The 57671-nt window shown below is 67.5% G+C and carries 45 protein-coding genes (1 of these 45 running past the window's edge); 26 read left to right on the forward strand and 19 right to left on the reverse strand.

Annotation, left to right across the window (positions count from 1 at the left end):
* Positions 1–322 precede the first annotated feature (322 nt).
* Complete coding sequence (locus tag DMH03_RS30655; protein ID WP_125795498.1) at positions 323–691, forward strand: VOC family protein; 369 nt, start codon at positions 323–325, stop codon at positions 689–691.
* A gap of 71 nt (positions 692–762) precedes the next feature.
* On the opposite strand, the gene abc-f is transcribed toward DMH03_RS30655, so the two are convergent.
* Positions 763–2382 carry a ribosomal protection-like ABC-F family protein gene (gene abc-f, locus DMH03_RS30660; RefSeq protein ID WP_125795499.1) on the reverse strand — a complete coding sequence of 540 codons (1620 nt, stop codon included), beginning with the start codon at positions 2380–2382 and terminating at the stop codon, positions 763–765.
* A 391-nt stretch (positions 2383–2773) separates the two neighbouring features.
* On the opposite strand from abc-f, the gene DMH03_RS30665 reads away from it, so the two are divergent.
* Complete coding sequence (locus tag DMH03_RS30665) at positions 2774–4090, forward strand: hypothetical protein (RefSeq protein WP_233611727.1); 1317 nt, start codon at positions 2774–2776, stop codon at positions 4088–4090.
* 63 nt (positions 4091–4153) lie between these two features.
* Here the strand turns inward: DMH03_RS30665 and DMH03_RS30670 are convergent, their stop codons facing one another.
* Genes DMH03_RS30670 through DMH03_RS30685 form a run of 4 tightly spaced genes read right to left on the reverse strand, consistent with a single transcriptional unit; the run spans position 4154 to position 8708 of the window.
* Positions 4154–5563 (reverse strand): GH1 family beta-glucosidase, encoded by a 1410-nt coding sequence (locus tag DMH03_RS30670; protein WP_370310979.1) that lies wholly within the window; start codon positions 5561–5563, stop codon positions 4154–4156.
* Positions 5560–6417 (reverse strand): carbohydrate ABC transporter permease, encoded by an 858-nt coding sequence (locus tag DMH03_RS30675; RefSeq protein WP_125782756.1) that lies wholly within the window; start codon positions 6415–6417, stop codon positions 5560–5562. The genes DMH03_RS30670 and DMH03_RS30675 overlap by 4 nt, the downstream gene beginning before the upstream one ends.
* Positions 6414–7403 carry a carbohydrate ABC transporter permease gene (locus DMH03_RS30680; RefSeq protein ID WP_125795500.1) on the reverse strand — a complete coding sequence of 330 codons (990 nt, stop codon included), beginning with the start codon at positions 7401–7403 and terminating at the stop codon, positions 6414–6416. The genes DMH03_RS30675 and DMH03_RS30680 overlap by 4 nt, the downstream gene beginning before the upstream one ends.
* Positions 7404–7406: 3 nt before the next feature.
* Positions 7407–8708 carry an ABC transporter substrate-binding protein gene (locus DMH03_RS30685; RefSeq protein WP_125795501.1) on the reverse strand — a complete coding sequence of 434 codons (1302 nt, stop codon included), beginning with the start codon at positions 8706–8708 and terminating at the stop codon, positions 7407–7409.
* Positions 8709–8907: 199 nt separating this feature from the next.
* On the opposite strand from DMH03_RS30685, the gene DMH03_RS30690 reads away from it, so the two are divergent.
* Positions 8908–9954: a LacI family DNA-binding transcriptional regulator gene (locus DMH03_RS30690; RefSeq protein WP_199746746.1), complete on the forward strand. Its 1047-nt coding sequence runs from the start codon at positions 8908–8910 to the stop codon at positions 9952–9954.
* Between the two features lie 7 nt (positions 9955–9961).
* Here the strand turns inward: DMH03_RS30690 and DMH03_RS30695 are convergent, their stop codons facing one another.
* On the reverse strand, positions 9962–13054 hold the full coding sequence (locus DMH03_RS30695) for a family 43 glycosylhydrolase (protein WP_125795502.1): 3093 nt from the start codon (positions 13052–13054) through the stop codon (positions 9962–9964).
* A gap of 393 nt (positions 13055–13447) precedes the next feature.
* Here DMH03_RS30695 and DMH03_RS30700 point away from each other — a divergent pair, with 393 nt between their 5' ends.
* The 14 genes from DMH03_RS30700 (at position 13448) to DMH03_RS30765 (ending at position 34801) form a co-directional block, all read left to right on the forward strand.
* Positions 13448–14488: a LacI family DNA-binding transcriptional regulator gene (locus DMH03_RS30700; protein ID WP_125795503.1), complete on the forward strand. Its 1041-nt coding sequence runs from the start codon at positions 13448–13450 to the stop codon at positions 14486–14488.
* Positions 14489–14567: 79 nt separating this feature from the next.
* A complete protein-coding gene (locus DMH03_RS30705) occupies positions 14568–15533 on the forward strand; it encodes an ABC transporter substrate-binding protein (RefSeq protein WP_199749089.1) in 966 nt (321 codons plus the stop codon).
* 53 nt (positions 15534–15586) lie between these two features.
* Entirely contained in the window at positions 15587–17089 is a 1503-nt protein-coding gene (locus DMH03_RS30710; RefSeq protein ID WP_199749115.1) for a sugar ABC transporter ATP-binding protein, read from the forward strand.
* Entirely contained in the window at positions 17086–18123 is a 1038-nt protein-coding gene (locus DMH03_RS30715; protein ID WP_125795505.1) for an ABC transporter permease, read from the forward strand. The genes DMH03_RS30710 and DMH03_RS30715 overlap by 4 nt, the downstream gene beginning before the upstream one ends.
* Positions 18120–19103 carry a galactofuranose ABC transporter, permease protein YjfF gene (gene yjfF / locus DMH03_RS30720; protein ID WP_125795506.1) on the forward strand — a complete coding sequence of 328 codons (984 nt, stop codon included), beginning with the start codon at positions 18120–18122 and terminating at the stop codon, positions 19101–19103. The genes DMH03_RS30715 and yjfF overlap by 4 nt, the downstream gene beginning before the upstream one ends.
* A 99-nt stretch (positions 19104–19202) precedes the next feature.
* A complete protein-coding gene (gene araB / locus DMH03_RS30725; RefSeq protein WP_125795507.1) occupies positions 19203–20876 on the forward strand; it encodes a ribulokinase in 1674 nt (557 codons plus the stop codon).
* Positions 20873–21559 (forward strand): L-ribulose-5-phosphate 4-epimerase, encoded by a 687-nt coding sequence (locus DMH03_RS30730; RefSeq protein WP_125782774.1) that lies wholly within the window; start codon positions 20873–20875, stop codon positions 21557–21559. Before araB ends, DMH03_RS30730 begins: the two co-directional genes overlap by 4 nt.
* Complete coding sequence (araA, locus tag DMH03_RS30735; RefSeq protein ID WP_125795508.1) at positions 21556–23061, forward strand: L-arabinose isomerase; 1506 nt, start codon at positions 21556–21558, stop codon at positions 23059–23061. Before DMH03_RS30730 ends, araA begins: the two co-directional genes overlap by 4 nt.
* Positions 23062–23087: 26 nt before the next feature.
* The gene (gene chvE, locus DMH03_RS30740; RefSeq protein WP_125795509.1) at positions 23088–24215 is read left to right on the forward strand and encodes a multiple monosaccharide ABC transporter substrate-binding protein; all 1128 of its coding nucleotides are present in this window, start codon (positions 23088–23090) and stop codon (positions 24213–24215) included.
* Between the two features lie 4 nt (positions 24216–24219).
* A complete protein-coding gene (gene mmsA, locus DMH03_RS30745; protein WP_199749090.1) occupies positions 24220–25743 on the forward strand; it encodes a multiple monosaccharide ABC transporter ATP-binding protein in 1524 nt (507 codons plus the stop codon).
* Between the two features lie 3 nt (positions 25744–25746).
* The gene (mmsB, locus tag DMH03_RS30750; protein ID WP_199749091.1) at positions 25747–26994 is read left to right on the forward strand and encodes a multiple monosaccharide ABC transporter permease; all 1248 of its coding nucleotides are present in this window, start codon (positions 25747–25749) and stop codon (positions 26992–26994) included.
* 40 nt (positions 26995–27034) lie between these two features.
* On the forward strand, positions 27035–29569 hold the full coding sequence (locus tag DMH03_RS30755; RefSeq protein ID WP_125795510.1) for an alpha-L-arabinofuranosidase C-terminal domain-containing protein: 2535 nt from the start codon (positions 27035–27037) through the stop codon (positions 29567–29569).
* Positions 29570–29571: 2 nt separating this feature from the next.
* Entirely contained in the window at positions 29572–31029 is a 1458-nt protein-coding gene (locus DMH03_RS30760; protein ID WP_233611729.1) for a family 43 glycosylhydrolase, read from the forward strand.
* Positions 31030–31051: 22 nt separating this feature from the next.
* Complete coding sequence (locus DMH03_RS30765; protein ID WP_125795512.1) at positions 31052–34801, forward strand: glycoside hydrolase family 2 TIM barrel-domain containing protein; 3750 nt, start codon at positions 31052–31054, stop codon at positions 34799–34801.
* Between the two features lie 80 nt (positions 34802–34881).
* Here the strand turns inward: DMH03_RS30765 and DMH03_RS30770 are convergent, their stop codons facing one another.
* A complete protein-coding gene (locus DMH03_RS30770) occupies positions 34882–35508 on the reverse strand; it encodes a hypothetical protein (protein WP_233611730.1) in 627 nt (208 codons plus the stop codon).
* Positions 35509–36079: 571 nt separating this feature from the next.
* On the opposite strand from DMH03_RS30770, the gene DMH03_RS30775 reads away from it, so the two are divergent.
* Positions 36080–36484, forward strand: a complete 405-nt coding sequence (locus DMH03_RS30775) for a hypothetical protein (RefSeq protein WP_125795513.1) — start codon at positions 36080–36082, stop codon at positions 36482–36484.
* Here DMH03_RS30775 and DMH03_RS30780 read toward each other — a convergent pair.
* Positions 36462–37016 (reverse strand): hypothetical protein, encoded by a 555-nt coding sequence (locus DMH03_RS30780; RefSeq protein ID WP_125795514.1) that lies wholly within the window; start codon positions 37014–37016, stop codon positions 36462–36464. The two genes, DMH03_RS30775 and DMH03_RS30780, sit on opposite strands and share 23 nt — an antisense overlap.
* 54 nt (positions 37017–37070) lie before the next feature.
* On the opposite strand from DMH03_RS30780, the gene DMH03_RS30785 reads away from it, so the two are divergent.
* A complete protein-coding gene (locus DMH03_RS30785) occupies positions 37071–38414 on the forward strand; it encodes an MFS transporter (RefSeq protein ID WP_125795515.1) in 1344 nt (447 codons plus the stop codon).
* Positions 38415–38628: 214 nt separating this feature from the next.
* Positions 38629–39882, forward strand: a complete 1254-nt coding sequence (locus DMH03_RS30790; RefSeq protein WP_125795516.1) for an HNH endonuclease signature motif containing protein — start codon at positions 38629–38631, stop codon at positions 39880–39882.
* Between the two features lie 301 nt (positions 39883–40183).
* Here DMH03_RS30790 and DMH03_RS30795 read toward each other — a convergent pair whose 3' ends face one another.
* The 6 genes from DMH03_RS30795 to DMH03_RS30820 are packed head-to-tail and all read right to left on the reverse strand — an operon-like array spanning position 40184 to position 46510.
* On the reverse strand, positions 40184–40951 hold the full coding sequence (locus tag DMH03_RS30795; protein WP_125795517.1) for an HpcH/HpaI aldolase/citrate lyase family protein: 768 nt from the start codon (positions 40949–40951) through the stop codon (positions 40184–40186).
* A complete protein-coding gene (gene hpaH / locus DMH03_RS30800; RefSeq protein WP_125695198.1) occupies positions 40936–41721 on the reverse strand; it encodes a 2-oxo-hept-4-ene-1,7-dioate hydratase in 786 nt (261 codons plus the stop codon). Before hpaH ends, DMH03_RS30795 begins: the two co-directional genes overlap by 16 nt.
* A gap of 9 nt (positions 41722–41730) precedes the next feature.
* Positions 41731–42825, reverse strand: a complete 1095-nt coding sequence (gene hpaD, locus DMH03_RS30805) for a 3,4-dihydroxyphenylacetate 2,3-dioxygenase (protein WP_125795518.1) — start codon at positions 42823–42825, stop codon at positions 41731–41733.
* A gap of 30 nt (positions 42826–42855) precedes the next feature.
* Positions 42856–44358: a 5-carboxymethyl-2-hydroxymuconate semialdehyde dehydrogenase gene (hpaE, locus tag DMH03_RS30810; RefSeq protein WP_125795519.1), complete on the reverse strand. Its 1503-nt coding sequence runs from the start codon at positions 44356–44358 to the stop codon at positions 42856–42858.
* 14 nt (positions 44359–44372) lie between these two features.
* Positions 44373–45044, reverse strand: coding sequence for a GntR family transcriptional regulator (locus DMH03_RS30815; protein ID WP_125795520.1), 672 nt, complete (start codon positions 45042–45044; stop codon positions 44373–44375).
* Positions 45026–46510: a fumarylacetoacetate hydrolase family protein gene (locus DMH03_RS30820; protein WP_125795521.1), complete on the reverse strand. Its 1485-nt coding sequence runs from the start codon at positions 46508–46510 to the stop codon at positions 45026–45028. The genes DMH03_RS30815 and DMH03_RS30820 overlap by 19 nt, the downstream gene beginning before the upstream one ends.
* 92 nt (positions 46511–46602) lie before the next feature.
* On the opposite strand from DMH03_RS30820, the gene DMH03_RS30825 reads away from it, so the two are divergent.
* Positions 46603–47976, forward strand: coding sequence for an MFS transporter (locus DMH03_RS30825; protein WP_125795522.1), 1374 nt, complete (start codon positions 46603–46605; stop codon positions 47974–47976).
* 307 nt (positions 47977–48283) lie between these two features.
* On the opposite strand, the gene DMH03_RS30830 is transcribed toward DMH03_RS30825, so the two are convergent.
* Entirely contained in the window at positions 48284–48973 is a 690-nt protein-coding gene (locus DMH03_RS30830; protein WP_125795523.1) for an IclR family transcriptional regulator, read from the reverse strand.
* Between the two features lie 59 nt (positions 48974–49032).
* Here DMH03_RS30830 and DMH03_RS30835 point away from each other — a divergent pair, with 59 nt between their 5' ends.
* From DMH03_RS30835 to katG, 4 genes are all read left to right on the forward strand, one after another.
* Positions 49033–49566, forward strand: coding sequence for a flavin reductase family protein (locus DMH03_RS30835; RefSeq protein ID WP_125795524.1), 534 nt, complete (start codon positions 49033–49035; stop codon positions 49564–49566).
* 31 nt (positions 49567–49597) lie between these two features.
* A complete protein-coding gene (hpaB, locus tag DMH03_RS30840; RefSeq protein ID WP_125795525.1) occupies positions 49598–51055 on the forward strand; it encodes a 4-hydroxyphenylacetate 3-monooxygenase, oxygenase component in 1458 nt (485 codons plus the stop codon).
* A 327-nt stretch (positions 51056–51382) separates the two neighbouring features.
* Positions 51383–51814: a Fur family transcriptional regulator gene (locus DMH03_RS30845; RefSeq protein WP_199746796.1), complete on the forward strand. Its 432-nt coding sequence runs from the start codon at positions 51383–51385 to the stop codon at positions 51812–51814.
* 33 nt (positions 51815–51847) lie between these two features.
* The gene (katG, locus tag DMH03_RS30850; protein ID WP_125795527.1) at positions 51848–54082 is read left to right on the forward strand and encodes a catalase/peroxidase HPI; all 2235 of its coding nucleotides are present in this window, start codon (positions 51848–51850) and stop codon (positions 54080–54082) included.
* Between the two features lie 51 nt (positions 54083–54133).
* Here katG and DMH03_RS30855 read toward each other — a convergent pair whose 3' ends face one another.
* Positions 54134–54613 carry a DUF4383 domain-containing protein gene (locus DMH03_RS30855; RefSeq protein ID WP_125795528.1) on the reverse strand — a complete coding sequence of 160 codons (480 nt, stop codon included), beginning with the start codon at positions 54611–54613 and terminating at the stop codon, positions 54134–54136.
* A 104-nt stretch (positions 54614–54717) separates the two neighbouring features.
* On the opposite strand from DMH03_RS30855, the gene DMH03_RS30860 reads away from it, so the two are divergent.
* On the forward strand, positions 54718–55473 hold the full coding sequence (locus DMH03_RS30860) for a ZIP family metal transporter (protein WP_125795529.1): 756 nt from the start codon (positions 54718–54720) through the stop codon (positions 55471–55473).
* Between the two features lie 28 nt (positions 55474–55501).
* Here DMH03_RS30860 and DMH03_RS30865 read toward each other — a convergent pair whose 3' ends face one another.
* From DMH03_RS30865 to DMH03_RS30875, 3 genes are all read right to left on the reverse strand, one after another.
* On the reverse strand, positions 55502–55957 hold the full coding sequence (locus DMH03_RS30865) for an ester cyclase (RefSeq protein ID WP_125795530.1): 456 nt from the start codon (positions 55955–55957) through the stop codon (positions 55502–55504).
* A complete protein-coding gene (locus DMH03_RS30870) occupies positions 55954–56850 on the reverse strand; it encodes a hypothetical protein (RefSeq protein ID WP_125795531.1) in 897 nt (298 codons plus the stop codon). The genes DMH03_RS30865 and DMH03_RS30870 overlap by 4 nt, the downstream gene beginning before the upstream one ends.
* 92 nt (positions 56851–56942) lie before the next feature.
* Positions 56943–57671, reverse strand: partial view of a hypothetical protein gene (locus DMH03_RS30875; protein ID WP_125795532.1) — the 3' portion only. 282 nt of this gene lie beyond the right edge of the window; 729 of the gene's 1011 nt are visible here — the last part of the coding sequence; its start codon lies beyond the right edge, outside the window; its stop codon occupies positions 56943–56945.

Raw genomic sequence — 57671 nt, forward strand, 5'->3', positions numbered from 1 at the left:
GGTCCCTCGATGCCACCAAACCCGGTGACACCACCCCCCGGATCATGGGTTCGACTGGGGGACTAAGTCATGCCGGGCCTGGCGACCGCAGCTCCTCGATCAAGAGCCACGAAGAAGGTAACGGGGGGATTGTGCGTCGCAGAATCCGGAATGCGTCCGACAGCTGGGTCGGTCAGCATTCCGACGTCGACGGAACGAATCGCTACGGTCCGAGTGGTCGCTGCGGCGTTCAGGCCGACCCCGGCCCCGCCTTGACTCATGTCAGCACCCTGACATACAGTTGCCTATGTCAAAAAGCTGACATGAACAGAAGGAGCACGCCTTGCCCGTCACCGGCCCGGACTTCATCTCCCTGCAAGCGCGTGACCTCGCCGCTTCGCAGGCGTTCTACGAGCAGTACCTCGGTCTCGTCCGCTCGCCGGCCGGACCTCCGCACGCCGTCGTGTTCGAGACGAAGCCGATCGCGTTCGCGCTTCGCGAAATCGTTCCCGGCACGGACCTCGCATCGGTCGCGCAGCCCGGAATCGGTGCCGCGATCTGGCTCCACGCCACCGACGTCCAGGCCATTCACGACGCGCTCGTCGCCGACGGGCACACCATCGTTTCCGCGCCGATCGACGGTCCCTTCGGCCGGACGTTCACCTTCGCCGACCCTGACGGCTACCAGATCACCCTCCACGACCGTGGCTGAGGCGAGCACACTTTGGCCGTCACTGGTCGCTAGGGGACTCGGTCCCGCGACGATCCGACCGAACTGAAGCCTCAAGAGTCCACAAGCGTCCCGTCGGTCAACCGCACCCGCCGGTCCACCTTGATCTCGGTCAGGAACCGCTCATCGTGGCTCACGACCACGAAAGCCCCCTGATACGCACCCAGCGCGCTCTCCAACTGCCCGACGCTGACCAGGTCGAGATTGTTCGTCGGCTCGTCCAGCAGGAGCAGTTGAGGCGCGGGTTCGGCGAACAGGACGCAGGCCAGGGTGGCTCGCAGGCGTTCGCCTCCGGAGAGCACGCCGACGGGGAGCCGGGTTCGCGCGCCTCGGAACAGGAAGCGGGCGAGCAAGGTCATCCGTTGCGACTCGGGGAGGCCGGGGGCGAACGTCGCGAAGTTCTCGGCGATGGTCCGGTCGAGGTCCAGAAGGTCCAGCCGCTGGGAGAGATACGCGATCCGGCCCTCGGCTCGTTTCACCACGCCGCCGTCGGGTGAAAGGTCTCCGTTGAGCACACGCAGGAGCGTCGACTTGCCGGTTCCGTTCCCGCCGGTCAGCGCGATCCGTTCGGGGCCGCGGATCGTCAGGTCGACTCCGTCGCCCGCGAAGACGTTCCGGTCGCCGTAGCGGACCTGGATGCGCTCGCCGTGGAACATCGTGCGGCCGGCGGGGACGTTGGTGCCCGGCAGGATGAGCGCGATCTTCTGGTCGTCGCGCAGGGAGCGTTCGGCCTCGTCGAGGCGGTTCTTCGCGTCGTTGACCCGGGCGGCGTGCGTTTCGTTCGCCTTTCCGGCGGATTCCTGGGCGTTGCGTTTCATGGTGCCGGCGAAGATCTTCGGCAGCCCCGCGCTGCCGAGGTTGCGTGCCGCGTTGCCCGCGCGGCGCGCGGCGCGTTCGCGGGCCTGCTGCATCTCCCGTTTCTCGCGTTTGACCTCTTGTTCGGCACTGCGGACGTTGCGTTCGGCGACCTCCTGCTCGGCCTTGACCGCCGCTTCGTACTGGGTGAAATTCCCGCCGTGGTAACGGAGATCGCCGCGGTCGAGTTCGGCGATGCGGTCCATCCGGTCGAGCAGTTCCCGGTCGTGGCTCACCAGCAGCAGGCAACCGGACCAGTCTTCGAGCACCCCGTAGAGCTTGCGTCGGGCGTCGAGGTCGAGGTTGTTGGTCGGTTCGTCCAGCAGCAGGATGTCGGGCCGTTTCAGCAGCTGGGCGGCCAGGCCGAGGGAGATGACCTGCCCGCCGCTCAACGTGCGCAGGCTCCGGTCCAGCGCGAGGCCGTCGAGGCCGAGCCGGTCGAGTTGGGCGCGGGTGCGTTCTTCGATGTCCCAGTCGTTCCCGATGGTGGTGAAGTGCTCTTCGCTCGCGTCGCCGGACTCGATGGCGCTCAGGGCCGCGAGTTGCGGTGCGATCCCGAGTACCTCGGCCACGTTCAGGTCGGCGGTGAGCGGCAGCGACTGCGGCAGATAACCGACGACCCCCTGCGTGGAGACAGTCCCGGAGACCGGCCGCAGCTCGCCGGCGATCAGCTTGAGGAGCGTGCTCTTGCCCGCCCCGTTGGGCGCGACGAGCCCGGTGCGGCCACCGGGAACGCTGAACGACAGGTCGTCGAAGACCGGCGTGTCATCCGGCCAGGCGAAGGAGAGAGCGGACACGACGACGAAGGCGTCTGACATGGAAATGACCTCGTGGAAGACAGCGGGCGCCTCGAAGCAGCACCGCGTGGACATGGCGTGAGGGGACGACGAATCGGCCACGTCGGCGTCAGCGCCGGTGGCCTGGCAACTCCGGCTCACCCGGAGATGTCGTCTACACCTGCCACGTCTCTCTCCATGCTCGTTGATCAGGGCCGCGCCTACGATAACAAGACATGCCGGAGTATGGCCACCGCAATCCCTCGGCGCGGCGTCGGCGAGCGGCGAATTCCGATGCTCATTCGTTTATTCGCCACGATTCCCGGTGATCGGTAATCGTGTGGCCGGAATCATATTCATTGAGTGGTGAAGGCAGGGACTTCTAATGTTCTCGATGGCCATCACCCGATTCCTTGACCCGAGAGGTTTTTCGATGATGTCGAATGGCAGAACCCGAAGACGAATCGCGACCACGGTAACCGCACTGGGGGCGCTCGCCCTGGTCGCTCCACCGGCGCACGCCGCCGAAACCGCAGTTCCCTGCGACTCCGCCGCGTTGGTCCAGGCCATCGCCGATGCCAACGCCACCTCTGAGCCGGACACGCTGTCCCTGGCGGCGAAGTGCGTCTACACGCTCACGTCGGCCGCCGATGCCACCTGGAAAGCCGGGCTTCCCTCCATCCGGGGAAAGCTCACCGTGAACGGTAATCACGCCACCATCGAACGTGCCAAAGACGCACCCCGATTCCGGATCATCTTCAATTGGGGCGATCTGACCCTCAACGAAGTCACAATCGCGGGTGGTCAGGCTCCGGACGGTGTCGGTGCCAGTTCCCCTGGCGTCGGGAATCCGGGCGAGTCCGGCGGCGGTATCAAGAACTGGGGTCCGCTGACCATCACCGACAGCGTCATCAGCGGCAACTCCGCCGGCTCGGGTGCTCCCGGTGCCGCCGCCACCGCCACCACCAGTGCCGGTAGCGGCGGCTACGGAGGTTCCGGCGGTGGGATCTCTTCCTACGGTTCCCCGCAGGTGACGTTGACCATCACCCGTACCTCGATCACCGGCAACGCCTCCGGTTCCGGTGGCCAGGGTGGAAACGGTGTGGCCGCCAAGCCGGGTGGCCAAGGCGGTCCGGCCGGCTTCGGCGCCGGTGTCGACGCGCTCAGCGGCACCGTCCTGCGGCTCACCGACAGCGTCGTCACCGGCAACGGTGCCGGGAGCGGCGGCAAGGGCGGTTCGGGAGGCGCGGAGGGCGGTGGAGCCGGACACGGCGGCAGTGGCGGCACGGCCGGCGGCGTGATGATGTCGACCAGCGGAGGTGTGCTGCTGAATCCGGTCATCACCCGCACCACCATCACCGGCAACCAGGCGGGACGCGGCGGCGATGCCGGCGTCGCGGGGCCGGGCGGGTATTCCGGGATCTCCGGTTACGGAGGTCGAGGCGGCGGAGTCGTCGTGTTCGACGACAGTCTCACGCTCGACGCGGCGACGGTCAGCGACAACGCCGCGGGTGAGCCCGGGACCGGTTCTTACCCTTCTCCGGCTTCCGGGGGCGGCATCCACACGATCAACGCACACGTCGCACTCGTGAACGGGGCCGTGTTGAGCGGTAACCGGCCCGACAACTGCACCTACACCGCGGACGTACCTGGTTGCGTGAACGGGTTCCGGGCCGTCGGGGCCACGGGTCAGGACTGGCGGACCGCCGCGGAACGCGCCGTGGTCTCGGCCGCGCGCTCCCGCGCGTAACCGTCAGGAAAGGGTCGTTCAGGACGAAAAACGTCCTGAACGACCCTTTCCTGACACTCGCCCTCAGCTCAGCCCGTTGAGGCCGATCGCCCGCGCGTACCAGAGCGCGCTTCGCTTCGGCGTCCGTCGCTGCGTCGTGTAGTCGACGTGTACTAGGCCGAAGCGCTTGGCGTACCCCTCGGCCCATTCGAAGTTGTCGAGCAGCGACCAGTAGAAGTACCCACGCAGGTCGACGCCTGCTTCGATCGCCTCGTGCGCGGCACGCAGATGCGAGTCGAGGAAGGCGATCCGGTCGGTGTCCGCGATGTCGCCGCCGATCAGGGCGTCCGGATAGGAGGCGCCGTTTTCGGTGATGTACAACGGGATCGGCCGATACTCGCGATGGACCTGAAGCAGGCATTCGGTCAGCCGCGAAGGCTGGACCTCCCAGCCGGAGTCGGTGCGCGGCGCCGTCTCGTCGGGGACGAAATGGACGTCGGGGGCGCCGAGCCAGCCGGTGTCCGCCGGTTCGCTGCCGGGCCTGGGCGTTCCCGCCACCTGGTAGCCGCGGTAGTAGTTGATGCCCAGCCAATCGATCGGGGCGGCGATGGTCGCGAGATCGCCGTCCCGCAAGAGCTCCTCGATGCCGAGCGGTGCCAGGTCGGTCAGCAGATCCGCCGGGTACGAGCCGCGAAGCACCGGGTCCAGGAACAGCCGGTTTTGCAGGCCGTCGATCCGGCGTGCGGCTTCGACGTCCACAGTGGACGAAGGATCGACGGCCGACACCGGGTACAGGTTCAGCGTGATCCCCGACGACGCCGCCGGGGCATGCCGCCGCAGGACGTCCATCGCGAGCCCGTGCCCGAGCAGCAGATGGTGCGTGGCGGCGACGGCGGCGCGGGGTTCCTGCCTGCCTGGAGCGTGGATCCCGCGCGCGTAACCCAGCATCGCGGCACACCACGGCTCGTTGAGGGTGGACCAGTGCGCCACTCGGTCGCCCAAGCGCGCTACGACCGTTTCGGCGTACTCGGCGAACCGGAAGGCGGTCTCGCGTGAGGCCCAGCCCCCTTCCTCCTCCAGAGCCTGGGGGAGATCCCAGTGATACAGCGTCGCCCAGGGCTCGATCCCGGCTTCGAGTAGCTTGTCGATGAGCCGGTCGTAGAACCCGAGACCGCGGAGGTTCGGTGTCCCGCCGTCGGGCCGGATCCGCGGCCACGACAGGGAGAACCGGTAGGCGCCGAGCCCGAGCCGTCGCATCAGGTCGACGTCTTCGGCGTAGCGGTGGTAGTGATCGGCGCCCGGTTCGCCGGTGTCGCCGCCGACGACGGCGCCGGGGCGGCGGGCGAAGACGTCCCAGATCGAGTCGGTCCGGCCGTCGGCGGCCGTGGCCCCTTCGACCTGGTAGGCCGCGGTGGCGGCGCCCCACACGAATCCGGGCGGGAACAGCAGTGCGGTCTTCGCCCGGACACTGTCGGGATGTGCGGACATGGTCACCCTTTCACGGCACCTTGCATGATCCCGGCCACGATCTGGCGGCCGAGGAGGAGGAAGACGATGAGGATCGGGATGGTGGCCAGGGTGGTCCCGGCCAGCACCAGCGAGTAGTCGACGTAGTAGCCGCTCTGCAGCTTCTCCAGCGCCAGCTGGACGGTGGGGTTTCCGGCGTCCAGCACGACGAGCGGCCAGAGGAAGTCGTTCCACGAGGTCATGAACGTGAACATCGCCAGGATCGCCGCCGCCGGGCGGACCGCGGGCAGGCAGACGTTCCAGAAGATCCGGATCATGCTGCACCCGTCGACCCGCGCCGCTTCGATCAGTTCGTACGGCACGGCGTCCACTGTGTACTGACGCATCCAGAAGACACCGAACGCGGTCACCAGGTTGGGCACGATCACCGCTTGCAGCCCACCCGCCCAGCCGAACTCCGACATCGCCATGAACAGCGGGATGATGCCGAGCTGGGTCGGCACGGCGAGCGTGATGACGATGAACACGAACAGCCCGTTCCGGCCGCGGAACCGCAGTTTGGCGAAGGCGAACCCGGCCAGCGCCGAGAACAGCACCGTGGTGAGGGTGACCGTGCCGGACACGATCAGGCTGTTCGCGAGCGCCTTCCAGAACGGCACCGTGTCGAACACCCTGGCCGCGTTGGCGAAGAAGTTCCCGCCGGGCAGGAAGGGCGGCACCCGCTCGGTGAGCATCCCGCTGTCCCGGCTCGCCACCAGGAACGACCAGTAGAACGGGAAGAGCGAGCCCAGCACGAAGATCGCGAGCACGACGTAGGTCGCCCGGCGGGGTTTGCCGAGCGCCGAGACACTCCGCTTGAGTCCGCTGTGGATGGTGGTCACTTCTTCTTCACCGCCGGGTTCCTGGCGAGCCTGCCGGTGAGGAAGAAGTTCACCAGCGCGATCAGCACGATGATCACGAACAGCACCCACGCGATCGCCGAGGCATAGCCGAGTTCGTAGTTCTCGAAGGCCGTTTGGTACAGGTACAGCGTCACGGTCTGGAACTGGTTGGACGAGCCGCCGTTGTTCGATCCCGGCATGGCGTCGAACAGTTTGGGCTCGGTGAAGATCTGGAGTCCGCCGATCGTCGAGGTGATGGTGACGAAGATCAGCGTCGGCTTCAGCAGGGGCAGCGTGATGCTGAAGAACCGGCGTGCGGCTCCCGCGCCGTCGATGAGGGCGGCCTCGTGCAGTTCCTTCGGGATGGCCTGCATCGCCGCCAGCACGATCAGCGCGTTGTACCCGGTCCAGCGCCAGTTCACCATGATCGCGATCGCGACATGGCTGCTGAACCGGCCTGCCTGCCAGTCGACCGGGTCCAGTCCGATGGTCTGCAACAGGCCGTTGACCAGCCCGTACTTCGGCCCGAACAGGTTCGCGAAGATGATCCCGAGCGCGACCAGGCTGGCGGCGTACGGGAGCAGGACGCCGACGCGCCAGCCGGTCGCCCCGCGGAGCCTGGCGCTCAGCAGCGCCGCCAGGAGCACCGCGATGATCAGCTGCGGAACGCTGGAGAGCAGGAAGATGCTGACGGTGTTCTCGAGCGCGTTCCAGAACTGCGTGTCGGCGAACAGCTCCTTGAAGTTGTCCAGCCCGATGAAAACGGGATTGTCGTCGCCCGCCTCCCAGCTGAACAGCGACACGTACGCCGTGTAGAGCAGCGGGAACAGCCCGACGATCCCGAACACGATGAAGAACGGGGCGATGTAGAGGTACGGCGAGACCTTGACGTCCCAGCGGCTCAGCCGGTGGCGAAGGGTGGGCCGGGGTGACGTGCGCACCCCGGCCTTCCTCCCCTCCGGCGCGATCTTGTCGACGACGGTCATCGGTCAGCGCGTGATCTTCTTCGCGGCGTCGAGCAGTTGCGTCCAGCCTTCGTCCGCGGACTTGCCCTGTTCGACGGCCTGCAGCGCGGGGCTCGACGCGTTCTCCTGGATCTGGCCGTCACCGGGGCCCTTGTACTGCGGCTTGGCGACCTTCTTGGCCTGCTCGGCGAACAGCTGGCCGATCTTGGCGCCACCGAAGTAGGCGTCGGTCTCGTTCAGCAGCGCCGGGTCCTCCAGCGCCTTGACCTGGCTGGGGAAGGTGCCCTTCGCCTGGAACGCCTTGATCTGCTGCTCGGGCGCGGTCAGCCAGGCGGCGAGTTCGGCCGCCTCCTTCGGGTGCTTCGACTGCGTGGGCACGGTCAGATACGAACCGCCCCAGTTCCCGCCGCCGCCGGGGAAGGCCGCGGTGACCGCCCACTTGCCGGCGTTCTCCGGGCCGGAGTGCTCCTCGATCACACCGAGCATCCACGCGGGGCACACCTTCGTGGCGAAGGCGCCCTGTTTGAACCCGGAGTTCCACTCGTTGCTGAACGCGGTCAGCTTGGCCGACTGTCCTTTCGCGACAGCGCCGGTCACCTTGGTCCAGGCGTCCTTGATGCCCTGGTTGGCTTCCACCGCGAGCTTGTCGTCGTTGCCGATGTAGCCGCTGGGGAGCTGGTTGACCATGGCGTTGAAGTTCTGCGCGGCCGAGTCGAACCACGCCTTCCCGCCTGCCTTCGCGACGTACTGGTCGCCCGCGGCGAAGTAGCTGTCCCAGGTGGCGAACAGGGGTTTGACCGCTTCGGGATCGGACGGCAGGCCCGCCGCCTCGAGCATGTCCTTGCGGTAGCACATCGCCAGCGGGCCGATGTCCGTGCCGTAGCCGATGACCTTGCCGTCCTTGGTCTTCGCCGCGTCGTACTTCCAGCCGAGCCAGCGGTCGGGGGAGGCCTCCGCCGGGCCGATCTTGGGCAGGTCGTTGAACTTCGAGCCCTTGTCGAGGACGTTCGACAGATGCCCTTCCTCGACGGCGGTGACGTCGGCGAGGCCGGAACCCGCCGCCAGTTTCGTGATCAGGTCCTGGTGGTACGGCCCGCCCTGGCCGGTCTTGCGGTGGGTGATCTTGATGTTCGGGTGCAGTCGTTCGTACTCGGGAATGAGCGCCTCGTAGCCGAACTCGGTGAACGTCGCCAGCGACAGCTCGACCTTCGCGTTCGGGTCCGACGCCGCGGGCGCCGCGCCGTCGTCACCGCCGCACGCCGCCAGTCCGAACGTCGTCATGGTGATACCCAGTGTCAGCACCAGGCCGTTCCGGATCCTTCTCACGTGTCATACCCCTTGCCGGTGGGAGGGAACGCCGTCGCGTCATGACCAGAAAATGGGAGCGCTCCCAGGATGCGCAGAGTCTGTCGCCAAGGTATGGCCGTGTCAAGGGCTTGTAATGAGAGTGTTTCCATCAGGGGAGCGCTCTCAGTGCGGATGGCCGCCGGACACTAAGCTGTGGGTGTCCGGATGGAGTTGAAGGGTGAAGGTGACGCGGGTGGGGCCTCGACCAGGGGAAGACGGCAGGCCGACGCTGGAAGACGTCGCCGCGTCCGCCGGGGTCAGCCGGTCGACGGCGTCCCGGGCGCTGAACGACGACGGCTACGTCAGCGCGCGCTCCCGCGAGCGGGTGCAGGCCGCGGCCCGCGAACTCGGCTACTCCCCGAACCAGGCGGCCAGATCCCTGGTGACCAGGAGGACCGGCGCGGTCGCGGTCGTGCTGTCGGAGCCGGAGGCGCGGCTGCTCGACGACCCGTACCGCACCGCGGTCATGCGCGCGGGCTACCGCGAACTCGCCGACATCGGCTGCCAGATGGTCTTGATCTTCAGTGACACCCGCGAGGACCTCGACCGCACGGTCCGGTTCCTCGACGGCGGGCACGTCGACGGCGTGCTGGTGTTCGCACCGCACCGCACCGACCCGTTGCCCAAGGCGTTGCGGCAGTTGAGGATCCCGGTGGTGTACGGCGGGCAGGCGGCCGGGCTCAAACGCGGTGTCCACGTCGTCGACTTCGACAACGAGGGCGGCGCGAAGCTGGCTGTCGCGCATCTGGTCGAGGCCGGCCACCGCCGGATCGCCACGATCGCCGGTCCGCAGGACCAGAGCGCGGCGATCGACCGGCTCTCCGGCTGGCGCAAGACCCTGCTCGACGCCGGGCTCGACCCGGGGGACCTGGTCGAGGAGGGCGACTTCACCCTCACCGGTGGCGCGAAGGCGATGTCGAACCTGCTCGCGCGGCGCCCCGACCTCGACGCCGTCTTCGTGGCCAGCGACATGATGGCCCTCGGCGCGCTCCGCACCCTGCATTCCGCCGGACGGCGGATCCCCTCCGACGTCGCCGTCGTCAGCTTCGACGACAACGCGACCTTGGCGCCGGAGATGGACCCGCCGCTGACCTCGGTGCATCAGGACCCGCGCGAGCAGGTCCACGCGATGGTCGAGACCCTGCTGGCGCTGATGGACGACCGCGAGCTCAAGCCCCGGCAGCGGATACTGCCGGTGTCGCTCACTCGTCGCGCTTCGAGCTGAGCCCGCGTCATACCGGGGCGATGCCTTCGAGCGTCGGCACGACCGGGGCGATCCTGCCGTCGCGGGTGAAGGTCAGCTTGTCGATGGTGGTTTCCCGATGCGTGCCGTCCCCGCCGGGGATGGCGAAGCGGTGATAGGCGATGTACCACTCGTCCTTGCCCGGCACCCGCACCATCGACGAGTGCCCGGTGCCCTTGATGCCCAGCTTCGTGTCCTTGGCGAGGATCAGCCCGCGGTCGGTGAACGGGCCGGTGGGGGTGCTCGCGGTGGCGTAGGCGACGCGGTAGTCCTCGCTGCGGGTGTCGTCGATCGACCAGCTCAGGTAGTACGTGCCGTTGCGCTCCACCATGAAGAGCCCCTCGCGGAAACCGCCGAGCCCCGTGATCCGCTGGATCGCGGCGGGGTCGAAGGACACCATGTCGTCGTTCAAGGGCACGACATACGCTTCCCCGTTGCCCCAGTAGAGATACGGCTTCCCCGAGCGATCGATGAAGACGGCCGGGTCGATCGCCTGGCCGCCGCCGGGGTTCTTCGCGATCAGAGGCTTGCCGGAGTCGATGAAAGGACCGGTCGGTGAGTCACCGACCGCGACACCGATCTTGGCTTCGGCGCAGAAGTAGAAGTAGTACTTGCCGTTCCGTTCGGCCATCGTGGGCGCCCACGCGTTCTTGTCCGCCCAGCTCACCCCGGGACCGAGGTCGAGCGCGACGCCGTGGTCCGTCCAGTCGACGAGGTTCTTCGAAGACCATGTCGAGAAGGTCGTGCCGCCCCAGCCGGGGAAGCCGTCAGTGGTCGGATACAAGTAGTACGTGTCACCGATCGCGATGATGTTCGGGTCCGCGTTCAGCCCGGGCAATACCGGCGTCCGGAGCTCGCGGGCTTCGACCGTCCAGACCCGGACCTGTCCGCGCGGTGCGACGACGGTGTACTTCTTGGGGCGGCGAAGGTCGACCGGACGCCCGTCGCCGGGTTTGAGAGTCGCGCCTGGGGCGAGGCCGAACTTCGGATTGAGGGCACGCAGGTCGGTGCCGGGACGGACCGGGAGCACGACCGTGCCCGCGCCCGCATCGATGACGGCCGGCACCTTGAGGGCATCGAGGGTGACCGAGCGGATCAGCGTGCTGTTCGACGGCAGCCCGGCGACCTCGGCGCCGGAGAGCGCGCGGTTGTAGAGCCGGACGTCCTTCATCTTGCCCTTGAACGTCTTGTCGGCCGAGTAGACCGACCGGCCGAGGTAATTGGCCGCGGTGACCCCGCCGCCGAGGTCGGCCGGTCTGATGGTGACCTTGTCGTCGCGTGCCACCTCGGCCCCGTCCAGGTACAGAACGGCACTACCGCCGCCGACGGTGAGCGTGACGTTCTTCCACACCCCGCGGGGGAGACCACCGGCCGAGGCGGCTCCCTGTTCGGTGGTCCAGTCGCCGGTCGCGATCGCGCCCCGGAATCCGCCCGCCTCGGTCCCGCCGGTACCGAAGAGGTAGCCGTCTCCGGCGCCCGAGGGCCCGGTATTGCCGAAACCGTAGAGGAAATACGGCGTCTGCTGGCCGGGGTCGACGAGGACGTCGGCGGACACGGTGGCCGCGGGCGCGCCGTTCAGCAGGTTGTTCGGCAGCTGCACGTGACCGTTGGTCCCGCCGAACTCCAGCGCTCCGCCCGCCCACTTCACGTCACCGGCCAGCGCGCCGTCGTAGCCGTGGCCGGAGCGGTCGGCGGCGGTCGAGCCGGTCTTGCCGTCGAGGGGCCAGTGCGCCACCAGGCCGTTCTTGTCCGCTTTGGCGGGCGCGGGCGCTGCGGTCAGCCGGTCGAGTTCGGCTTGGGTGACCGGCAGGACGGTGCCGTGCCTGGGTGACGCGGGCAGCATCGCCCCTGGCGACATGGTCCACTTCCCGGACGCGAGATCGGTCGTCTCGAACGGGACGTAGCCGCGGCCGCCGTACTCGTCGATGAACAGGTACCATTTGTTCTCCGTGTTGGACTTGAACCCGGTCGGGCCCTCGCCGCGGGACAACCCAGGATCGCCCTTGCCGATGCACTCGGCGACGAAATCGTAGGACGGATCGAGCAGATCGGCCGACTTCTCCGCGGTGATGTACTTGCTGCACGGCGACGACGAGGTGGGATCGCGTTCGTCCTTGGTGAACCGGTAGTAGGTCCCCTTGTCCTGGATGACCGTCGAGTCGATCACGGAGTAACCCGGGTCGATCCACACCTTCGGCTTGCTGAAGCTGACGAAGTCGCGTGTCGTGGCGTAGAGCATCCGGTTGTAGCTGGTGCCGGTGTGCGACGGATCGTTCTCGGCGTACAGCTTCGAAGCCCAGTAGACGACGTAGGTTCCGCGCTTGGCATCCCAGAACGCTTCGGGCGCCCAGGTGTTGCCCGCGGTCGGCGGCGACACCTCGACACTGCGCTGCCGGGACCAGGTGACCAGATCGGTGGACTCCCAGACCATGATCGAGCGGCTGCCCGTACGCTGCGCGGCGTCCCAGCCCCGGCCGTTGTGGATCTTGAGGTCGGTCGCGAGCAGATAGAACTTGTCGCCGTCGGGGGAGCGGAGGATGAACGGATCGCGGACGCCGAGTTCGCCGAGGCTGGATCGGAGCGCCGGCCTGCCGTTGTTGAGTTCGGTCCAGTTCAGCGGATCGTTGCCCTTGCTGGCCGCGGTGTAGATCTGTTCGCCGTCCGGGGTGCCTTCGCCGGTGAAATAGAAGAAGCTGTAGCCGGCGAGGGCTTGCTGCGCCGGTTTCGGGGGAACCGTGGCGGTGAACCGCCGGGTCGCCGTGTCACGTCCGCTCGTGACGGCCGCCGTGAGCGTGACCCTTTTCGTGGGTTGCCCGTCGGGTGGGCGAGTGACCTCTCCGGTCGGGGTGACGACGGCGGGATCCGAGGACTGCCAACGGATCGTGGTGCCGCCGGGCCCGGTGTCCGGAAGGGTGAGGTTCCCCCGGACGTCGTCGAGACCGGGGACGGACAGGGTGTTCGCCGTGTCGCGTGCTCCGTTTGGGACCACTGTGGACGCTGCGGCGGGCACGGTGGCTGTTGCCGTGAGCAGTGCGAGGGAAGTGAGGAGGACGCCGATTCGGCGTGGACGCAAGGGGATCATCGTTGAGTGCTCCCTTGACGGGGAATGTTAACGTTAACATTGTTTTGTGCACGCTGACCGTAGAACGACGGGCTCCGCGCGGTCAAGGGAGCGGATGGAGGCGAGCGGGGAGGATTTGGGACGTTGAACGTCCCAAATCCTCCCCTCTTGACCAACCTGAGCTGAGCAGGTTGGCGACGATGTAGGAATTGGGACACTGAATGTCCCAATTCCCACTCGTCAGCTTCGTGACTCCAACCGCGGTCGACCACCTCGCACGACACCTGACTTCGGGGCTGGCGACCAGGCGCCCGTGACCCGACTGTGACTCGGCGAGACCTTGACCGGGTTCGTGTTATCGCTAACACTTGCGGCACTCGTCACCCGGCGAGGAGCGGCGACAGGAGACAGGCGATGGCACGCGAAAGCAGCGAGGGCGGCAACGCGGCCGTTTCCTCCGTGGGCAAGCAGGCCAGCCTCACCGATGTCGCCGCGCTCGCGGGTGTTTCGCATATGACGGTCTCGCGGGTCATCAACGGCACCGGTCCGGTGCGCGCCGAGACGCGCGTCCGGGTCAACGCCGCCATCGAGCAACTGGACTATCGGCCGAACTCGGTCGCCCGAGCGCTGGTCACCGGCCGGTCGGGCACGCTCGGCGTGGTCGCGTTGGAGGCCAACCTCTACGGCCCGGCCAGCACGCTGAGCGGGATCGAGCACGCTGCTCGCGAGGCGGGTTACGCGACGACCATAACCAGCATCAGCCGTCCCGGCCGGTCGTCCATCACCGATGCGGTGGAGCGGCTGCGGCGCCAGGCCGTCGAAGGCATCGTGGTGATCGCCCCGCATGTCACCGCCGGGCGCGCGCTGGAGGCCGCGCCCAGTGATGTCCCGCTCGTCGCGGTCGGTGGCGGGAAGGAAGCGCCGGTGCCGGTGATCTCGGTGGACCAGTACGACGGCGCCCGCCGGGCGACCGAGCATCTGCTGGGTCTCGGGCACGAGACGGTCTGGCACGTGGCTGGGCCCGAAGACTGGCTGGAGGCGCTCGACCGTGAGCGCGGCTGGCGGGAAACCCTGCAGCGGCACGGCGCGCGGATCCCGCCGGTGGTGCGGGGTGACTGGAGCGCGCGGTCCGGGTATGCGGCGGGGCGGTCCCTCGTCGGCGAAAAGGGACTGAACGCGGTTTTCGTGGCCAACGACCAGATGGCCCTCGGCTTTCTTCGCGCCTGCACCGAGGCCGGCGTGAACGTGCCGGGGGAGATGCGCATCGTCGGTTTCGACGACGTGCCCGAGGCGGCGTACTACACGCCGCCGCTGACGACGGTGCGCCAGGACTTCGTCGAAGTCGGCAGGCGCACGTTCGACCTTCTTCGCCGCCGGATGAACGGTGGCGAAGAACAAGCCCGTGACCTGGTGGTTCCCGAGTTGATCGTGCGGGAGAGTACCGGAATTTCGTGAAGCCGGAACTGCCCTCGCTGGGCTTTCCGGTGGAGTGTTAACGCTAACTCAATTGATCAGTGCGGATCTAGGAGTAGATGTGGCGAGAAAATCGTGGACGGCGATAGTGGCGGCCGGACTGTTCGCGCTCACCGCGTGCGGTGGCGGCGGCGGAGCGGGTGGCGGCGGGGCCATCACCCTCGGTTTCGCGCAGGTCGGCGCGGAAAGCGGCTGGCGGACGGCGAACACCAAGTCGATCCAGGACTCCGCGAAGACGGCCGGGATCGAGCTGAAGTTCTCCGACGCGCAACAGAAGCAGGAGAACCAGATCGCCGCGATCCGGTCCTACATCCAGCAGAAGGTCAAGGTGATCGCCTTCTCGCCGGTCGTGGAGTCCGGCTGGGACACCGTGCTCAAGGAGGCGAAGACGGCGAACATCCCGGTGATCCTGACCGACCGGGCCGTCGACTCGCCGGACAAGACGCTGTACAAGACCTTCCTCGGCTCGGACTTCGTCGCCGAGGGCAAGAAGGCCGGCGAGTGGCTGGCCAAGGAGTTCGGCTCCGCGGCCGGCGACGTCAGCATCGTGGAACTGCAGGGCACCACCGGCTCCGCGCCGGCGAACGACCGCAAGAAGGGCTTCGCCGACGTCATCGCGTCGAACCCGAAGTTCAAGGTCGTCGCGTCGCAGACCGGTGAGTTCACCAGGGCCAAGGGCAAGGAGGTCATGGAAGCCTTCTTGAAGTCCCAGCCCAAGATCGACGTGCTGTACGCGCACAACGACGACATGGCCCTCGGCGCCATCGAAGCGATCGAGGCCGCCGGGAAGGTACCCGGCAAGGACATCAAGATCGTCTCGGTCGACGGCGTCCGCGACGCCCTGCAGGCACTGGCCGACGGCAAGATCAACCACGTCGTCGAATGCAACCCGCTGCTCGGCCCGCAGCTGATGGATCTGGTGAAGAAGGTCGCCGCCGGTGAGCAGGTGCCTCCGCGCATCGAGACCACCGAGACCGAATTCGACCAGGCTGCCGCGAAGGCCGCGCTGCCGCAACGCCAGTACTGACCCCGAATCCGCGTCCACCGAGAACAAGGTCAGCGATGACAGAACCCCCTGCGATGCTGCGGATGAGCCACATCCGGAAGGAATTCCCCGGCGTGGTCGCCCTCGACGACGTCTCCTTCCGGATGTTCCCCGGCGAAGTGCACGCCCTGATGGGTGAGAACGGCGCCGGCAAGTCCACCCTGATCAAGGTGCTCACCGGCGTGCACGGGGTGGACGCGGGCACGATAGAACTCGACGGCTCCCCGGTCGCGTTCAGCGGTCCGGGAGAGGCGCAGCGCTCCGGCGTGAGCACCGTCTACCAGGAAGTGAACCTCTGCCCGAACCTGTCGGTGGCGGAGAACATCTGCCTCGGCAAGGAGCCGCGACGGCGCGGCCGCATCGACTGGCGCGAGATGCGCCGCCGGGCGGCCGCGCTGCTGGCCAGGCTGGACGTCGAAGTGGACGTTTCGGCGGAACTGGGCGGCTGTTCCATCGCGGTGCAGCAACTGGTCGCGATCGCCAGGGCGCTCGACGTCGACGCGCGTGTGCTCGTCCTCGACGAACCGACGTCCAGTTTGGACGCCGGCGAGGTCGAGCAGTTGCTGAACGTGGTGCGGTCGTTGCGGGAGCAGGGGATGGCGATCCTGTTCGTCTCCCATTTCATCGAGCAGGTCTTCGCCGTCGCGGACCGGATGACGGTGCTGCGCAACGGGAAGCTGATCGGGGAGTACCGCACCGAGGAGATCACCCCGGTCGACCTGGTGACCAGGATGATCGGCAAGGAACTCGAGGCCCTCGAAGACATCGAGGACGCGGGGCACAGCCGGTCCGACCTCGCCGGGGCGCCGGTGTTCCTCGAAGCGGAGGACGTCGGCCGCAAGGGCGGTGTCGCGCCGTTCTCGCTCGACATCCGGGCGGGCGAGGTCGTCGGCCTGGCCGGGCTACTCGGCTCCGGTCGCACCGAACTGGCCAGGCTGCTGTTCGGCGCCGATCACGCGGACGGCGGTTCGGTGCGGATCAACGGTGAGCCGGTGTCGCTGAAGAGTCCGCGGACCGGTCTCGACCACCGCATCGCGTTCTGTTCGGAGAACCGCAAGACCGAAGGCCTCGTCGAGGAACTCACCGTGCGCGAGAACATCGTGCTCGCGTTGCAGGCCTCGCGGGGCTGGGCGCGGCCGATCCCGCGACGGCGGCAGGACGAGATCGCCGAGCGCTACATCGAGATGCTCGACATCCGTCCCGCCAACGCGGAAGCGAAGGTCGGAGACCTGAGCGGCGGCAACCAGCAGAAGGTGCTGCTCGCGAGGTGGCTCATCACCGAACCCCGGCTGCTGATCCTCGACGAGCCGACACGCGGGATCGACATCGGCGCCAAGACGGAGATCCAGCGGCTTGTCGCCCGGCTTTCGAGTGAGGGGATGGCCGTCGTGTTCATCTCCGCCGAACTCGAGGAGGTGCTGCGGTTGAGCCACCGGGTCCTCGTGCTGCGCGACCGCGCGGTGGTCGCCGTACTGGACAACGAATCGCTGGCCGCGGACCGCGTCATGGCGACGATGGCGGAAGGAGTCGCACGATGACCAAGCATCGCTTGTTCTGGCCTGTCGCCGCGCTGCTGGCGTTGCTGCTCGGTGACCTCATCGCCCATCCGGCGTTCTTCGCGATCGAACTCCGCGACGGGCACCTTTACGGGAACCTGATCGACATCCTCAAGAACGGCGCCCCGCTGATCCTCATCGCGATCGGCATGACCCTGGTGGTGGCGACGCGGGGGATCGACCTCTCCGTCGGCGCGGTCGTCGCGATCAGCGGCGCGCTCGCCTGCCTGCACATCAGCGGACTCGGCGACCAGAACAGCCTCGGCGGGACGCTGGCCGCGGTCGGGATGGCGCTGGGGCTGGCCCTCGCGCTCGGGGTGTGGAACGGCTGGCTCGTGGCGGTGCTGGGCATCCAGCCGATCATCGCGACGCTGATCCTGATGGTCGCGGGCCGCGGCATCGCCCAGCTGATCACCGGCGGCCAGATCATCACCGTCAATTCGCATCCCTACGAATGGATCGGCAGCGGGTTCACCTTCGGCCTGCCCAGCGCGATCCTCATCGCGCTGGCCGTGTTCGCCATCGCCGCGGTGCTGGTCCGCCGGTCGGCGCTGGGGCTGCTGGTCGAAGCGGTGGGCGGCAACCCGGAGGCAGGCAGGCTCGCCGGGCTCCGGTCGTCCCGGCTGATCTGGCTGACCTACGTCTTCTGCGCGCTCTGCGCCGGTATCGCCGGGCTGATGATCAGCGCGAACGTGCACAGCGCCGACGGCAACAACGCCGGGCAGTTCATCGAACTGGACGCGATCCTCGCCGTCGTCATCGGCGGGACACTGCTCACCGGCGGCCGGTTCTCGCTCACCGGTTCGGTGATCGGCGCGCTGCTCATCCAGACCTTGACGACGACCGTGTACGCGCTCGGCATCGCGCCGCAGGCGATCATGCTGTTCAAGGCCGTGGTCGTGCTGGCGGTCTGCCTGCTGCAGTCGCCGGTGTTCCGCAAAAAGCTCGCCAGGCGGCGAAAAGCGGCGCCCCCGCCAGCCGCCGTCCTGCCGGAGAAGGTGGAGGCCGGGGTATGACGACACTCGACCGCATCAAGGGCTACAGGCCACGGCAGCGGCACCTCCCGATCCTGGCGACGATGGCGATGCTCATCGGCGCCTACCTCTACGGCGCGTCGAGCTACCCGGCGTTCGGCTCCGGACAGGTCGTGCTCGACCTGTTCATCAACAACGCCTTCCTGCTGGTCGTCGCCGTCGGGATGACGTTCGTGATCCTCGCCGGCGGGATCGACCTGTCGGTGGGTTCGGTCGTGGCGCTGTCCACTGTGGTCTCCGCCGACCTGCTGCAGAACCAGGGCTGGCCGGTCTTCGCGGTGATCCCCGCGGTGCTCGCGATCGGCGCGGCGCTGGGCTTCGGGATGGGCGTGCTGATCCAGGTGTTCGAGATCCAGCCGTTCATCGCCACCCTGATCGGGATGTTCTTCGCCAGGGGGCTCTGCTACACGATCAGCACCCAGGCGTACTCGATCGACGACCCGACGGTCGCGAGCCTCGCGCAGACGCAGATCCCGCTCGGTGCGGAACTGCACCTCTCGATCGGCGTGGTCGTCGCGCTGGTCGTGGTCGCCGTCGCCGCGTATGTCCTTTACGGAACCCGGTTCGGCCGGACGGTCTACGCGATCGGCGGGAATCCGAAGTCGGCGCTGCTGATGGGCCTGAACGTCGGCCGCACGCGGATCTCGGTCTACACGCTCAGCGGGTTCTGCTCGGCGCTCGGCGGCCTGCTCCTGGTGCTGTACAAGTCTTCCGGCGATCCGCTCAACGGCGTCGGGCTGGAGCTGACCGCGATCGCGGCCGTCGTCATCGGTGGCACGTTGCTCACCGGCGGCTCCGGCTACGTCCTCGGGACGGTGCTCGGGATCATGGTGCTGGGCATCATCCAGACCCTGATCACCTTCGACGGCACGCTGAACTCCTGGTGGACCTCGATCATCACCGGTGCGCTGCTGTTCGCCTTCATCGTCCTGCAACGCCTCGTCGGCAGGCGGACCACGTAACTCGCGTGATCAGAGGCGTAACTCGCGTGATTGGAGCCGTAACACGCGTGATCCGGGTTTTCGACCAGAAATGTGAACGCTAACAGTGCGGGAGAAGAAGTGAGTACAGGGGAGCCGCTGGTCGTCGGCGTCGACTTCGGGACGCTGTCCGGCCGGGCCGTCGTGGTCCGCGTCCGCGACGGCGCGGAACTGGGCAGCGCGGTTTCGGAGTACCGGAACGGCGTGATCGACCGGATCCTGCCGCGGACCGGGCACGGTCTGCCGCCGGACTGGGCGCTGCAGGTGCCGTCGGACTACGTCGACGTCCTCCGCACCGCCGTGCCGGAAGCCGTCCGCGCCGCCGGCGCGGACCCCGCCGACGTGATCGGCATCGGCACCGACTTCACCGCTTGCACGATGGTGCCGACCACGGCCGACGGCACGCCGCTGTGCGAACTGCCCGAGTTCGCCGGGAATCCGCACGCCTACGTGAAGCTGTGGCGGCACCATTCCGCGCAGCCGCAGGCGGACCGGATCAACGCGCTGGCACGGAAGCGCGGCGAGTCGTGGCTCCCGCGCTACGGCGGGCTGATCTCCTCGGAATGGGAGTTCGCCAAGGCGCTGGAGATCTTCGAAGAGGCGCCCGAGGTCTACGACCGGATGCGGCATTGGGTCGAACTCGCCGACTGGATCGTCTGGCAGCTCACCGGGACCTATGTGCGCAACGCGTGCACCGCCGGGTACAAGGGCATCCTCCAGGACGGCCGCTACCCGAGCGCCGAGTTCCTGAAGGAGCTCGCACACGGGTTTGGGTCCTTTGTGGACGACAAGCTCGTGCATCCGCTGGGCGCTCTCGGCGCCAAGGCGGGAAGCCTGAGCGCCCAAGCGGCGGAATGGACCGGGCTGCCGGAAGGCATCGCGGTCGCCGTCGGCAACGTCGACGCGCATGTCACCGCGCCCGCCGTCCAGGCGGTGGAGCCGGGGCAGATGGTCGCGATAATGGGCACCTCCACCTGTCACGTGATGAACGGCGCCGAACTGCGCGAGGTGCCGGGGATGTGCGGCGTCGTCGACGGCGGGATCGTTTCCGGGCAGTGGGGTTACGAGGCAGGCCAGAGCGGCGTCGGGGACATCTTCGCTTGGTTCGTCGAACACGGCGTCCCGGCGTCCTATGTGGACGATGCGCGGGAGGCGGGGATCTCCGTCCACGAACTGCTCACGCGGCTCGCCGCGACGCAGGAGATCGGCGAGCACGGACTCGTCGCGCTCGACTGGCACAGCGGGAACCGGTCGGTGCTGGTCGACCACGAGCTTTCCGGCGTCGTCGTCGGGCAGACGCTCGCGACCCGCGCCGAGGACACCTACCGCGCGCTGCTGGAAGCGACCGCCTTCGGCACCAGGACGATCATCGAGACATTCGACCGCGCCGGGGTGCCGGTCACCGAACTGATCGTCGCCGGAGGCCTGGTCAAGAACCCGCTGCTGATGCAGATCTACGCCGACGTCACGAATCTGCCGCTTTCGGTGGCCGGTTCGGCGCAGAGTCCCGCGCTGGGCTCGGCGATCCACGCCGCCGTCGCCGCGGGAGCGCATCCGGACGTGCCGGCCGCGGCGCTCGCGATGGGCTCGGTCCGCCGCGCGGTCCACCGCCCGATCGCCGAGAACGTGAAGGCCTACGACGACCTCTACGCCGAGTACGCCGCGCTGCACGACTACTTCGGCCGCGGGACCAACGACGTCATGCATCGGCTCGCCGCCCGCCGCCGTGCCGCCAGGAAAGGACAGCACCGATGAGCCTCGCCGTGGAGATCACGGACACCTTCGAAGAACTGCGGGACACCGTCGCCCGGTTGCACAGTGAACTGACCCGCTACGAGCTGGTCATCTGGACCGCGGGCAACGTGTCGGCGCGTGTCCCCGGGCACGACCTGATGGTGATCAAACCGTCCGGGGTGTCCTACGGCGACCTGACCGCCGACACGATGGTCGTCACCGACCTGTACGGCGAAGTCGTCCACGGCGACCTGGCGCCGTCTTCGGACACGGCCGCGCACGCCTACGTCTACCGGCACATGCCCGAGGTCGGCGGAGTCGTTCACACGCATTCGACGTACGCCACCGCGTGGGCGGCGCGCGGGGAGCCGATCCCTTGCGTGCTCACGATGATCGCCGACGAGTTCGGCGGGGAGATCCCGGTCGGGCCGTTCGCGCTGATCGGCGACGACTCGATCGGCCGGGGCATCGTCGAGACCCTGCGGTCCAGCCGCTCGCCCGCGGTGCTGATGCGCAACCACGGCCCGTTCACCGTCGGCCGCACCGCAAGGGACGCGGTCAAGGCCGCGGTGATGGTCGAGGACGTCGCGAAGACCGTCCACATCGCTTCCGCGCTGGGAACGCCGGAACCACTGTCCGAACAGGACGTGGACCGGCTCTACGCGCGCTACCAGAACGTCTACGGCCAGCAGGGAGAGAAGTGAGCACACAGCGGAAGACCGAGGTCTGGTTCCTCACCGGGAGCCAGGCGCTGTACGGCGAGGAAACCCTCGAACAGGTCGCGGGCCAGTCGTTGCAGATCCAGCGGATGCTGGCCGACACCGGCCGGATCTCGGCCGGGATCGTCGCGAAGCCGGTGCTGACCGAACCGTCGGCGATCCGGCGCGTGATGCTCGAGGCCAACGCGGACGACGCCTGTGTCGGCGTGATCGCGTGGATGCACACGTTCTCGCCGGCGAAGATGTGGATCACCGGCCTCGACGCGCTGCGGAAACCCTTGCTGCATCTGCACACCCAGCTCAACGAGGCACTGCCGTGGCAGTCCATCGACATGGACTTCATGAACCTGAACCAGGCCGCGCACGGCGATCGCGAGTTCGGTTACATCCAGACCCGCCTCGGCGTGCCGCGCAAGACCATCGCCGGGCACGCGGCGGATCCGTCGGTCGCCGACCGGATCGACGCCTGGATCCGGGCGTCGGTCGGCCGCCAGACGATCGGCTCGCTCAAACTCGCCCGGTTCGGTGACAACATGCGCGATGTCGCGGTCACCGACGGGGACAAGGTCGAGGCGGAGCTGAAGTTCGGCGTCTCGGTGAACACCTACGGCGTCAACGAACTCGTCGCGCTGGTCGACGCGGTGCCCGACGCCGAGGTCGACACGCTCGTCGAGGAGTACGCCGACTCGTACGCGCTCGCTCCGGAGTTGACCAAGGCGGGCGAGCGGCACGAGTCGCTGCGCTACGCGGCCCGGATCGAGCAGGGGCTTCGCACGTTCCTGTCGAACGGCGGTTTCGGCGCGTTCACGACGAACTTCGAGGATCTCGGTGGACTGCGGCAGCTCCCGGGTCTCGCGGTGCAGCGCCTGATGGCCGACGGCTACGGCTTCGGCGGCGAGGGGGACTGGAAGACGTCCGCGCTGCTGACCGCGGTGAAGGCGATGGGCCGCGACTCCGAGCGTGGGACGTCGTTCATGGAGGACTACACCTACCACTTCGGTCCCGGTGAACCGAAGATCCTCGGCGCGCACATGCTCGAGGTCTGCCCGAGCATCGCCGCCGCCAAACCTTCGTGCGAGATCCACCCGCTCGGTATCGGCGGCCGCGAGGACCCCGTCCGGCTGGTGTTCGACGCCGCCGCCGGTGACGCCGTCGTGATCGGCCTCGCCGACCTCGGCGACCGATTCCGCCTGGTGGCCAACGAAGTCGAGGTCGTCGCGCCGGACGAGCCGCTGCCGAATCTGCCGGTGGCGCGCGCGGTCTGGAAGCCGGCGCCGTCGCTGGCGACGTCCGCCGAAGCCTGGATCACCGCGGGCGGGCCGCACCACACGGTGCTCACGCAGGCCGTCGGCGCCGAATCGATCCGGGATTTCGCCACCATGCTCGACGTCGAGCTGCTGGTGATCGACCAGGCGACGACACCCGCTTCGATCGCCGACCGGATGCGCTGGAACCAGGCCTATTACCGGCTCGCACAAGGATTCTGATCGGTCCCCACCGGAGAGAAGGAACAATGAAGTTCACGAAACTGGCCACAGTGGCCGTGGCGGTCGGCCTCGGTGCCGCGCTCACGGCCTGCGGTTCGAGTGAGAAATCCGTCGATCAGCAGGCGGCCGCGACCGGTGCCGCCGGCGGCCTCGTCGGCGTCACCATGCCGACCAAATCGTCGGAGCGCTGGATCCACGACGGCGACAACATCAAGGCGGCGCTGGAAAAGCTGGGCTACCAGGTCGATCTGCAGTACGCCGAGGACGACATCCCCACCCAGGTGAACCAGATCGAGAACCAGATCACCAAGGGCGCGAAGCTGCTCGTGATCGCCTCGATCGACGGCACCGCGATCACCACCCAGCTGCAGGAGGCCGCGGACAAGAAGATCCCGGTCATCGCCTATGACCGGCTGATCCGCAACACCCCGAACGTCGACTACTACGCGACCTTCGACAACTTCAAGGTCGGCGTGCAGCAGGCGACGTCGCTGCTCACCGGGCTCAAGGTGCTCAAGGAGGACGGTTCGCCCGGTGAGGGCAAGGGACCGTTCAACGTCGAGCTCTTCGCCGGTTCGCCGGACGACAACAACGCGACGTTCTTCTTCAACGGTGCCATGTCGGTGCTGAAGCCGTACCTCGACAACGGGACGCTGGTCGTCAAGAGCGGCCAGACCGCGTTCAACGTCGCGGCGATCCTGCGCTGGCAGGCCGCGACCGCGCAGCGGCGGATGGAAGACCTGCTGACCAAGACCTACAGCTCCGGCGACAAGGTGCAGGGCGTGCTCTCGCCGTACGACGGGCTCTCCATCGGCATCCTCTCGGCGCTGAAGAGCAACGGCTACGGCACCCCGGGCCAGCCGTACCCCGTGGTCACCGGCCAGGACGCCGAGGTCGCGTCGGTGAAGTCGATCATCGCCGGTGAGCAGTACTCGACGATCTTCAAGGACACCCGCAAACTCGCCGAGACCACGGTCAAGATGGCCGACGCGGTGCTCAAGGGCGGCAAGGCCGAGACCAACAACACCACCGACTACAACAACGGCCAGAAGGTCGTCCCGGCGTTCCTGCTGGAGTCGGTGATCCTCAACAAGGGGAACTACCAGAAGGAACTCATCGACTCGGGCTACTACAAAGCGGAACAGCTGAGGTAGCGACGTGACCGACGAAATCCTTCGGATGCGGGGGATCACCAAGACCTTCCCCGGCGTCAAGGCGCTGCAGGACGTCAACCTGTCGGTGCGCCGGGGAGAGATCCACGCGATCTGCGGCGAGAACGGCGCGGGCAAGTCCACGCTGATGAAGGTGCTCTCGGGCGTCTACGCGCACGGCTCGTACGACGGCGAGATCGTCTTCGACGGCGAGCCGTGCGCGTTCTCCGCGATCCGCGACAGCGAACGCCGCGGCATCGTGATCATCCACCAGGAACTCGCGCTGTGCCGGCAGCTGTCCATCGCGGAGAACATCTTCCTCGGCAACGAGAAGGCACGCGGCGGGCTGATCGACTGGAACCGGACCAACCAGCAGGCGGGCGAGCTCTTGCGACGCGTCGGCCTGCGGGAGAACCCGGTGACGCCGGTGCTCGACATCGGCGTCGGCAAACAGCAGCTGGTCGAGATCGCCAAGGCACTGTCCAAAGAGGTCAAACTGCTGATTCTGGACGAGCCGACGGCGGCGCTGAACGACGACGATTCGGCGCATCTGCTCGAACTGCTGCGCGGCCTCCGCGAGGACGGCGTCACCTGCGTCCTGATCTCGCACAAGCTCAACGAGATCGCCGCGATCGCCGACTCGATCACCATCCTGCGCGACGGCCGGACGATCGAAACACTGGACGCGGCCGCGGTCACCGAGGACCGGATCATCGCCGGGATGGTCGGCCGGAAACTGGAGAACCGCTTCCCGCCGAGGGAACCGCGGATCGGCGACGAGGTCCTCCGGATCGAGGACTGGACCGTGCACAGTCCGACGCAGCACGGCCGCGTCGTCGTGGACGGCGCGAGCCTGACGTTGCGGCGCGGCGAGATCGTCGGGCTGGCGGGACTGATGGGCGCCGGGCGGACCGAACTCGCGATGAGCGTGTTCGGCCGTTCGTACGGCAAGGATATCTCCGGACGGCTGGTCAAGGACGGTAAGGAGATCGAGGTGCGCACGGTCGGCGACGCCGTCGCCAACGGGATCGCGTACGCCACCGAGGACCGCAAACGCTACGGGCTCAACCTCATCGAGGACATTCAGCGCAACATCTCCGGCGCCGCGCTGGGCAAACTCGCCCGGCGTGGCTGGGTGGACGAGAACGAAGAACACCGGGTCGCCGAAGAATTCCGCAAGAGCATGAACATCAAGGCACCGGACGTGCGCAGCGTGACCGGCACGCTCTCCGGCGGCAACCAGCAGAAGGTCGTGCTGTCCAAATGGATCCTCACCGATCCGGACGTGCTGATCCTCGACGAGCCCACCCGCGGCATCGACGTCGGCGCGAAGTACGAGATCTACACGATCATCAACCGGCTCGCCGACGAGGGGAAGGCCGTCCTGGTCATCTCGTCCGAGCTGCCGGAGCTACTCGGTCTGTGCGACCGGATCTACACGTTGTCGGCCGGCCGGATCACCGGCGAGGTCGGCCGGGCCGAGGCCACCCAAGAGGTCCTCATGCGGGCGATGACCAGGGAACAGGAGTAAGACATGAGCACCGCCTCCGCTGACACCGCCACCGGTGTCCCGGAACAGCAGGGAGCCGCGCCGGCCAGGGCACCGCGCCGGATCTCGTTCAACCCGCGCGAGAGCGGCATCTACGTCGCGTTCGCGCTGATCGTCGTGTTGTTCTCGATCCTCACCGGCGGCGCGCTGCTGGAACCGCAGAACATCTCGAACCTGATCGTGCAGAACTCGTACGTGCTGATCCTCGCGATCGGCATGATCCTGATCATCATCGCCGGGCACATCGACCTGTCGGTCGGTTCCGTGGTGGCGCTGACCGGCGCGATCTCGGCCGTGCTGATGGTGAACATGGGCATGGCGTGGCCGCTCGCGCTGCTCATCACCCTGGCGGTCGGCGCGGTGATCGGGGCGTGGCAAGGGTATTGGGTCGCCTACTTCGGCATCCCGGCGTTCATCGTGACGCTGGCCGGGATGCTGATCTTCCGCGCCCTCACCCTGACCGTGCTCGGGAACCAGGGGATCGGGCCGTTCCCGGACGAGGTGCGGACGCTGGCGAACGGGTTCACCGGCGGCTATCTCGGCAACATCGGGCTCGGTCCGCTCGGCGGCGCCGACGTGGTCAGCCTGCTGGTGGGCGTCCTGGCCATCGGCGGCGCGGTCGTCTCGCGATGGCGCAAGCGCACGGCCCGGCTGAACTACCTGCAAGAGGTGGATCCGCTGCCGATGTTCCTGCTGAAGATCGCCGCGGCGGCCGCCGTCGTGCTGTTCGTGGTGGTGCAGCTGGCGCGGTACAAGAACCTGCCGTGGGTGCTGATCCTGCTGTCGGTGCTGGTGATCGGGTACTCGCTGGTCACGACGCGGGCCGTGTTCGGCCGCCACATCTACGCCATCGGCGGGAACCTCCAGGCCGCGACCCTGTCCGGCGTGAAGGTCAAGGCCGTGACGTTCTGGATCTTCGTCAACATGGGCGTGCTCTCCGCGCTCGCCGGGATCATCGTGGCCGGACGGCTCAACCAGGCCGGTCCGACCGCGGGCAACATGTTCGAACTCGACGCGATCGCCGCCGCGTTCATCGGCGGCGCCGCGGTGCAGGGCGGCGTCGGCAAGGTGGTCGGCGCGATCACCGGCGGCCTGATCATGGGCGTGATCAACAACGGCATGTCCCTCATCGGCGCGCCGACCGAGAGCGTGAACCTGGTCAAGGGATTCGTGCTGCTCGCCGCCGTCGCCTACGACATCTGGACCAAACGGCGGGCCCGTACCGCCGCCTGATCTCTCCCGGTTTCCTCGCAACGTCGCGAAAGGAAGTGTTGTGCGCAGCAGGTCAACCCGGATCAGTGTGCTGTCCCTGACCATCGCCGCCGGTGTCCTCGTGCCCGTTCAGACCGCTTCGGGCCAAACACCGACGACCGACTACAGCCTCGCCGTGGAAGCGGCGGGACGTGGTGCCACGATCGACCGTTCGATGTACGGCGTCTTCTTCGAGGACATCAACCGCGCGGCGGACGGCGGGCTGTACGCCGAACTCGTGCAGAACCGCTCCTTCGAGTACGACAAGGCCGACAACGCGTCGTATACGCCGTTGACGTCGTGGGCACCCACGGCGATCGACGGGGGAACCGGCACGGCGACGGTGGCCGACGACGACCGGCGGCTCAACGAACGGAACCGCCGTTATCTCGAGCTCGACCTCGCCCGCGGCGAGTACGGCGTCGCGAATTCCGGCTACAACTCGGGGATCCGGGTCGAGTCGGGCAAGCAGTACGACTTCTCGGTGTTCGCCCGGACCGACCGGGCGGCGGGGACGCCGCTCACGGTGGCCGTCACCGATCCGGCCGGCAAGGCGCTCGCCGATCCGCTGCGGGTCCAGGTCCGCGGCGACGGCTGGGTGCGCTACACCGGCACCGTCCGGGCACGGGAGTCGAGTGCGCTGGGCAGGCTCGCGCTGACCGCGTCCGGCGGCGGGACGCTGCGGCTGGACATGGTGTCGCTGTTCCCGCGCGACACGTACAAGAACCGCCCCAACGGCATGCGGGCCGACCTCGCGGAGAAGATCGCCGCGCTGAAGCCCGGTTTCGTACGCTTCCCCGGCGGCTGCCTCGTCAACACCGGCAGCCACCAGGGCTACGAGGCGCCGAACTGGGAACGGAAGCGTTCGTACCAGTGGAAGGACACCATCGGCCCGGTCGAACAGCGGGCCACGAACGCGAACTTCTGGGGTTACAACCAGTCCTACGGCATCGGCTACTACGAATACTTCCAGTTCTCCGAGGACATCGGCGCGATGCCGCTGCCGGTGGTGCCGGCGCTGGTCACCGGCTGCGGGCAGAACAAGGCGACCGATGACCCGGCGTTGCTGCGGCGGCACATCCAGGACACCCTCGACCTGATCGAGTTCGCCAACGGCCCGGTCACCTCGGCCTGGGGTAAGAAACGGGCCGAGATGGGGCATCCGGCGCCGTTCAACCTGACGCATGTCGGCGTCGGCAACGAGGAGAACCTGCCCGACGAGTACTTCGCCCGCTTCACCGAGTTCCGGAAGGCGATCACGGCGAAATACCCGGGGATCACGGTGATCGGCAACTCGGGACCGGACGACACCGGCACGACGTTCGACCGGCTGTGGGACCTGAACCGGAACGCGAAGGTCTCGATGGTCGACGAGCATTACTACAACAGTCCGCAGTGGTTCCTCCAGAACAACCAGCGCTACGACACCTACGACCGCAACGGCCCCAAGGTCTTCCTCGGCGAGTACGCGTCCTTGGACAACAAGTTCGGCAACGCCTTGGCCGAAGCCGCGTACATGACCGGGCTGGAGCGGAACGCCGACGTCGTCAAGCTCGCGTCGTACGCGCCGTTGCTGGCGAACACCGACTACGTGCAGTGGAAACCGGACATGATCTGGTTCGACAACCAGCGCTCGTGGGGTTCGGCCAGTTACGAGACGCAGAAGCTGTTCATGACCAACGTCGGCGACCACGTGGTTCCGAGCAAGGCCTCCGCCACGCCGGCGACCGTCGCGCCGATCTCGGGTGCGATCGGGCTGTCGACCTGGGCCACGAGCGCGGCCTACGACGACGTCAAGATCACGTCGGCCGACGGTGCGCAGCTGTTCTCGGACGACTTCTCCGGCGACGACTCACGCTGGTCGAAGGTGGCCGGACGGGGATCGTGGGCAGTGTCGAACGGGGCCTACGTCCAGTCCGACCAGGCCGCGGAGAACACCCTCGTGACCGCGGGCGATCCGTCCTGGAGCAACTACGACTTCTCCGTGAAGGCGACCAAGACGGGTGGCAAAGAAGGCTTCCTGGTCGCGTTCGGGGTCAAGGACACCGGCAACAACTACTGGTGGAACCTCGGCGGCTGGAACAACACCGTGTCCGCCGTCGAGAAGACCGAAGGCGGCGGCAAGCAGACTCTGCTCCAGAACGACACCAAGATCGAGACCGGCAGGCAGTACGACCTGCGGGTCGAGGTCCGCGGCCGTCAGGTGACGCTGTTCCTCGACGGGCAGAAGTGGGGCTCGTTCACCGACGACAAGGTCGCCGAACCGTTCCGCCAGGTCGTCACCCGCGACGTCAAGACCGGCGAACTCGTGGTCAAGGTCGTCAACGCCCAGACCTCGGCCGCCCGCACCCGGGTCGATCTCGGCACCCGCGTCCAGCCGGGTTCGACCGCCCGCGTGACGACGTTGCAAGGCTCACCGGACGACGTCAACACCGCTTTCGCCACGCCGATCGCGCCGCGCGAGTCGCGGTTCTCCGGCGTGTCGACCAGCTTCGCCTACACCTTCCCACCGAACTCCGTGACGTTCCTGCGGTTCCCGGCCCGAGTGAGGGGATGACCATGACGATCGACCGTCGTGACCTGTTCAGAGCGGGCGGCGGCTTGCTGGCCGCCACCGCCGTCGGCAGTCTGGCGCCGGGTACGGCCCAGGCCGCCGAGGCCGATCCCGCGTCGTTGACCACCCGGAATCCGCTGGTCGAACAGCGGGCCGACCCGTTCATCACCCGGCCGGTGAACGGGATGTACTACCTGACCGGTTCGGTGCCGGAGTACGACCGCATCGTCGTGCGCGGCGCCGCCACGATCGACGGCCTGGCAACCGCCAGGGAGACGACGATCTGGCGACGGCCGTCGTCCGGGAAGATGGGCGGCCACATCTGGGCGCCGGAACTGCACCGGATCGACGGGCGCTGGTACGTCTACTTCGCCGCGGGCGACTCGGACGACGTGTTCCGCATCCGGACGTACGTGCTGGAGTCCACTTCGGACGATCCTCGAGCGGGCACGTGGGTGCTACGGGGGCAGATGGTGACCAAATGGGACACCTTCACGCTCGACTCGACGACGTTCGAGCATCGCGGCAAACGGTACTTCGCCTGGGCGCAGAGCGAACCCGGGATCGCGACCAACAGCAACGTGTACCTCGCCGAGATGGCCTCGCCGCTGGCGATCAAGGGTGATCCCGTCCGGCTCGCGGTGCCCACGCTGCCGTGGGAGATCCAGGGATTCAAGGTCAACGAGGGGCCGGCGGTGCTCATCCGCAACGGCCGGGTGTTCATGACCTACTCGGCGAGCGCCACCGACGCCCGCTACTGCATGGGGCTGCTCACCGCCGACGAACGTTCGGACCTGCTCGACCCGCGGTCCTGGACGAAGTCGCCGCAGCCGGTGTTCACCACGAACGAGGCGACCCGGCAGTACGGCCCGGGGCACAACTCGTTCACCGTCGCCGAGGACGGGTCCGACGTGCTCGTCTACCACGCCCGCGACTACCGCGACATCACCGGCGACCCGCTGTACGACCCGAACCGGCACACGAGAGTCCAGCGGCTGTACTGGAACGATGACGGGACGCCGAGTTTCGGCGTCCCGGTCGGCAAAGGCGGGCCTTGTGTCCGACTGTCCCCTTTGGACGATCCGGTGTTGTACGTTCGGCACTACGAGTACCGGCTGACGGCGGATGGCAACGTCCGTGAGCTCGCCGACTCGCAGTTCCGGATCGTCGCGGGGTTCCGCGGAGCGGGAACCGTCGCACTGCAATCGGTGAACTTCCCGGACCGCTACGTCCGGGTGGTCGACGCCTCGACCGTGCGGATCGATCCGTACGACGAGAGCGACGCCTACGGCCGGGCGGCGAGTTTCACCCAGGTGCCGGGCCTTGCCGACCGGCTGGCGGTGTCGTTCCGCCTGCCGGGTGAATCCGCCACCTATTTGGCCCACGACAAGGGAAGGATCTTGGTCTTCCGTCCCGGTACCGCGGTGCGGGATCGTCAACGGGTCAGCTTCCGGCTCAGCTGAACTCCCTGGGAGGTTGAACGCAGTGCTGCGAACACGCCCCATCGTCCTGGTCCTGGCGATGCTCGCCGGGACCCTGGTCGCGGCCGGCTCATCGGCCGCGGCCGGCGGAGCACCCGCCGACGTCCAGTCCTACCTCGACGATCCACGGAAGGTCGCCGAAGGCCAGGAGCCACCGCACGCCTACCTGCGTCCCTATGCGGACGTCTCCGCCGCGGCTCGCCGCGATGAACGCAGTCCCTACACACAGTCGCTCGACGGCAAGTGGCGGATCGCGATGGCGGACAACCCGTCGCAGGTCCCGGCGGGATTCCATGAGGACGGTTACGACGCGTCGCGCTGGCGCGAGGTGTCCGTCCCGCACACGTGGCAGACGGACGGTCTGGACCACCCGATCTTCCGCAACATCGCCACCGAGATCCAGCCCGACGACCCGCCGCGCGTCCCGCGTGACGTCAACCCGACCGGCGCCTACGTCCGCGACTTCACCCTGCCCGCGGACTGGACGGAACGCGAGACGTTCCTGCGCTTCGAGGGGGTCACGTCGGCGTACTTCGTCTGGGTGAACGGGCGGTACATCGGCTACGACCAGGGCGGCTACACACCGGCGGAGTTCGACATCTCCTCCGCGCTCCGTCCGGGACCGAACCGGATCGCCGTGCAGGTGCACCGCTGGAGCGCGGGCGCCTACCTGGAGGACGTCGACCAGTGGCGGTACTCGGGCATCTTCCGCTCGGTGACCCTGCATTCGGCGCCGGGGACGTTCATCCAGGACGTGGGACTGACGACCGACCTCGACGCGACCTACACCGACGCCACCCTCAAGGCCGCGGTCGAGGTCGCCACCAAACCCGGCGGGACCACGGGCAAGCACCGGGCCGGGCTGAGCCTGCGCGACGCCGCGGGCAAGGAGGTCGGCACCACGAGCGGGGAGGTCGACGCCGGTGGCAAGACCACGCTGAACCTGCCCGTCCGTAACCCCGCGAAGTGGACCGACGAGACGCCGAACCTGTACACGGCCGTCCTCACGTTGACCGCGCCCGACGGCCGCGTCACGCACATCACGAGCGAGACGGTCGGGTTCCGCGAGATCGAGATCCGCGACAAGCAGTTGCTGGTCAACGGGAAACGGGTGCTGTTCAAGGGCGTCAACCGGGCGGAGAGCGATCCGGATCACGGCAGGCACGTGCCCCGGCGCGCGCAGGAACGCGACGTCGCGCTGATGAAGCAGCTCAACGTCAACGCGGTCCGCACGTCGCACTACCCGTCGGATCCCTATTTCTACGAGCTGGCCGACCGGCACGGGCTCTGGATCGACGACGAGATCGACATCGAGACCCACAACCACGAGAACTGCGCTCAGTACTGCCAGGCGAACGACCCGGCCTGGCGGGACGCGTTCTTCGACCGCATGATCGGCATGGTCGAACGGGACAAGAACCATCCGAGCGTCTTCCTGTGGGACACGGGCAACGAGGCGGGCCTCGGCGCGCATCACTTCGCGCTGGCGGAATGGCTGGACGCGAACGAGCCGACCCGGCCGATCTACCACCAGTCGAACAACCCGGACGGCGACGCACCGTTCGCCGATGTGTGGGGGCCGCGCTATCCGTCCCCGGAGAAGTTCGCCGAGCAGGCGAAGAACACCACCAAACCGCTGATCTTCGGCGAGTACGCCCACGCGATGGGCAACAGCCTCGGGAACTTCCGGGAGTTCTGGGACACGATCCGGGCGAACCCGCAGACCCAGGGCGGGTTCATCTGGGACTGGGCGGAACAGAACATCCGGCAGCGGATCCGGACCACGCCCGATTCGTCGGGCAACGACATCTCGGCGCATCTCAGCGGCAAACCGGATCTGGTCGACGGCCATCGCGGCAAGGCGCTGGCGCTGTCCGGACTGGACGACTTCGTCGAGGTCTACCGCGACCGGAAACTCGACATCACCGGAAAGGCGCTTACGCTGGACGCCTGGGTGAAACCGGGGAAATGGACCGGCGACTTCCGCATCCTCGGCAAGGGCGACCACCAGTACGCGCTCAAGATGAAGACGCAGGACACGCTGGAGTTCTTCATCCACAGTGGAACGTGGCAGGCGGTGCAGGCCAAGGTGCCCGCCGACTTCTACGGCAACTGGCACCGGGTGAGCGGCACCTACGACGGCACGGCCCTGCGGCTCTATCTCGACGGCAAGGAGGTCGGCAGCAAACCGTTCACCGGCGCGATCGACCAGTCTTCGGCGGAGGTCGACGTCGGCCGCGACTTCGAGACGTCGTGGAACGACCCGTCGAACATCGGCTGGATGGGTCGCGGCGCCGTCGACGACGTCCGCATCTACGACAAGCCGCTGTCCGCCGCGGAGCTGTCCGGTGCCGCTCCGGCGGGCGGTGCGGTGCTGGCTTTGGATTTCGACAGCGTCACGGACCAGGGCAGTCACTTGTCCTATGGTTCCAGTCTGTCCGGTGTGGACGGCCTGATCGACTCGGATCGTTCGGCACAGCCGGAGACCGCGCAGATGGCGTGGGCACACCAGCCGCTCCGGTTCGCCTACTCGGGTGGTTCGTTGTCGGTGACCAACGAGCGGCAGTTCAAGGGCACCGACGAGCTGAACCTGCGCTGGCGGATCCAGGAAGGCTCACGGATCGTCGCCCGCGGCGAGCAGCCGTTGCGGGTCGGCGCGGGGGCGACCGGGCGGGTCGCCGTTCCGGTGCCGCCGAATCCCGCGGACCGCGAGCGGTTCCTTACTGTCGAGGCGGTGACGACCCAGGCCGAGCCCATGCTCGCGCGGGGACATGTACTGGCGCACGACCAGTTCTCCCTGGGCGGGAAACGGATCCCCGGTCTGGACCGGAGTCCGCTCGACGGGAAGGCCGTCGGAGTCGTCGAGGACGCGGGTTCGGTGACGGCGTCGGCGGCCGGGGTCACGTACCGGGTGGACAAGACCACCGGCGCGCTGGCGTCCATCCGGCACCAGGGCAAGGAACTGCTGACCGCCGGGCCGGAACTCGACGCGTGGCGGGCACCCATCAGCAACGAGACCTTCGCCTGGGGCAGGGCCGAGGGCGAGGACTGGCGCAAGGCAGGCCTGGACCGGCTGAACACGACGGTCACGGGAGTGCGGGTCGAGAAGGACGGCTCGCGAAGCGTGCGGGTGATCGTCGACAGCCGGGTCGCGGCGCCGGACGTCGCCGGGGCGTGGTTCGACCAGACGATGACCTACACCGTCGACCGGACCGGAACCCTGAGCCTCGGCAACCGGGTGGTGCCGCAGGGGAGCGTGCGCACCCTGCCGTATCTGCCCCGGATCGGCGTCTCACTGGCCGTACCGGATCGATATGACCGGTTCGCCTGGTATGGGCGAAAAGCCGAGAGTTACGTCGACCGCCGGGACGGGACGCCGATCGGCGTGCAGTCGAGCACGGTGGACCAGCAGTACGTCGGGTACCACCGGCCGCAGGACCACGGCAACCACACCGACAGCCGATGGGCGCTGCTCACCGACGGTCGGACCGGTGGCCTGCTGGTCGGGGGAGCGAACGACGTCAGCGTGACACCGTTCGACGACCTCGACCGGGCGGCGTACCCGTTCCAGTTGCAGCGCAACAAGGGCTGGTTCACGCTGCACGCGAGCCACGCGGTGACCGGCGTCGGGGACACGCCCAACCCGGTGCGGGAACGCAGTCAGGTCCAGCCGGACAGCACGTACGAGTACACGCTGTCGCTTCGGCCGTTGACCCAGCAGGAAGCGCGGGCGGGGCTGCCGACCGGGGGCTGACCTTCGGACGTCGCGAAAGCCACTGTCACCTCATCGGGTGTAGTGGCTTTCGTGGCACCGTCGGCGGCGGGCTCATCCCGCTAGGGGAACAACTTGTAATTGAGGACGATATAGCCGGAATCGCCGTCGATCTTGACATCGTTCACGCCGAGCCATCCGGCCGTTCCCTTGGAAGTCCGCAGGCAATGTTGACCACCGGCGAATAGCACCTCGGGTCCGGGAACTTTTCCCTTTCCCTCGGAAACGATCTTCGGGCACTGCGCCTTGGCTTCCTGTTCTGTTCCGTAGTAGTAGAACAGGCCTGATCGATTGGAAGCCAAATAGTTTCCGTCGAAGTGGAGGTCTACGTCGCCATTGGGCCCCGAGGTGGACACCGGGGTGACGCGGGGCTCGTCGAGGTCGGCCCCCATGTCCGCGTCGAGTTTCACCTGCTCGGGAACGGCTTCGGCGGGCTTGTTCCCTTGTTCCCGCGCGCTGGATACCTCTTGCGGCGATGACGCGGATGGCACCTCGGCGCCTTTCGCCGGCTGCGAACCGGTGTTGATGAGTGCCACGACCACCGTGCCCACGAGGCCCACCACCGCGGTTATGACGGCCGCCAAAATCACTCCACGTCGGCTGACAAGCGCCGCTGTCACTGCCGGTTCCGAGGTTTCTGTATTTCTGCCGCGGTCAGTTTTCGACCGGCCGCTATCGTTTTTCGTCACCTGGTCTCCCCTGTCGAAGATGCCGCCGGAGATTACAGCAAGATCGAGAAGGCATACGGGCGACCGTGTTGCCCGCTGATTCGATCAATGGCAATTCTCCGGCGCGGAGTCATCAAGGCCGACGGCGTGCTCGGTTCACCCACAGGAGTATCGAGAGGTAAGGCAAGCGTCCCGGTCGTGAGTGGTAACGAGCGTTCTAACCGTCATTACCACTCACGACCCCCTCTCAAAAACGCGCAATTAGCCTAAATCGGGCACCCGCGTCCCCGAAAGTGTCCTTGTGGATAGTCAAGGAGGGTCAGGGCTCACTCACGAGTCGCTGCCGCCGTCGAACCCGTGTCCAGCCAGGTCCGAAGGCGTCCATCACCGCATCAGACGCAGCGAAGGGAAACCCTTCGCCCCACCGTCGACCCCGCCTGCGAACACGACACGTTTGCCTTACCTCTCAATACAACCTCGGTATCGGAACACGCACGGTCCGCCGCTGTCCGGGTGATGTCGGGCCGGGGTCGCTCTCTTCGCCCGGGGTAGTCGCTAGTCTTGATCTTCGACTGCGAAGGAGACTGAATTCATGGCGGAATGGGCCGATCTGGTCGCGTTCGTACGGCACGAATATCGGGTGGTGAAGGACGAACCGGACGAAGTTCGCATCCGGTTGTCCTACGGCGACGACGACTACGAGGAGCGTGCCCAGACCGTGGTCATCGCGCGGGAGGTCTTCGATCGCCGCGAGGACTGGGTGCAGATCGCGACACCGTTCGCGCGCGTGGACCAGGTCGACCTCGCGAGCGTGCTGACGGAGATCGGCAACACGATCGTCGTCGGCGGATTGGTGGTCATGGGGGAGCACTTGGTGCTGCGCCATTCCCTGCCGTTGGTGAACCTCGACATCAACGAGTTCACCGACCCGCTCGAACTCGTCGCGGGTTCGGCGGAGCTGCTGGAGCAGCAGTTCACCGGACGCGACGACTACTGAGCCGCGTGACCTCGTCGAACGAGGTCACGCGTTCGCATTCCTCTTCGGTGAGCTTGTTGATCGCTGCCCGGTACGCCTGCGCTTGAGCCGTACCGGTCAGTTGTCCCTGGAGAAGGAGCGGGAGTCCGAGTTCGAAACCGCAGCGGGCACGCACTCCGTAGCGGTGCCGGGTGCGGGCGACGGCGGTGGCGACGCGGAGCCCGTGCTCGGTGCCCGGCGGTGTCGCCGGCCGGTCGGTCTCGATGGCCGCGAACCGGAATCCGTTGGCCTGGTCGCATTTCCCGCAGCCGGTGGGCCCCGCGCCGAGTGCGTGGCCGCAATCGCTGCATGTCAACCTGTCGAGGGCCGCGTCGACCACACGCCATTCGAACGCGGAAGTGTCGGCGACGACCAATTCGGCGAGGTCGTTCTCCGCTTCCGTTCCGGCGGTGACACCGTATTCCTGGAGGAAACGGCGCCAGCGGTCCTCGATGCTCGCTTCGACGGCCACCAAGGCCCCGGCGGGGCCGCCGCCGCGCGGAAGAGCGGTCATGGCAAGACCCTAGACCGCGTTCCTCCTGGCTGTCCCGTGGATAAGGTGTGCGATATGGGTTCCTCGAGATGGGGTGGGCTCGCGGCCCTGCTCGCCGGGTTCTTCGTGCTCCTGCTGGATACGACCATCGTCGCGGTGGCGAGCCCGAACATTCAAGCCGAACTGGGCGGGGACGTCGCCGCGTTGTTCTGGGTGACGGCGGGCTACCTGCTCGCGTTTTCGGTTCCGCTGCTGGTCGCCGGCAGGCTGGGAGATCTCTTCGATCCGAAGCGTGTCTACCTTTTCGGCATGGGAGGCTTCGGCGTCGCCTCGGCGCTGTGCGGGCTCGCGCCGTCGATCGGATGGCTCATCGCGTTCCGGATCCTGCAAGGCCTGGCGGCGGCCGCGATGTCACCGCAACCACTCACGTTGATCCGACGGCTCTTCGCCGAAGACGAGAGAGGGCGCGCTTTCGGCATCTGGGGCTCGGTGGCGGCGGCCGCGACCTTGCTCGGCCCCATTCTGGGCGGGCTGTTGACGGCGAGCCTGGATTGGCGCTGGATCTTCTGGGTGAACGTGCCGCTCTGCGCCATCGCCGTGGTCGTGGGCCTTCGCCTGATTCCGGGAAGCCCCGGGAACACCACGCGTTTCGATCTGCTCGGTGCCGCGTTGAGCACGGCCGGTCTCAGCCTTCTCGTGTGGGCCTTGCTGTCCTGGCGCGCGCTTTCACTGCCCGCGACCGTCCTTGCCGTCGCGTTGCTCATCGGTTTCTGGTTCCGAGAACGCGGGCAAGGCGAGGACGCCCTCGTGCCCTTGCGGCTCTATCGCTCGTCCGGGTACTTGTCCGCGAGCCTCGCGATGGCGTCACTCGGCGCGACGGTCCTCGCGATGGCACTGCCCACCATGCTCTACATCCAAGAGATGCGCGGTTTCGGTCCGATGGAAGCCGCGATGGTCCTGGCACCGGACGCCGTCGTCGCGATCCTGTTGTCGCCACCGGCCGGTCGCTGGGTCGACCGGGTGGGCGGGCGGCGGCCGGCGATACTCGGCATGAGCCTGCTGGCGGTGAGTTTGCTGCTCATCGGGCTGGTGGTGGTGTTGAGCCTGAATCCCTGGTGGATCTCGGTCGGCGCCGCGCTTCTGGGTGCTGCCAACGCTCTGGCGTGGTCACCGCTGTCCGCCATCGCGATGGCGTCGGCCGGACCCGATGCCGCGGGCGGCGTCTCGGGACTGTTCAACACGGTTCGTCAGGTGGGCGCGGTGGCCGGGGTGGCGGTGACGGGCGCCATCCTGGCGGGGCTTGAAGCGCGGCCCGTGTTGGCTTTTGGTGTCGTGTTCGGGTTTGTGGGTCTTGTTGCTGCTGGTGGTGTTGCTGCCGCGCTTCGGCTTCCGGAGCGCTCGCGGGTCGTTGCGGCTTGATTCTTTGCAATTAGTCGGCTAATTGCTTCTTTGGGTGGTCGCATTTGGGGTGGAGAGGTTCGGCTCGCCCTGGCCGGACGAGGCCGATGTTCAGCCCGATTACGCGGGCGTTCGATCGTTCCTGACATCATCACCCTTCAGTGTTGCAGGTTCGAATTCATCGTCGCTTAAAATTACGAACGCTTGTTCGATTGTTTTGCGGTATTCTTGAGGGGTGTCCGAGACCTTTCTTTCCGAGTTGCCGCGAGAACTGTGGCGTGCTGGCAAGCTGGAGCTTGCTCATGGCGTGCAGCAGTCCTTGCAGGTGATTCGGATGGCCACCGCCGGACTGGGGCAGTTCTTGGCGGAGATCGAGTCTCGTGGCGTCAAAGACTTGTACGGCTATGGCCGCACGGCCAACTGGTTCGCTGATGTAGCGGGATTGTCGGTCGGTGAGGCGGGTGCGGTGGTGAATCGGGCCATCGCTCTGAATCCCACGCGTGCTCTGGATGGCACGGAGGTTCCGCCTGCCGCACCGGCTACGGCCGCGGTCGCCGCTGAGGGGCTGGTCGGGGATGAGCGGATCGACCAGATCCTGGAGATCTTGAAGAAGCTTCCCGTCGACACCTCTGTTGAGGATCGGGCGAGTGCGGAGAAGATCCTCGCCGACCTCGCCCGCGACGCCGGTCCCCGACAGTTGGTGGATGCCGAGGCGAATCTGTTGGCGTGGCTGGATCCGGACGGGAATGAGGCGAAGGATCCCGAACCCAAGGAACCGCGCCGCGAGATCACCCTGGAGCGCCGCAAGGACGGTTACTGGAAGCTCACCGGCTTGCTCGACGATGAGACGGGTGCCCGCACTGCGGCGGCTTTGGAGGCGCACGCGGCGCCGCGGCCGGTGGACGAATTCGGTCAAGCCGATCTGCGGATGAAATGCGAGCGCATGGGTGATGCGTGGGTCGATATCCTGGACTTGGCGATCGCCTGCCCGGACCAGCCGGGCACCAGTGGCTATCGCACTCTGCTGCATGTCACGATCGGGCTCGACGAGTTGAAGTCCGGTCTCGGGACTGCCTGCTTGGATTTCGTCGGGACGATGACAGCTCGCGAGGCCCGGCTGGCGGCCTGCGACTGTCTGATGCTCCCGGTCGTGATGAGCGCCGCCGGGGAACCTCTCGATGTGGGACGGTTGAGACGGTTCGTCACTCCCGGCCAGCGACGTGCGTTGAACATCCGGGACGGTGGCTGTGCGTTCCCCGGATGCCATCGGCGGCCCAAGAATTGCCACGCACACCATATTCATCACTGGGCAGACGGAGGCCCTACGGACCTCCGGAATCTCGTGCTGCTCTGCGGTTTCCATCACCGGCTGATCCACCACGGTGACTGGGAAGTCCGGATGGCCGCCGATGGGTTACCGGAGTTCATCCCGCCCCAATACCGAGATCCGCTCCGAAAACCCCGCCGCAACACCCTCCACCACGTCTGATCCGAGGAGCCCGCCCGCCAGCCACACCGGCGACGGGCCCCTCGCCATGCCCAGCGAAAGTACGTGAAGGACCCCTTCCTTGCGCCTAAGTACAGGAAGGGGTCCTTCATGTACTCGGGAGCGCGTGAAGGCCCCCTTTCCTCGGCTGAGCCGAGGAAAGGACCCCTTCACGCGTTGCCGGCGCCACTGGGACTTCCCGCATCGTGAGGGGAACTTCGAGGGACCCTGGGTCCCTCAAGGGGTCCTTCACGGAACGACGATCCCGCCTGCAACCGCAAGTAGGCACCTAAATGCGAAGACCCTAAGCCTGATGCCGCCGCGCGAGCGCCTCCGAACCTTGAGCGAGCAGTGACACATCGGCGCCGACCAGCACAAAAGAAGCGCCGGCATCAAGGTAACGCTGAGCCTGCGCGGGATCGAACGCGTTGACCCCCACCGGTTTCCCCTGAGCACGGACGGCCTCGAAGGTGCTCAGCACGGCTGCTGTGACGTCGGGGTGCGTCTGCTTCCCGAGCAAGCCCATCGAGGCGGCAAGATCGGACGGGCCGACGAACACCCTCTCGACGCCGTCGGCAGCGGCGATCTCGGCGGCTGCCGCGCCACCTGCCGTCGACTCGATCTGGACGAACAGGGACGTGAACTCCTCGGCCTTCGCGAGGTAGTCCTCGACCCGGTTCCAGCGCGCCGACCGCGACAAAGCACTGCCGACACCGCGTACGCCACGCGGCGGATAGCGGACGGCCCGCACGACGGCCTCCGCCTCCTCCGCACTGTCGACCATGGGCACCAGCAGGTTCTGCGCGCCCAGGTCGAGCAACTGTTTCAGCGCGACCGCGTCGCCGGACGGGGCGCGCACCATCGGCGTGATGGGATACGCGGCGATCGTCTGCAGCAACGCTTGCACCGTTTCGAGCCCGGCGGGGGAGTGCTCGGTGTCGATGAGCAGCCAGTCGAGCCCGGAGCCCGCGCAGATCTCCGCGACGACCGGGCTTCCCGACGTGACCCACATGCCGATCCGCGGTCGCTCGGTCAGCTGATCCCGGAACGGCGGGTCTAGACGAAGCGGCATGTGATCGCCCCCAGGTCCCGGTAGTCGGCGGTCACGGTGTCGCCGGGGTGTACCCACATCGGCCGCGTGAACGAGCCTGCCAGCACGATGTCGCCCGGATCCAGTTTGTCGCCGTGCTGCGCGAGTTTGTTCGCCAGCCAGGCGACGCCGTTCGCGGGATGGTTCAGCACCGCGGCGGCGACGCCGGATTCCTCGATGGTTTCGTTGCGGTACAACAGCGCCGACACCCACCGCAGGTCGACGGCGTCCACGGCGACCGGGTTGCCGCCGTAGACCATCCCGCCCATGGCGGCGTTGTCGCTGATCGTGTCGACGATGGTCCGTCCCGCCATTTCGATACGCGACGACAGGATCTCCAGCGCGGGCACGACGTACTCGGTCGCGCGCAGCACGTCGAACACCGTGGTGTCCGGTCCGGCGAGGGAATCACGCAGTACGAAGGCCAGCTCGACCTCGATGCGCACGTTCGAGAACCGGCTGTGCTCGATCACGGAACCGTTCTCGAACACCATGTCCGCGAAGATGGCGCCGTAGTCGGGTTCCGTGATCCCGGTGGCGGCCTGCATGACCTTCGATGTGAGCCCGATCTTGCGCCCGACCGGACGGCGCCCCGCCGCGATACCCCGGCGCCGCCATTCGTTCTGCACTGCGTACGAGTCCTCGACGGTCATGTCCGGATAGCGTGCCGTCAGCAGCGGGATCGTCTCCCGGGCCTCCTCCGCGGCCGCCAGTTCGTCGGCGATCGCGGTGATCGTTTCCTGTTCGAGCATGTCCCCGCCTCAGAGCTGGTTGCCGAGTTTGTACTCGCCTTGTTTCCAGGCCGGCAGTTCGCCTTCGTCGTCACCCTTGCGGGTGTAGGAGAAGCCGTCGGCGCCGATGGTGACTTCCAGTTCGGTTTCCTCGGTCCTCGCGGCCACCGGCTGCGGTTTGCCGTCGAGGTCGAGCACGAGGGAGGCATCGGTGTACCAGGACGGGACCACCGGCGTGCCCCACCAGTCGCGTCGCTGGTTGTCGTGCACGTCCCAGGTGACGACCGGGTTGTCGGGATCGCCGGTGTAGTAGTCCTGGGTGTAGATCTCGACGCGGTGCCCGTCCGGGTCGCGCAGGTACAGGTAGAACGCGTTCGAGACGCCGTGTCTGCCGGGGCCGCGTTCGATGTGGTCCGACATCCGCAGTGAGCCGAGTTTGTCGCAAATGGACAGGATGTTGTGCTTCTCGTGCGTGGCGAAGGCGACGTGGTGCATCCGCGGCCCGTCGCCGCCGGTCATCGCGGTGTCGTGCACGGTGGGCTTGCGGCGCATCCAGGCCGCATACGTGACGCCTTGGTCGTCCTGGATGTCTTCGGTGACACGGAAGTTGAGGTCTTCCATGTGCTTGACCGCGAGTGGCACGTCCGGCGTGACCTGGTTGAAGTGGTCGAGCCGGACCAGCGCGCCAGGGACGTGCAGGTCGTAGCGCCAGCTGAGTCTGTCGACGTGCTGGACGTCGTGGAAGAACTCGAGCGGGAAGCCGAGCGGGTCCTGCACCCGCACCGAATCACCGATGCCTTTGGTGAAGCCGTTCTCGTTGCGCTCGACCCGGCAGTCCAGTTCCGTGTAGAACGCGACGGCCTTGTCCAGGTCCTCCGGCGACCGCACCCGGTAGGAGAACGCTGCGACCGCGGCGACCGGACCCTCGCGCAGCACGAGGTTGTGATGGATGAACTCGTCGATCGTGCGGAGGCTGACCGTCGTGTCGTCCTCTTCGGTCACCGTCAGTCCGAGGACGTCGGCGTAGAAGGCGCGCGAACGCGCCAGATCGGTGACGACGAGTTCCATGTACGCGCAGCGCAGGACGTCCGGCGGCGGCGATTTGGGGGTGGGGATCGGCTTCATTGCGTCATCCTTTGTGGACGGGGACCGGGGTCAGCCCTTGCCGAAGGCGGGGTTGTGCACCTCGCCGAGATTGATGTGCACCGCCTGCTGGTCGGTGTAGAAGTCGATCGAGCGGTAACCGCCCTCGTGCCCCAGTCCGGACGCCTTGACCCCGCCGAAGGGGGTGCGCAGGTCACGGACGTTGTTCGAGTTGAGCCACACCATGCCCGCCTCGACGGACTGCGCGAAGTTGTGCGCCCGCTTGAGGTCGTTGGTCCAGACGTAGGCCGCGAGCCCGTATTTCGTGTTGTTCGCGAGCTCCAGCGCCTCTTCCTCGGTGTCGAACGGCGTGATCGCGACGACCGGGCCGAAGATCTCCTCCTGGAAGATCCGGGCGTCCGGTTTGACATCGGCGAACACCGTCGGAGCCACGTAGTTCCCGGTCGGGAAGCCGTCGGGGCGGCCGCCGCCGGCGACCAGCCTGGCCTCGGTCTTCCCGATCTCGATGTACTTCATGACCTTCTCGTAGTGCTCGGGGTGCACGAGCGCGCCGACCTCGGTCTCGGGCTCGCTCGGGTCGCCCACCACGACACGTTCGGCCTGAGCGGCATACCGCTCGACGAACTCGTCGTAGATCGCGCGCTCGACCAGGATCCGGCTGCCCGCCGTGCAGCGTTCGCCGTTGAGGGAGAACACGCCGAAGATCGTCGCGTCGATCGCGGTCTCCAGATCGGCGTCGGCGAAGACGATGGCCGGCGACTTACCACCCAGTTCCATCGACAGTCCTTTGAGGAACGGCGCCGCGTTCCCGAAGATCAGGCTTCCGGTGCGGCTCTCGCCGGTGAACGAGATGAGCGGGACGTCCGGGTGCTTCACCAGCGCGTCGCCCGCGTCCTCGCCGAAGCCGTTGACGAGGTTGAACACGCCCTCCGGCAGCCCGGCCTCCTCGAAGATCTCCGCCCACAGCGACGCGGAGAGCGGGGTGAACTCGGCGGGTTTGAGCACGACGGTGTTGCCGGTCGCCAGCGCGGGGGCGAGTTTCCACGACTCCAGCATGAACGGCGTGTTCCAGGGCGTGATCAGCCCGGCGACGCCGATCGGCTTGCGGTTGACGTAGTTGACCTGGCGGCCGGGCACCTTGTAGGTGTCGTCGGCCTGCGCGACGATCAGATCCGCGAAGAACCGGAAGTTCTCCGCGGCCCGGCGGGCCTGCCCCAGCGCCTGCGAGATCGGCAGCCCCGAGTCGAAACTCTCCAGTGCCGCGAGCCGCTTGTCCCGCGACTCGACGAGATCCGCGATGCGGTTCAGCACGCGCGAACGCTCGCGCGGCAGCAGCTTCGGCCAGGGGCCCTCGGTGAACGCCTTCCGCGCGGCGGCGACGGCGCGATCGATGTCGGCCTTCTTGCCGGCGGCGGCCTGGACGTAGACCTTGTTGGTCACCGGGTCGAGTACGTCGAAAACGGCACCGTCGGCCGAGTCGGTGAGTTCACCGCCGATGTAGTGCCGGATCCGCTCGGGGACGCCGTCCGGGATCGGCCGGGGGGTCGTGGTCAAGTTTTCCTCCTCAGTCAGCGTTTCGCGCGCTCTCGCGCGTCCAAAAAGGCCTGCATGGTGGCCCAGCGGTGATTGCGCGCGGCGAATTCGATGTCGAGCGGGTCGGCTTTCTCGGAGATCAGCCGGAGGATCTGTTCGTGTTCCTCGACCGACCGGTGCGCGCGGTCGGGGACGAACGCGAAGGTCGAGTCGCGCAGTCCGGACAACCGCGTCCAGCCCTGGTGCACGAGCTCGAGGATCTGCGGGTTGGGACAGCATTCGAACAGCAACGAGTGGAACTGCTGGTTCAACGCGGTGAACTCGTGCGCGTCGAAGTGGTCCAGCAGTGCGATCATGCGCTCGTTCACCCGGCGGGCTCGCGCGATGTTCTCTTCGGACAGCTGCGGCGCGGACAGCGCGGTGGCGACCCCTTCGACCACGCCGAGGGTCTGCATCGCGTGGACGTACTCGTTCTGGTCCACCATCGCCACACGCGCGCCGACGTTGCGTTCGAAGGTCACCAGCCGTTCGGCCTCCAGCCGCCGGATCGCCTCGCGCACCGGGACGACGCTCATGTCGAGCGCGCCGGCGATCTCCGCGAGGACGAGCCGGTAGCCGGGTCCGTACTCGTGCCGGGCGATCCGCTCACGCAGCCACTCGTAGGCGAGTTCGGATTTGCTGGTCGTCTTCACTGCTTCTTCTGCCATGCCTCATACCTTTCCCGCCACAACGGGTTCAGCGGGAAGAGCCCCTCGATCGGGCGGCCCTGGCCGACCTGCTCGGCGATCCACGCGTCTTCGTCCTCCTGGACGAGCGTCGCGTCGACGACCTCGTCGGCCAGCGCCGGCGGGATGACGATCACGCCGTCGTCGTCGCCGACGATGATGTCGCCGGGCAGCACGGTGGCACCGCCGCAGGCGACCGCGACGTCGGTGTCCCACGGCACGTGCTTGCGGCCGAGGACCGCCGGATGCGGGCCCTGCGAGAACACCGGGAGCCCGGTCGCGGCGACGGCTTCGAAGTCGCGGACCCCGCCGTCGGTGATCACCCCGGCCGCTCCGAGGTGGCGCGCCCGCAACGCCAGGATGTCCCCGAGCGTCCCGGAACCCTTGTCACCGCGGGCTTCGATGACGATCACCTCGCCGGCGCCGACCGAGTCGAAGAGGCGTTTCTGTGCGTTGTAACCGCCACCGTGGGATTTGAACAGGTCTTCGCGGTTCGGGACGAAACGCAACGTCCTCGCCGTGCCGACGACCTTCGAACCGGGCAGATTGGGGCGCACGCCGTCGATAGCGACGTTGTTCAGCCCGCGTTTGCGCAGCTGGGCGGACAAGCCCGCGACAGGCGCGCGCAGCAGTTTGGCGCGCAGAGCTTCGCTGAGCGCCGGCGTTTCCTGTTCCGGTGACTCCTCTGCGGGAGTACCCCAAGCCTCGGCTCGCTGCTTGTCGTCGACCTCGGGCAGGCTGCCGATGTCGGAAAAGGACCGGATCCCCTGGGTGACGGTGGTGTGCAGCCGTCCGCTGCTGGCGGAAGTACCGGGGACGTCCACTTCGACCACGACGACGTCGCCGGGGGAGACCACCGTCGAACCCGCGGGAGTGCCGGTGAGGATGACGTCGCCCGGTTCGAGCGTGAAGTGCTGGGAGAGGTCGGAAACGAACTGCCGCAACGGGAACAGCAGTCCGGCCGTGGTGTCCTCCTGCACCAGGTCGCCGTTCACCCAGGTGCGGATGCGCAGCGACGAGGGATCGATGTCGCGCGCGTCGATGAGGCCGGGGCCGAGCGGGGTGTAGCCGTCGCCGCCCTTGGACCGGACGTTGGAGCCCTTGTCCGCCGCACGCAGGTCGTAGAGGCCGAAGTCGTTCGCGGCGGTGACCGCGGCGACGTGGTTCCACGCCTTGTCGGGCTTGACCCACCGGGCCGTGGTGCCGATGACCAGCGCGATCTCGCCCTCGAAGGCCAGCAGTTCGGTCCCCGCGGGACGTTCGACCGTGCCGCCTGACGTACCGATCGAACTCGACGGCTTGAAGAAGTACGACGGGTTCGCCGGACGCCGCCCGCGCTGCTCGGCCCGTGACGCGTAGCTGAGATGGACGGCGATGATCTTGCCCGGCCGGGTGGCATGCGGACCGGACGCGCGGCCGGAAGGCGCTGATGCCTCGTAAGTGCCCATGTTCCCCTGAATCCTCGACCCTTGCTTCGTATCTAATAACGTATATGATTCCGTGCCACAGTGGCAAGGCGGCCGACGACAAAGGAGTCCACGTGTCGAACCCAGCACAGGATGAACGCACGCCCGGCCGGACCGCACCGCCGTCTTCCGATCGACGCCGGGTCGCCTTCGCGACCGTCGTCGGCACCACGGTCGAGTGGTACGACTTCTTCGTTTACGCGTCCGCCGCCGGTCTCGTCTTCGGCAAACTGTTCTTCTCCGGCCTCGGCGCGAACAGCACCCTCGTTTCCTTCGCCACGGTGGGCGTGAGCTTCCTGTTCCGCCCGCTCGGCGCCTTTCTCGCCGGGCACTTCGGCGACAAGTACGGCCGTCGCGTGGTCCTGGTGCTCACCCTGATCCTGATGGGCGTCGCGACCACGTTGATCGGCGTGCTCCCGACCTTCGACCAGATCGGTGTGGCCGCGCCGGTGCTGCTGATCCTGCTGCGGATCCTGCAGGGCGTTTCGGCGGGCGGTGAATGGGGCGGCGCCGTCCTGATGGCCGTCGAGCACGCGCCGCCGAAGCGCCGGGGACTTTTCGGTGCGTCGCCGCAGATCGGCGTCCCGCTCGGCCTGCTGCTGGCTTCCGGTGTCCTGGCGCTGACCAGTCTGCTCGTTCCCGGCCAGGCGTTCCTCGACTGGGGCTGGCGGATCCCGTTCCTGCTCAGCGTCGGGCTGATCCTGGTCGGCCACTACGTGCGGCGCCGCGTCGAGGAGAGCCCGGTCTTCCGTGAGATCGCCGAACGCCGCGAGCAGACCCGGACCCCGATCATCCAGCTGTTCCGCAAGCACTCCGTGCTCGTCCTGGTCGCCGCGCTGGTGTTCGCGGGCAACAACGCGGTCGGCTACATGACCACCGGCGGCTACATCCAGAACTACGCGACCAACCCGAAGGGCCCGATCGGCCTCGATCGCGGGCCGGTGCTGTGGGCGGTGACCGCGTCGGCGGCGACCTGGCTGCTCTCGACGTGGGCGGCGGGCGCGGTGTCCGACCGGGTCGGCAGGCGGCGCACGTATGTGCTGGGCTGGATCGCGCAGCTTGCCGGCGTCGCGGCGCTCTTTCCCTTGGTGGACACCGGGAACATCGTGTTGCTGGCGCTCGGGTTGATTATCCTCAGCGTCGGGCTCGGGTTCACCTACGGCCAGCAGGCGGCGTTCTACGCGGAGCTGTTTCCCGCCTCGATCCGGTTCTCCGGCGTTTCGATCTCCTACGCGCTCGGCGCGATCCTTGGTGGCGCTTTCGCGCCGACGATCGCCACCGCCCTGGTCGGCGCGACCGGAACGTCGGTGTCCGTGGCCGTCTACCTGGCCGGGATGACCGTCGTCGGCCTCATCGCCACCTTGCTGCTGCGGGACCGGTCGGGGATCCCGCTCGGACCGGACCATGAGGCCGAGCAGTCGGTGAGCCCGCTCCGATTCGGTAAGTGAGCCCGTCGTCCGTGACGCGGGGGTCGTGAGTGGCAATGTGGACGGAAGGTCTTCGTGACGGGGTTCCGGATCGGCCACGGGAGCCGGCCGTGCCTTGAGTGTCCACAAGGGACGCTTTGGGCGGCGGAAATGCCCGATTAATGCTCGTATGCACGGTTTGGTGCGGGGGTCGTGAGTGGCAATGAGCGTTAGAACGCTCATTGCCACTCACGACCCCGGCGTAAAGTACCCAAAATGGACACCGTCGCCTGGTTTGGTGTCCCTTGTGGATACTTTGAGCAGAGTCCCTCCCGGCCTTCCGTGACGCTCACCCGCCGAGAGCGTCACGGACGGCCTTCGCCGCCGCCTTGAGCCGCTCCGCGAGCTCGGCGGGGGCTCGTGTGCTCGACAGATAGACGACGGCGAGTGCCGCCGGGTTGTGGCCGCGAAGGGGGAGTGGCACCGCCACCGAGCTGAGGTTCTCGATCACTTCGCCATGGCTGTCCGCGTAGCCGCGGGCGGCCACTTCCCGCACTTCCTCGGGCCACTCTTCCGACGGCAGCTGGGAAAGGATCGCGCGGCCGGGGGCGCCCGCGGTGAACGGATGCCGGGACCCCGGGCGCTGCGCGACGGACGCGACGGCGTGCCGGGGTTCCACACTGACCAGGGTCACGCATTCCTCGCGGTCCATCACCGCCACGAAACACGTCATGCCGAGTTCGTTCGCGACCGCGGTCAATTCGGGTAGCGCGGCGGCCTGCAGGTCGTGCTTGATCCCCGCCGCGAGCGCGGCCAGACGTGTGCCGAGTTCGAATTTCCCCGCGGGCTCCCGCGTGAGCAGCCCGTGGTCTTCGAGCGTGCGGATGAGCCGGTACGCGATCGACCGATGGACGCCGAGGCGTTCGGCGATCTGGTCGACGCTGAGCGCTTCTTGGGCGTCGGCAAGGACTTCGAGCACGCGGATGCCGCGGCTGAGCGTCTGGGACGTGCTCGCGGTCTTGCGGGAGTCCGAAACCATCGTATACGATCCATTTCGATACTTGAACTGTCTGTTCGATTATAGAACAGGAATCGACGATGATGTCACGCGAAACCAGCTTTTCGCCGGGTTCGAGCCTCTATCGGCCGCCCGCGCAGTTCTTCCGAGGCTGTCTCGGCCGCTTCGCGACGGGTGTCGCGGTGGTGACCTTCGACGCCGCGACGAAACGGCACGGCCTGACGGTGAACTCCTTCACCGCGGTCTCGATGGATCCGCCGCTCGTGCTCGTCTCGATCCAGCGCACCGTGAAAAGCCACGACTTGCTCGCGGGCCGCCCGTTCGCGGTCAACGTCTTGGGCGCGGAACAGGAGGCGCTCGCGATGAACTTCGCCGGCCGTCCGACGCCCGAAGGCGCGCCGGCGTGGGTCGAAGGCGGGCACGCGCCGCGGCTCGGCGGCGTCCTCGGCTGGTTCGACTGCACGCCGTGGGCGGCCTACGACGGCGGCGACCACACCCTGTTCCTCGGCGAAGTGCAGGAGTTCGACTATCGCTCCGGCGACGCGCTCGGTTTCGTCAACGGGCAGTTCTCGACCATTCACGAATCCGCGCAAGGCCACGAATCCCTGTTCTGACAACGACGTCCACCCCGAGAAGGAGCACGACATGGGAGCCCGTACCGGACAGCAGTACCTCGACAAGCTCAACGGGATGACGCCGGAGTTGTACGTCGACGGCGAGAAGGTGACCTCGAAGGTCGCCGAACACCCGGCGTTCCGCAACAACGCGCTGACCTACGCGAAGCTGTTCGACCTCCAGCACGACCCGGCGCACCGTGACGTCCTGACCTACGAGTCGCCGACCACGGGGGAGCGCGTCGGAACGTCGTTCCTGGTGCCGCGTACCGAAGAAGACCTCAAGCGCCGCCGCGCCGCCTTCTCCGTGTGGGCGCAGTACTCCAACGGTTTCCTCGGCCGCACCGGCGACTACATGAACTCGTCGCTCACCGCGCTGTCGACCGCGAAGAAGTTCTTCTCCCAGGCCGATCCCGTCTTCGGTGAGCGCATCGAGAAGTACTACGAGATGGCGCGCGAGAACGACCTCCTCGCGACGCACACCCTGATTCCGCCGCAGGTCAACCGTTCGGTGTCGGGCAGCCAGCAGGGCGGCGGCAACCTGTCGGCGAAGGTGGTCGAGGAGCGGGAGGACGGCATCGTCGTCCGCGGCGCCCGGATGCTCGCCACCATCGCGCCGATCGCGGACGAACTCCTGGTGTTCCCGTCGACAGTGCTGCGCGGAACCCCCGAGGACGCGCCGTACTCCTACGCTTTCGCCATCCCGAACGACGCGCCAGGGTTGAAGTACTTCTGCCGCGCCGGACTCGACCACGGCCGCTCGCGTTTCGACGAGCCGCTCGCCTCGCGGTTCGAGGAGATGGACGCGGTCGTGGTGTTCGACGACGTCTTCGTCCCGAACGAGCGGGTCTTCCTGCTGGGGCATCCGGAACTGTGCAACGCCTGGTATTCCGAGACCGGCGCTGGCGCGCTCATGACCCACCAGGTCGTCACGCGCACGCTGGCCAAGACCGAGTTCTACCTCGGCCTCGCCAGTGAGATCGCCGCCGCGATCGGCATCGGCGGCTTCCAGCACATCCAGCAGGACCTGTCCGAGCTGATCTCCTACGTCGAGATCGAGAAAGCGGTGCTGCGCGCGGCGGAGGCCGACGGGAAACTGAGCGAGGATGGCGTCTTCCTGCCCAAGTGGGAAGTCCTCAACGCCGCCCGGAACTGGTACCCCACCAAGGTCTCGCCGCGGCTGACCGAGATCATCCGCAAGTTCTCCGCGTCCGGTCTCATGGCGCTGCCGGGTGAAGCGGACTTCGAGGCCGAAGGCCGCCCCGACATCGACACGTACCTCCAGTCGGCCACGCTGCCCGCCAAGGACCGCGCGCGGCTGTTCAAGCTGGCGTTCGACGCGTCGGTCTCGAGCTTCGCCGGGCGTGAGTCGCTGTACGAGTACTTCTTCTTCGGTGACCCGGTGCGGATGGCAGGCGCCCAGGTGAACGCGTACCCGCGGGAGGCGCTGCAGGAACGGGTCCGGGAACTGCTTGCGCGAGACGAGTGACCTGAGCCGAAGGGCGCTTTCCCCGCATGCGACGCGAGGAAAGCGCCCTTCGCTGCGTCTTGGGCCTGGGCCTGGATGGACGTCACCCGTGATTGGATGGCGATCTCGCCCGTAGCCGGATCCGGCGCGAGTTCCGCGCCCAGCCACGCAAGTTCCGCATCCAATCACGCGAGTTCCGCCTTCGATCACGCGTGATCGCCCTCCAGTCACGCGTGTCGTCCGTATGATCACGCGACGCGGGGAAAGCGCCCTTCGCTACGCCGTGGACGAGACACGCCCGGGATCCAAGAACTTGATTCATTCCAGAAAATGGGCCAGACTGCGCTCGTGCCCACGACCCCGGAGTTCGAGCGGATGCTGCGCGGGGCCGCCCTGCGCGTGACGCGTCCGAGGGTGGCCGTGCTGACAGCGGTTCGCGACCACCCGCACGCCGACACCGACTCGATCATCGGTGCCGTGCGTTCCGAGCTGGGAGAGGTCTCTCACCAGGCCATCTACGACGTGTTGCGGGCACTGACCGCCGCGGGTCTCGTCCGGCGGATCCAGCCGTCGGGATCCGTGGCACGCTATGAGTCCCGGGTCGGGGACAACCACCATCACGTCGTGTGCCGATCATGTGGTGCCATCGCCGACGTCGACTGCGCCGTCGGTCCCGCCCCCTGTTTGACCGCGTCGAACGATCAAGGCTTTCTGATCGAAGAGGCCGAGGTCATCTACTGGGGCCGGTGCCCCGACTGTGCGATCGAACCCCGTTCCTGAACCCTGCTAGTTCTTATTCCCGGAAGGATCCCTGTGTCTGACAGCCCGGACGCCGTAGTCGGCGAAATGAACGAAGAGAGTGCGGGCGGCTGCCCCGTCTCGTCGGGCCGCCGCAACCACCCCACCGAAGGCGCGGGCAACCGTGACTGGTGGCCGAACCAGCTCAACCTGAAGATCCTCCGGAAGCATTCCGCCGCTTCCGACCCGATGGACGCCGGGTTCGACTACGCCGCCGAGTTCAAGACCGTCGACCTCGACGAGCTCGCCAAGGACGTCGATGCCGTCCTCACGACTTCGCAGGACTGGTGGCCCGCGGACTTCGGCCACTACGGCGGCTTCATGATCCGCATGGCGTGGCACAGCGCGGGCACGTACCGGATCGAGGACGGCCGCGGCGGCGCCGGCGCGGGCATGCAGCGGTTCGCCCCGCTCAACAGCTGGCCGGACAACGGAAACCTGGACAAGGCCCGCCGTCTGCTCTGGCCGGTCAAGAAGAAGTACGGCCGCAAGATCTCGTGGGCCGACCTGATGATCTTCACCGGCAACCGCGCCCTGGAGACCATGGGCTTCACGACCTTCGGCTTCGCCGGTGGCCGCGCGGACGTGTGGGAGCCGGACGAGGACGTGTACTGGGGTCCCGAGCGCACGTGGCTCGGCGACGAGCGCTACACCGGTGACCGTCAGCTCGAGGGCCCGCTGGCCGCCGTGCAGATGGGTCTCATCTACGTGAACCCGGAAGGCCCGAACGGCAACCCGGACCCGCTGGCCGCCGCCCGCGACATCCGCGAGACCTTCGGCCGTATGGCGATGAACGACGAGGAGACCGTCGCGCTGATCGCCGGCGGGCACACCTTCGGCAAGACCCACGGCGCGGCCGACCCGGACAAGTACGTCGGTGCCGAGCCCGAGGGTGCTTCGATCGAGGAGCAGGGCCTCGGCTGGAAGAACACCTTCGGCAGCGGCAAGGGCCGGGACGCGATCACCAGTGGCCTCGAGGTCACCTGGACGCCGACCCCGACCCAGTGGAGCAACTGGTTCTTCCACAACCTGTTCGAGTACGACTGGGAGCTGACCAAGAGCCCGGCCGGCGCCCACCAGTGGACGCCGAAGGACGGCAAGGCGAAGAACACCGTGCCGGACCCCGAGGACGGCAAGCTCAACCGCGCGCCCGGAATGCTCACGACCGACCTGGCGCTGCGTTTCGACCCGGTCTACGAGCAGATCTCGCGCCGGTTCTACGAGAACCCGGACCAGTTCGCGGACGCCTTCGCCCGCGCCTGGTTCAAGCTGACCCACCGCGACATGGGCCCGGTCCAGCGCTACCTCGGCCCGCTGGTGCCGCAGGAGACGCTGATCTGGCAGGACCCGGTGCCCGCCGTCGACCACGAGCTGATCGACGACGCGGACATCGCCTCCCTCAAGGAGAAGCTGCTCGCTTCGGGGCTGTCGGTCTCGCAGCTGGTCTCCACCGCATGGGCGTCGGCCTCGACCTTCCGCGGCAGCGACAAGCGCGGTGGCGCGAACGGTGCCCGCATCCGTCTCGAGCCGCAGCGTGACTGGGAGGTCAACGACCCGCAGACGCTGGGTCAGGTCCTGCGGACCCTGGAAGGGGTCCAGGAGGCGTTCAACAGCGCCCAGACCGGCGGCAAGAAGGTCTCGCTGGCCGACCTGATCGTGCTCGGTGGCGTCGCCGCCGTCGAGCAGGCCGCCAAGGACGGCGGCGTCGAGGTCGAGGTGCCGTTCACCCCGGGCCGCACCGACGCGACGCCGGAGCAGACCGACGTCGAGTCGTTCGCCCCGTTGGAGCCGACCGTCGACGGCTTCCGCAACTACCGCGGCAAGGGCCACCGTCTCCCGACGGAGTACCTGCTCCTCGACCGCGCGAACCTGCTGAACCTGAACGCGCCCGAGCTGACCGTCCTCGTCGGCGGCCTGCGTGTGCTCGGCGCCAACGCCCAGCAGTCCCCGCACGGCGTGTTCACCCAGAAGGTGGGGTCGCTGACCAACGACTTCTTCGTGAACCTGCTCGACATGGGCGTCCAGTGGACCGCCACGTCCGCTGACGCGGAGACCTTCGAAGGCCGCGACTCCGCGACCGGCGAGGTCAAGTGGACCGGCACCCGTGCCGACCTCGTGTTCGGGTCGAACTCCGAGCTTCGCGCGGTGGCGGAGGTCTACGCCAGCGACGACGCCAAGGAGAAGTTCGTCCGCGACTTCGTGTCGGCGTGGGACAAGGTCATGAACCTCGACCGCTACGACCTGGTCTGAGCCTGACCCGAGCGTCCGGGCCCGTCGCTTCCGCGGCGGGCCCGGACGTTTTCATTGGTGCTGCATATCGGGTTCCGGGTAGTCGCCCGCCTTGCGTTCGAGCGCGGTCGTGAGGAGACCCAGCGCGATCATGCCGAGGCCGAGGCCGAGATGCAGCCAGTTGTCGGCGACGTTGAACGGCAGGAAGTTCCCAGGGCTGCTCTGCGGGATCACCAGTCCGATGATCCACAGGAGCAGATAGATCCCGCCGCCGACCATCAGGAAGACACGGGAAGCGGCGCGTTTGCGAGCGGCCAGTACGCCCACCACGCCGAACAGCAGATGCACCAGGTTGTGCAGGATCGACACGGCGAAGACACCGAACAAGCGGGCTTCGGAATGGTGCCCGGCGAATTTCAGCCCCTCGTAGCCGGTCGTGATGCCTGGGATGAAGCCGAGCACACCGACCGCGAGAAAGGCCACGCCGACGATCAGGGCGGCCACCTGCGGCGGATGCCGTCGGGTGCCGCGTGTCACGCCTTCTTGTTTCATACCGGCCGAGTACCCCGCGTTCTCCGGGGCAATCCTCCCGCCGCGCGTCCGGCCACCGGGTCGGACAGACTGAGCGTCGGGTTTCGGAATGCGAGGAGGATCGGGTGCCGGAACTACTGGCCGCGGGCGGCTGGGGCCTACTGGCCGGGTCGGCGTTGCTGCTCGGCGCGGTGGCGGGCTTCCTGGTCCGGATCCCGGGCAAGGCCGTGGCCGGCGTGATGGCCTTCGGCAGCGGCGTGCTGATCTCCGCCGTCTCGTTCGAGCTGATCGCCGAGGCGCATGAAAAGGGCGGTTTCCTGCCGACCGCGCTCGGCGCTCTCGGCGGTGCGCTGAGCTATACCCTCGCCAACGTCGCTCTCGCCCGGCGAGGCGCCCGCCATCGCAAACGCTCCGGAGGCCAGCAGCCGTCCGAAACCGAGCAAGCGGGCTCCGGGACCGCCATCGCGCTGGGTGCCCTGCTGGACGGCGTCCCCGAATCGATGGTGATCGGCACGAGCCTGCTCGGCGGCGGAAGCGTCAGTGTCGTGACCGTGGCCGCCGTGTTCATCAGCAACGTCCCGGAAGGGCTGTCCAGCGCCGCGGGGATGAAGCGGGCGGGCCGGAGTCCGCGCTACGTTTTCCTCCTGTGGAGCGGTATCGCCGTGATCAGCGGTGTGGCGGCCATGCTCGGCTACGGCGTTCTCGGTGGTGCGTCCGGTGCCACCCTGGCGGTGATCACCGCGATCGCCGGCGGCGCGATCCTCGCCATGATCGCCGACACGATGATCCCCGAGGCCTTCGACGACGCTCAGTTGTGGACCGGGTTGATCACGGTCGCCGGTTTCCTCACCGCGTTCGGCCTTTCGCACGTCGGCGGCTGAGCCAGGGCGGCACCGGACGTCACCGGGTTCAGACGTCGCCCGACGCCAGCAGGGTCAGCAGTTCGGCGTGCCCGGCCTGGGTGATCAGGCTGGCGGCGTCGAAGTAGATGCGCTCGTTGGTGATCCGGTCCTCGTCGAAGAAGAACACCGCGATGATCGGCACCCGGAACGCCTTGCCGGTGGGCGGACGGCCGTAGAACTCGCCGAGGTTCGTACCGAGCAGGTCGAACTCGACGATGACCGACTCGTCGGCGAAGTGGTACCGGACGTTGTCGTGCCGCTGGTCCGGGAAAGCCGTCCGGGTCATGCGGTAGTACGCCATGACCTCTTCGTCGCCGTCGAAGATCTGCCCGGTCGCCATGATCTCGTAGTGCGGATGGCCGTTGAAGGTGCCCAGTGTGCGCTCGAACTCGTGGGCCACCTCGGTGTCCATATGCTCTTCGATGATCTTGTGGCGGCGTTCGCGCAGGTCTTCGCTGATCACTGGTCCTCCGGGTCGTTCCTGGTCGCGATCCGGAGCCTACCGCCCGCGGCCTCGTCGTCGGTTCCATAGAGCAGGCTGCCGCACGAGCGCGAAAGGCAGGTCATGGCCTCGATCTTGTGTCCGGGGAAGTCGCCGATCTTCGCCGGGACGGGGGAGAGGGCGATGGAGCCGTCGGAGCGGAGCACGCCCGCCGCGTACACGGCCGAGTCGAACGGGCCCTCGTCGCCGGGATCGGAGGCGGCCGAGACCAGGACGCGGTCGTCCGCGGTGATCTCGACGTCCGAGGTGTGCCGGACGTCGGTGGCCGGGTACGGGACCCGGAACGGGACCGACTTCGGCTTCTTGAAGGACAGCTTCGAGACGGAGAACTCCGCGGAGTAGAGCGTGGCGGGCCGGGCGTCCTGACCGCGGTCCGCCCAGATCGCGAACAATCGGTCATTCACCTTTTTCAGCGCGAAACCCTCGTAATTGTCGTCCGGGTCGCCTTGGGGGACCTGGAAAGCGCCGAGCACTTTCAGTCGCCGGTCTTTCAGCTTGATGTGGAAGCCTTTTCCATCGCTGGCGAGCGCGATGAATTCGCCGGTCCTTCCCGGCACCCCTTCGGCCGCCTCAAGATCGATCGGGAGTTCACCCGGCCAGTCGATCGAGTCCACCTTGGACACCTTGCCGTGCTCGAGCCGGACCTGGACGGCCCGGTTCTCACCGGGTTTCTTGTTGTCCCGCAAGACGAGCGCGTCGACCCGGTCGCCGTCGCGGGCGAGGACGGCGACGCCGCCGGCGCCGGAGGTCATCCCGGTGCCGATGGATTCCCAGCCGTCGCCCGCGAGTGCCGCGGACGGCAGGAGCAGAGGGATGGCCAACGCCGGAAGAATCGCCAGGGAGGTGAATTTCATGCCGACAAACTAGTTCAGGAACTGGCCGGGAGAAAGGCCGGAATCGATGCACTCCATTCCGGCGCGGATCCGCGCCGGAATGGAGTTGTGGCTCAGCCGCAGGAGAGAGTGCCGGCGCGGAGTGCGTGGCCGCCTTCGTTCCCGTCGTCGGCCCAGACCACCTGCTTGCTCCCCGACGCGCAGGCGCCCGCGATGGCGAAGCCTTCGTTGTTGTAGTCCGGCATCCCGCTCGGACGGTCGTAGGTGGCGGTCACGGCGAACTTGCCCTGCGCGCCGATGGCGAGTGTCGTCGAGGTACCGCCGCAGTTGTCGTCGCAGACCGCCCACAGCTTGCCGGTCGAAGCTTCGTACTCGAGCTCCATGATGGAGTCGAGCCCGCTCGCGAAGCTCGCGACGCGGGTGTACTTCCCGCCCGCCTGGTCGAGCGCGTAGGCGTAGACCATCCCGTTGCTCTCCAGGCCGACGAGGTAAAGGCCGGTGCCGTGACCGGGGTAGCTGCCCGGGTTGTACGGCGCCTTCGTGCGCTCGTCCACGAATCCCTTCGCGGTGAGGGCGCTGTTCGGGACCCACGAGACGGCTTCGAGGCCGTCGTTGGCCGAAACCTTCGGCAGATCCGCGGTCAGATCCCATTCGGCCTTGGCGGTGAGGGTCTTGGCCGAGCCGGAGACGTCGTACCGGAGCACCTTGAGCGCGCTCGTCTTGCTGTTGTCGCCGTCCCGTTCGGTGGCCGCGACCACGCCGTCCGGGGTGGCCACGACCGCTTCGGCGTCCGGATCGCCCTTGCCGCTGCGGTAGCGCAGCGCCTTGCCCGACGACCAGCC

This window comes from Amycolatopsis sp. WAC 01376 (assembly GCF_003947415.1).
Taxonomy (GTDB): Bacteria; Actinomycetota; Actinomycetes; order Mycobacteriales; family Pseudonocardiaceae; genus Amycolatopsis.

What these genes read in the sequence shown, in the direction of transcription:
- abc-f (WP_125795499.1), bottom strand. Translation starts at nt 2,382, where the DNA reads ATGTCAGACGCCTTCGTCGTCGTGTCCGCTCTCTCCTTCGCCTGGCCG.
- DMH03_RS30665 (WP_233611727.1), top strand. Translation starts at nt 2,774, where the DNA reads ATGATGTCGAATGGCAGAACCCGAAGACGAATCGCGACCACGGTAACC.
- DMH03_RS30680 (WP_125795500.1), bottom strand. Translation starts at nt 7,403, where the DNA reads ATGACCGTCGTCGACAAGATCGCGCCGGAGGGGAGGAAGGCCGGGGTG.
- DMH03_RS30695 (WP_125795502.1), bottom strand. Translation starts at nt 13,054, where the DNA reads ATGATCCCCTTGCGTCCACGCCGAATCGGCGTCCTCCTCACTTCCCTC.
- DMH03_RS30700 (WP_125795503.1), top strand. Translation starts at nt 13,448, where the DNA reads ATGGCACGCGAAAGCAGCGAGGGCGGCAACGCGGCCGTTTCCTCCGTG.
- DMH03_RS30710 (WP_199749115.1), top strand. Translation starts at nt 15,587, where the DNA reads ATGCTGCGGATGAGCCACATCCGGAAGGAATTCCCCGGCGTGGTCGCC.
- DMH03_RS30715 (WP_125795505.1), top strand. Translation starts at nt 17,086, where the DNA reads ATGACCAAGCATCGCTTGTTCTGGCCTGTCGCCGCGCTGCTGGCGTTG.
- yjfF (WP_125795506.1), top strand. Translation starts at nt 18,120, where the DNA reads ATGACGACACTCGACCGCATCAAGGGCTACAGGCCACGGCAGCGGCAC.
- DMH03_RS30730 (WP_125782774.1), top strand. Translation starts at nt 20,873, where the DNA reads ATGAGCCTCGCCGTGGAGATCACGGACACCTTCGAAGAACTGCGGGAC.
- chvE (WP_125795509.1), top strand. Translation starts at nt 23,088, where the DNA reads ATGAAGTTCACGAAACTGGCCACAGTGGCCGTGGCGGTCGGCCTCGGT.
- mmsB (WP_199749091.1), top strand. Translation starts at nt 25,747, where the DNA reads ATGAGCACCGCCTCCGCTGACACCGCCACCGGTGTCCCGGAACAGCAG.
- DMH03_RS30760 (WP_233611729.1), top strand. Translation starts at nt 29,572, where the DNA reads ATGACGATCGACCGTCGTGACCTGTTCAGAGCGGGCGGCGGCTTGCTG.
- DMH03_RS30775 (WP_125795513.1), top strand. Translation starts at nt 36,080, where the DNA reads ATGGCGGAATGGGCCGATCTGGTCGCGTTCGTACGGCACGAATATCGG.
- DMH03_RS30780 (WP_125795514.1), bottom strand. Translation starts at nt 37,016, where the DNA reads ATGACCGCTCTTCCGCGCGGCGGCGGCCCCGCCGGGGCCTTGGTGGCC.
- DMH03_RS30785 (WP_125795515.1), top strand. Translation starts at nt 37,071, where the DNA reads ATGGGTTCCTCGAGATGGGGTGGGCTCGCGGCCCTGCTCGCCGGGTTC.
- DMH03_RS30795 (WP_125795517.1), bottom strand. Translation starts at nt 40,951, where the DNA reads ATGCCGCTTCGTCTAGACCCGCCGTTCCGGGATCAGCTGACCGAGCGA.
- hpaH (WP_125695198.1), bottom strand. Translation starts at nt 41,721, where the DNA reads ATGCTCGAACAGGAAACGATCACCGCGATCGCCGACGAACTGGCGGCC.
- hpaD (WP_125795518.1), bottom strand. Translation starts at nt 42,825, where the DNA reads ATGAAGCCGATCCCCACCCCCAAATCGCCGCCGCCGGACGTCCTGCGC.
- DMH03_RS30815 (WP_125795520.1), bottom strand. Translation starts at nt 45,044, where the DNA reads ATGGCAGAAGAAGCAGTGAAGACGACCAGCAAATCCGAACTCGCCTAC.
- DMH03_RS30820 (WP_125795521.1), bottom strand. Translation starts at nt 46,510, where the DNA reads ATGGGCACTTACGAGGCATCAGCGCCTTCCGGCCGCGCGTCCGGTCCG.
- DMH03_RS30830 (WP_125795523.1), bottom strand. Translation starts at nt 48,973, where the DNA reads ATGGTTTCGGACTCCCGCAAGACCGCGAGCACGTCCCAGACGCTCAGC.
- DMH03_RS30835 (WP_125795524.1), top strand. Translation starts at nt 49,033, where the DNA reads ATGATGTCACGCGAAACCAGCTTTTCGCCGGGTTCGAGCCTCTATCGG.
- hpaB (WP_125795525.1), top strand. Translation starts at nt 49,598, where the DNA reads ATGGGAGCCCGTACCGGACAGCAGTACCTCGACAAGCTCAACGGGATG.
- DMH03_RS30855 (WP_125795528.1), bottom strand. Translation starts at nt 54,613, where the DNA reads ATGAAACAAGAAGGCGTGACACGCGGCACCCGACGGCATCCGCCGCAG.
- DMH03_RS30870 (WP_125795531.1), bottom strand. Translation starts at nt 56,850, where the DNA reads ATGAAATTCACCTCCCTGGCGATTCTTCCGGCGTTGGCCATCCCTCTG.